35 protein-coding genes and 1 tRNA gene (1 of these 36 running past the window's edge) are annotated in these 57,671 nt (G+C 70.5%); 10 read left to right on the plus strand and 26 right to left on the minus strand.

Translation table 11 applies throughout. The annotated features are described in order from the left end of the window. Positions 1–10,758: Ig-like domain-containing protein (locus NYP07_RS08770; RefSeq protein WP_268149461.1), on the minus strand; the 10,758-nt coding region annotated here is incomplete at its 3' end. 345 nt (positions 10,759–11,103) lie between these two features. On the opposite strand from NYP07_RS08770, the gene NYP07_RS08775 reads away from it, so the two are divergent. Continuing rightward, complete coding sequence (locus tag NYP07_RS08775; protein WP_268149462.1) at positions 11,104–11,430, plus strand: hypothetical protein; 327 nt, start codon at positions 11,104–11,106, stop codon at positions 11,428–11,430. A 21-nt stretch (positions 11,431–11,451) separates the two neighbouring features. Here NYP07_RS08775 and NYP07_RS08780 read toward each other — a convergent pair whose 3' ends face one another. Further along, a complete protein-coding gene (locus NYP07_RS08780; RefSeq protein ID WP_268149464.1) occupies positions 11,452–14,730 on the minus strand; it encodes a DEAD/DEAH box helicase in 3,279 nt (1,092 codons plus the stop codon). A 106-nt stretch (positions 14,731–14,836) separates the two neighbouring features. Between NYP07_RS08780 and gmk the strand changes: the two genes are divergently transcribed. From gmk to NYP07_RS08795, 3 genes are all read left to right on the plus strand, one after another. Further along, on the plus strand, positions 14,837–15,457 hold the full coding sequence (gene gmk / locus NYP07_RS08785) for a guanylate kinase (RefSeq protein ID WP_268149466.1): 621 nt from the start codon (positions 14,837–14,839) through the stop codon (positions 15,455–15,457). 23 nt (positions 15,458–15,480) lie between these two features. Next, on the plus strand, positions 15,481–15,684 hold the full coding sequence (gene rpoZ / locus NYP07_RS08790; RefSeq protein ID WP_056264690.1) for a DNA-directed RNA polymerase subunit omega: 204 nt from the start codon (positions 15,481–15,483) through the stop codon (positions 15,682–15,684). Between the two features lie 74 nt (positions 15,685–15,758). Continuing rightward, a complete protein-coding gene (locus NYP07_RS08795; protein WP_268149474.1) occupies positions 15,759–18,026 on the plus strand; it encodes a RelA/SpoT family protein in 2,268 nt (755 codons plus the stop codon). Here the strand turns inward: NYP07_RS08795 and greB are convergent. After that, entirely contained in the window at positions 18,010–18,579 is a 570-nt protein-coding gene (gene greB, locus NYP07_RS08800) for a transcription elongation factor GreB (protein ID WP_268149476.1), read from the minus strand. The genes NYP07_RS08795 and greB overlap by 17 nt on opposite strands. Positions 18,580–18,593: 14 nt before the next feature. On the opposite strand from greB, the gene NYP07_RS08805 reads away from it, so the two are divergent. Continuing rightward, positions 18,594–19,634: a CaiB/BaiF CoA transferase family protein gene (locus tag NYP07_RS08805; protein WP_268149478.1), complete on the plus strand. Its 1,041-nt coding sequence runs from the start codon at positions 18,594–18,596 to the stop codon at positions 19,632–19,634. Between the two features lie 57 nt (positions 19,635–19,691). Here the strand turns inward: NYP07_RS08805 and NYP07_RS08810 are convergent, their stop codons facing one another. Next, positions 19,692–20,765 carry a DUF5666 domain-containing protein gene (locus NYP07_RS08810; protein WP_268149873.1) on the minus strand — a complete coding sequence of 358 codons (1,074 nt, stop codon included), beginning with the start codon at positions 20,763–20,765 and terminating at the stop codon, positions 19,692–19,694. A 374-nt stretch (positions 20,766–21,139) separates the two neighbouring features. Here NYP07_RS08810 and NYP07_RS08815 point away from each other — a divergent pair, with 374 nt between their 5' ends. Continuing rightward, positions 21,140–22,000, plus strand: a complete 861-nt coding sequence (locus NYP07_RS08815) for a DUF6502 family protein (RefSeq protein ID WP_268149480.1) — start codon at positions 21,140–21,142, stop codon at positions 21,998–22,000. Between the two features lie 139 nt (positions 22,001–22,139). Here the strand turns inward: NYP07_RS08815 and NYP07_RS08820 are convergent. The 9 genes from NYP07_RS08820 to NYP07_RS08860 all read right to left on the minus strand — a co-directional run bounded on the left by NYP07_RS08820 (position 22,140) and on the right by NYP07_RS08860 (position 33,552). Continuing rightward, a tRNA-Arg gene (locus tag NYP07_RS08820) sits at positions 22,140–22,216 on the minus strand. A 101-nt stretch (positions 22,217–22,317) separates the two neighbouring features. Continuing rightward, on the minus strand, positions 22,318–23,565 hold the full coding sequence (locus NYP07_RS08825) for a heme biosynthesis HemY N-terminal domain-containing protein (protein WP_268149482.1): 1,248 nt from the start codon (positions 23,563–23,565) through the stop codon (positions 22,318–22,320). 1 nt (position 23,566) lies between these two features. Continuing rightward, positions 23,567–24,709, minus strand: coding sequence for a uroporphyrinogen-III C-methyltransferase (locus NYP07_RS08830; RefSeq protein WP_268149484.1), 1,143 nt, complete (start codon positions 24,707–24,709; stop codon positions 23,567–23,569). Positions 24,710–24,725: 16 nt separating this feature from the next. Then, on the minus strand, positions 24,726–25,484 hold the full coding sequence (locus NYP07_RS08835) for a uroporphyrinogen-III synthase (RefSeq protein ID WP_268149486.1): 759 nt from the start codon (positions 25,482–25,484) through the stop codon (positions 24,726–24,728). Then, entirely contained in the window at positions 25,481–26,407 is a 927-nt protein-coding gene (gene hemC, locus NYP07_RS08840; RefSeq protein ID WP_268149488.1) for a hydroxymethylbilane synthase, read from the minus strand. Before hemC ends, NYP07_RS08835 begins: the two co-directional genes overlap by 4 nt. Before the next feature lie 35 nt (positions 26,408–26,442). Further along, positions 26,443–28,683: a DUF6445 family protein gene (locus NYP07_RS08845; RefSeq protein WP_268149490.1), complete on the minus strand. Its 2,241-nt coding sequence runs from the start codon at positions 28,681–28,683 to the stop codon at positions 26,443–26,445. 7 nt (positions 28,684–28,690) lie between these two features. Then, positions 28,691–29,689, minus strand: coding sequence for a cupin-like domain-containing protein (locus tag NYP07_RS08850; protein WP_268149492.1), 999 nt, complete (start codon positions 29,687–29,689; stop codon positions 28,691–28,693). A 4-nt stretch (positions 29,690–29,693) separates the two neighbouring features. Further along, positions 29,694–30,389: a SapC family protein gene (locus NYP07_RS08855; RefSeq protein ID WP_268149494.1), complete on the minus strand. Its 696-nt coding sequence runs from the start codon at positions 30,387–30,389 to the stop codon at positions 29,694–29,696. 118 nt (positions 30,390–30,507) lie between these two features. Beyond that, entirely contained in the window at positions 30,508–33,552 is a 3,045-nt protein-coding gene (locus tag NYP07_RS08860) for a TonB-dependent receptor (protein ID WP_268149496.1), read from the minus strand. A gap of 626 nt (positions 33,553–34,178) precedes the next feature. Between NYP07_RS08860 and ppc the strand changes: the two genes are divergently transcribed. Next, positions 34,179–36,965, plus strand: coding sequence for a phosphoenolpyruvate carboxylase (gene ppc, locus NYP07_RS08865; protein ID WP_268149498.1), 2,787 nt, complete (start codon positions 34,179–34,181; stop codon positions 36,963–36,965). Positions 36,966–36,978: 13 nt separating this feature from the next. On the opposite strand, the gene NYP07_RS08870 is transcribed toward ppc, so the two are convergent. The 3 genes from NYP07_RS08870 to NYP07_RS08880 all read right to left on the minus strand — a co-directional run bounded on the left by NYP07_RS08870 (position 36,979) and on the right by NYP07_RS08880 (position 40,325). Then, positions 36,979–38,217, minus strand: a complete 1,239-nt coding sequence (locus tag NYP07_RS08870; RefSeq protein ID WP_268149500.1) for a hypothetical protein — start codon at positions 38,215–38,217, stop codon at positions 36,979–36,981. Positions 38,218–38,227: 10 nt separating this feature from the next. Further along, positions 38,228–39,058, minus strand: coding sequence for a LytR/AlgR family response regulator transcription factor (locus NYP07_RS08875; RefSeq protein WP_268149502.1), 831 nt, complete (start codon positions 39,056–39,058; stop codon positions 38,228–38,230). A gap of 157 nt (positions 39,059–39,215) precedes the next feature. Continuing rightward, on the minus strand, positions 39,216–40,325 hold the full coding sequence (locus NYP07_RS08880; RefSeq protein ID WP_268149504.1) for a sensor histidine kinase: 1,110 nt from the start codon (positions 40,323–40,325) through the stop codon (positions 39,216–39,218). 72 nt (positions 40,326–40,397) lie between these two features. On the opposite strand from NYP07_RS08880, the gene argH reads away from it, so the two are divergent. After that, on the plus strand, positions 40,398–41,795 hold the full coding sequence (argH, locus tag NYP07_RS08885; protein ID WP_268149506.1) for an argininosuccinate lyase: 1,398 nt from the start codon (positions 40,398–40,400) through the stop codon (positions 41,793–41,795). 18 nt (positions 41,796–41,813) lie between these two features. Here argH and NYP07_RS08890 read toward each other — a convergent pair whose 3' ends face one another. Next, on the minus strand, positions 41,814–44,663 hold the full coding sequence (locus NYP07_RS08890) for a TonB-dependent receptor domain-containing protein (protein WP_276597138.1): 2,850 nt from the start codon (positions 44,661–44,663) through the stop codon (positions 41,814–41,816). A 283-nt stretch (positions 44,664–44,946) separates the two neighbouring features. Here NYP07_RS08890 and NYP07_RS08900 point away from each other — a divergent pair, with 283 nt between their 5' ends. Next, the gene (locus tag NYP07_RS08900; RefSeq protein WP_268149508.1) at positions 44,947–45,423 is read left to right on the plus strand and encodes a hemerythrin domain-containing protein; all 477 of its coding nucleotides are present in this window, start codon (positions 44,947–44,949) and stop codon (positions 45,421–45,423) included. A gap of 13 nt (positions 45,424–45,436) precedes the next feature. Here the strand turns inward: NYP07_RS08900 and NYP07_RS08905 are convergent, their stop codons facing one another. Beyond that, complete coding sequence (locus tag NYP07_RS08905) at positions 45,437–47,410, minus strand: M3 family metallopeptidase (RefSeq protein WP_268149509.1); 1,974 nt, start codon at positions 47,408–47,410, stop codon at positions 45,437–45,439. 65 nt (positions 47,411–47,475) lie between these two features. Next, positions 47,476–49,377, minus strand: coding sequence for a propionate--CoA ligase (locus NYP07_RS08910; protein WP_268149510.1), 1,902 nt, complete (start codon positions 49,375–49,377; stop codon positions 47,476–47,478). Between the two features lie 234 nt (positions 49,378–49,611). Between NYP07_RS08910 and NYP07_RS08915 the strand changes: the two genes are divergently transcribed. Further along, entirely contained in the window at positions 49,612–50,352 is a 741-nt protein-coding gene (locus NYP07_RS08915) for a C40 family peptidase (protein WP_338091308.1), read from the plus strand. 36 nt (positions 50,353–50,388) lie between these two features. On the opposite strand, the gene NYP07_RS08920 is transcribed toward NYP07_RS08915, so the two are convergent. The 7 genes from NYP07_RS08920 to paaC all read right to left on the minus strand — a co-directional run. Beyond that, a complete protein-coding gene (locus NYP07_RS08920; RefSeq protein WP_268149511.1) occupies positions 50,389–51,603 on the minus strand; it encodes a DUF4382 domain-containing protein in 1,215 nt (404 codons plus the stop codon). Between the two features lie 138 nt (positions 51,604–51,741). After that, a complete protein-coding gene (gene paaZ / locus NYP07_RS08925; protein ID WP_268149512.1) occupies positions 51,742–53,784 on the minus strand; it encodes a phenylacetic acid degradation bifunctional protein PaaZ in 2,043 nt (680 codons plus the stop codon). Beyond that, positions 53,781–54,926: an ABC transporter substrate-binding protein gene (locus NYP07_RS08930; RefSeq protein ID WP_268149514.1), complete on the minus strand. Its 1,146-nt coding sequence runs from the start codon at positions 54,924–54,926 to the stop codon at positions 53,781–53,783. The genes paaZ and NYP07_RS08930 overlap by 4 nt, the downstream gene beginning before the upstream one ends. A gap of 17 nt (positions 54,927–54,943) precedes the next feature. Continuing rightward, positions 54,944–55,561, minus strand: coding sequence for a TetR/AcrR family transcriptional regulator (locus NYP07_RS08935; RefSeq protein WP_268149516.1), 618 nt, complete (start codon positions 55,559–55,561; stop codon positions 54,944–54,946). 114 nt (positions 55,562–55,675) lie between these two features. Next, positions 55,676–56,737: a 1,2-phenylacetyl-CoA epoxidase subunit PaaE gene (gene paaE / locus NYP07_RS08940; RefSeq protein ID WP_268149518.1), complete on the minus strand. Its 1,062-nt coding sequence runs from the start codon at positions 56,735–56,737 to the stop codon at positions 55,676–55,678. Between the two features lie 5 nt (positions 56,738–56,742). Then, the gene (gene paaD, locus NYP07_RS08945) at positions 56,743–57,210 is read right to left on the minus strand and encodes a 1,2-phenylacetyl-CoA epoxidase subunit PaaD (protein ID WP_268149521.1); all 468 of its coding nucleotides are present in this window, start codon (positions 57,208–57,210) and stop codon (positions 56,743–56,745) included. Then, positions 57,210–57,671, minus strand: partial view of a 1,2-phenylacetyl-CoA epoxidase subunit PaaC gene (paaC, locus tag NYP07_RS08950; protein WP_268149523.1) — the 3' portion only. It continues 303 nt past the right edge of the window; 462 of the gene's 765 nt are visible here — the last part of the coding sequence; its start codon lies off the right edge, out of view — the gene reads right to left on this strand; it ends in the stop codon at positions 57,210–57,212. The genes paaD and paaC overlap by 1 nt, the downstream gene beginning before the upstream one ends.

Genomic DNA, 57,671 nt, shown 5'->3' on the forward strand with positions numbered 1-57,671 from the left:
CACGCTGGTCGTGCCCAGCCGGTACAGGCTGTTGTTGCCTTCCACGAACCCGCGCCCGTACAGCACCACCGTCGCGCTCGTCCCGTCCGACGACACCGACTGCACGCTCAGCCCCGTCACGATCGGAACAATCTGCAGCGGGAAGGTGCCATCGGCGAAATTGGTGATGGTCGAGCCGACCTGGCCATAGACGACGCAGTCGCCCGTGTAGGCGTTCAGCGGCACGTTGAAGTAGGCGATGCCGCGCGCAGCATCGAAACGGAAGACGCCGACGACGACGCTGCCGACGACGCCGTTGGCGTCGATGGTCTGGAAGTTGGCCTTCGCGGTGCTCGGGTCGAAGGGCACCGAGATGCCGATCTGCTGGCCCGGGTTGGCCGAGGGCGCGGTGGCCACGGCGGCGGCGCCGCTGGTCGCACGCACGTCGCTCGCCGGGCGGATCGTGAAGTGGCGGACGAGGTCGGTGCCGAGGATGTTGCCGGCCTTGTCGCTGATCGCAGAGCCCTTGACGGTGAGCTGGTAGTCCCCGGGCGGCAGATAGCCGCCGGGCAGGACCGAGAAGACCTGGCCCAGGGAGCGGAAGTTGAGCGAGACCGGCACGCTGACGTCGTCGGCCGTGCCGAAGACGCCGTCGGGGCCGGGGCGGACCAGGGAGATCGCCGCGGTCGTGAGCCGGCTCGTGTCGAGCGGCTCGTCGAAGGAGAAGTCCACCGACTTGACGAAGAAGCGCCGCGCGCCCTCGTCGACGCTCACGCTCTGCAGCACGGGCGGGAAGGTGTCCTTGACGACATCGAAGACGACCGGCGCGCTGAGCGTGCTGTTGCCGCCGGTGTCGGTGACGCGCACCTGCACGGACAGCTTGTTGCCGCCGGCCGCGATGGTCGGCGTCTGCGCGGTGAAGACGAAGGGGAACGCGGGGGCGTCGGCCACGACCACGCCGTCGACCAGCAGCTCGACATTGCGCACCTGGACGTCGTCGGCGACGGTCGGGCGCACGGTGAAGCTGCGGCCTTCCAGGACCTGCACGCCGGGCGTGCCGGGGTCGGCATCCTTGGCGTCGACCTGGAGCGACACCACCTGGGGCGGCACGCCCTTGGCATCGAAGGCGACGTAGTTGACGATCTGCAGGCCGCCAGTGCTGTCGGCGACGAAGGCCAGGCCGTTGGCGATGACGACATCGCGCGGCACGGCCGGCAGGTTGTAGCGCGTGACCAGGGTGCCGGTGTTCGTCGGGTCCGACACATTCATCAGGTCGAGCGCCTTGAAGCCGCCGAACACGAAGCTGCTGCTGCCCACGGCGACGGCAAGGCCGGAACCATTGGGCACGACCGACGTGCCGCCGATCGAATTGAGCTTGACGCCCGACAGCACCGTCATCGCCGCCGGGTTGGAGACGTCGGCGGTGGCGAAGCCGCCCGTGCCGCCATTGCTGGCGCCGATGTAGGCGACGCCGTTGCCGACGAACAGGCGGCCACCACCGGCCGGCAGCGCGAGCGAGCCGAGCACGGTGAGCTGGCTGCCGCTGATGGCGAAGCTGCGCAGCGTGTGCGAGGCGTCGACCGAGTACAGCGTGCTGCCGTCGATGCTCAGGCTGGTGACGGTGGAGCCGCCGAGCGTCGTCAGGTTGACGCTCTGCAGCAGGTCGCCGGTCAGCAGGTTGACCACGGCCAGGTCGTTGCCGGTGGCGACGAAGGCGATGCCATCGCGCACCTGCACGGCGTTCACGGGCACGCCGAAGGCCACCGTCTGCATCAACACCGGTGCGGCCGGCTTGCTGATGTCGACCAGGCTCAGGCCCGCGTCGCCACCCGCCACCGCCGCCACGCCGCGCACGCCATCGACGGCGATGTCGACGTTGTTGCCGGGCAGGCTGATTTCGGCCAGCACGGCGGGCTTGGTGAAGTTGGTCACGTCGACGACCGACAGGCCGCGGCTGCCGGTGGCGACATAGGCCGTGAGATGGCTCGGGTCGGCGACGGCGGCGGACACCGCCACCGCCTCGGCGCTGCCCGTCAGCGCGGCCGAAGACAGCACGCCGGTCGGCGCGCCCAGGCTGCCCAGCGGGTTGATGCCCAGGCGGATCGAGTCGAAGTCGCTGATGCCGTCGTGGTTCGTGTCCTGCGAGTTCGGGTTGGTGCCGATCGCGAACTTGATGTTGTCGGGCAGGCCGTTGCCATTGGTGTCCGGGGCCGTGCTGGCCCGGAAGTTGGCCTGCGTGAACATCGTCGTCTTGCCGCTCGGCGCCGTCGTGTCCCAGGCCTCGGCGACCAGGCCGCTGACCGGGTCGAAGATGGTGTAGTGGACCGGCGTGGACGGCGGCAGGAAGAAACTCCACTGGCCGTCCGGCCCGCTGACCATGCGCAGCGGCGGCAGGTTGGGCGAATTGGGCTGGTCCAGCTCGATGTAGTCGTTGCCGTAGTGCAGCGCGGTGCCCTGGGCCGCCAGGCCGGTGCCGACCAGCGCCTGCGTGAACGTGGCCTGGGTCGGGTCGTTGCTGCTGATCGTGATCGCGGCGCGGTCGAGGCTGATCTTGGCGGGCGTGAACGTGACGCCGAACTGCACGCTGGCCCCCGGGGCGAGTACCAGCGGCGTGGCCGCCGAGACGCCGGCGAGCGCCCCGGTGACCGCGAAATCGGGCGAATTCGACAGCGCCTGCGTGATGCTCAGCGGCTGCGTGCCGTCGTTGGTGAGGGTGCCGAAATTCGCCACCGCGCCGGTGCTGCCGACCTTGGTGCCGCCGACATTGTTGTTGGGCACGCTGACGGCCAGATGGCCATAGGGCGAGACCGCCTTGCCGGCGAGCGGGATGTCGGTGCTGGCCCCGCCGCTGCTGTTGCTGACGATGTGCAGCTTGGCGCTGGCGCTGCCCAGCGCGCTGGGGTCGAAGGTGACGGTGACCGCGAGGCGCGACGCCGCGGGGTTGTTGGGGTCGAAGGCGGCAAGATCCAGCGGCCCCGAGAAGCCGCTGACCGAGAAGCCGGCGTTGCCCTGGACATCGACCGAGCTCAGGTGCAGGGGGTGATTGCCGGTGTTGAACAGCCAGACCGTCTTCGAGGCCAGCGCGCCACCGGGGCCGTCGGCGTTCACGGTACCGAAGTCCAGGCTGCCCACGACATTGGGCGGCTGGCGGTTGTCGGCCGGCCCGTCGACGACGGCCAGATAGGCCGGCAGGTCGCCCTCGTCGATCAGGTGGCCCGGGCCGGGGACCGGGTTGCCGCCGTTGTTGAAGGCGTAGGCCTGCCCGGCGACCGTGTAGTCGTTATTCGCCTGCAGCTTGTAGTAGTTGTAGGCGGCCTGGAATTCGGCGACGGTGGACGGGATGCCCAGGCCGGCCTTGAAGACACCGATGAAGTCGGGGCCGATGGCCGGGATGGTCGTCAGCAGCGTGCCCAGGCCCATCAGGTAGTTGGACGAATAGGGGGCGGTGTTGGTGCGCTGGTGGATGGCGCCCAGCAGGTGGCCGAATTCGTGGCCGATGGTCGACGCGAACTGGTTCACCAGCGTCGAGCGGAAGGCCGCCGCGCCGGCACCCGCGGCGCCCGCGGCGCCGGCCACCATCTTGTCGACATTGACGATGAGGCCGCTGCCGCCCGGCACGAAGGCGCTGCCGGAGTTGTCGCTCACCGAGCGGTTGAACAGGCCGTCGAACAGATACTGGATCTGCGGCTTGGACATGTTCGCTTCGTTGGGAACGATGGAACTCAGGAAGTAGTCGATGCCGAAGTCGGCCCAGACCGCGGCGGCACTGCCCGTGTAGGGCGCCCCGCCGATCGCGACATTGCGCAGGTTGACCTTGTCGCCGGTGCCCGGCGTGCCGTTGACCAGCGTCAGCGTCGACAGCGATGCCGGGTCCACGCCGAGCATCGTCACGTAGAACTGGACGGTGATGTCGTTGAACAGCTGCGCCACCGTCGCGTCGAAGAAGGGCTTGTCGACGCCCGTCGTGCGGCTGCCGTCGCCGTCGGTATCGGGGAACATGTCGACCAGGCGCTGCGTGCCCGCCACCACCGGGCTGGCGTCGACGACGGCAGCGATGCGGGCGCTGAACTCGGACTGCGAGAAGAAGACGTTCTGCAGCGCCAGGCCCACGCCCGACAGGTTGATCTTGCCCACGTCCTTGGCGTCGGGCGCGGTGATCGTCAGCAGGTCGTTCAGCGTGCCGGTCGTGGTCGGCGTGAACTGGATCTGGTCGCCGGCCACCGAGAAATTGGTGCCGGTGCCCACGGCGATGTTCTGCGGCTTGGCGGCCGGGTCGCCGTAATAGGTCAGGCCGTCCTTCTGCGTGAAGCCGACGCCCGCGGCGATGCGCGGGAAGTCAATCTTGCCGTCTTCATGCCGGTTGTCGGCAATGTCCAGGAAGCGGTAGGCATAGATGTCGGTCGCCGGCATCTGGCCGTCGAGGTTGTGGTCGACGCCGTTCTTGTCGACCCAATGCGTGTGCATGTGGATCTTCAGCCCGTAGAGCCGGTCGGCCGAGTAGGTGCTGATCTGGCCCAGCAGCGCATGCACGGTGCCGTTGATGTTGCCGACCTGCTGCGGTTCGAGCGAGAAGGTCTGCTGGTGCACGCCGTCCAGGAACTGGCCCGCCGACGCGTCGTCCAGCGTGACTTCGACCAGCAAGGGGGTGGCGTGGACATTGGTCGTGCTGCAGGCGTCGCTGTTGGGGTCGAGCTTGGCGGCGTTGTTGGCGAACGAGAGATTCATCGTCCCCGAGTCCTTGGGGAAGAAGTAATCCTGGATGCCCGAGGTCTGCAGCACCGGCGTGACGTCGATGTCGTGCGTGGCCGGCGGGCACGGCGGGTCGCTGGGCGCGCCCGGAGGCGTGAGGCCGTGCCAGCCCGGGGCGACGATGCCCGAGCCGGGGTCGGACACGACGGTCTTGCCGTCCGCCGACACGGTGGCGGTGCCATTGATGACGAGCCGGCCGGTCGTGTGGTCGAAGCTCAGCACGTCGAGCTGCGTGCCGGGCGCGGCGTTGAAGACGTTCGGGAAGGTGATCTGGACCGGCTTCGTGAACACGGCCACGCCGGGCGCCTGGATCGTGATGTCGAAGCTGTGCTCGGCCACGCCGGCCGGCAGCATGTCCTTGACCAGTTCGGGCGGCACCGTGGCCATGCCGATCTGGACATTGCCCAGCGGCTGGCCGTCGTTGCCCACGGCCGAGCCGGGCTGCACCGTCAGCGTGAGCGAATTGCGCTGTTCGTCCGTCAGCTTGGGCGCCGCGACCTGCGGCGTCGTGATGACGGTGGGCACGTCGGCGGCCACCGTCTGCAGCGTGCTCACGGGCACGCGCGGCAGGTAGACCGCCATGTCCCAGGAATTGGCCTGCTGCACGGCCAGGCTGCCCATGCTGCCCATGGCCGTGTTGGTGATGCCCGCACGCAACGTGAGGTCCATCACCATCTCGGGCCAGAACACGCCGGTGGGCGGGTTGGTCGCGGTGCGGCCGTCGACCGCCAGCTTCACGTCGCCGGTGGGCGCGTTGTCGAACTCGAAGTAGCCGGTCGCGTCGGTGTAGACGACCTGGCCGGTGCCCAGGATCGTGACCTTGGCGTTCGCGATCGGGTTCAGGTAGACGTCGTCGGCGGTGTGCAGGATGCCGTCGGGGCCGCGGCGCACATCGTCGAAGGTGCCGGGCACCAGGTCGGGGCCGGGGTCGACGACGCGGCCGACCAGCTTGGTGCCGAGCACCGACGCCAGGCTGACGGTCGTGAAGCTGGTCGTCAGGCTGCTGCCCGCCAGGCCGCTGCCGGCGGCGTCGAGGAAGCTGCCGTCGCTGGCGCCGCGGATCGACGCGCCCACGACATGGATGGTGATGCGCGCACCGCCGGGCAGCGGCGCGGTGAAGAACAGCCAGGCGTAGCTGCCGTCAGCGGCGGGCACGATGCTGGCAGCGATCTTGCTGCCGTCCGGTCCGGTGGCATAGAAGCTGTCGCTCGTCAGCGTGGCGGTATTGACCGCGCGGCTGAAGACGAGCTTGGGCCGGTAGGTGGAGCCGACGTCGGTGCTGCCGTCGGTCGGGCTCAGGCTGGCGACGGTCAGCAGCGGCAGCGAGTTGACCTTCACCTGGCGCGTCAGCGTGGCGCTGTTGCCGGCGGCGTCGCTGGCGGAGAGGGTCAGCGTGTGGTTGCCGACGCCGAGGTTGGCCAGGTTCAGCGCCTGGTCGAAGGCCCCGGTGCCGGGCGTGAACGCAATCGCGGTGCTGCTGCCGCCGTCGATGCTGTAGTTCAGCAGCGTCAGGCTGCTGCCGGTGCCGTCGGCGCTGCCGCTCAGGCGGCTGCCGGCGACCAGGCTGGCGCCGTCGGCGATGCTGGACAGCACCAGGGCCGGCGCCTTGGTGTCGAGGGTCAGGCTGATGGTGGTGGGCGCGCTGACGTTGCCGGCCTTGTCCGTCGCGACGATGGCCAGCGTGTGGCCACCGTCGGCGCTGCCGTCCAGCGCGAAGCCGGGGCTGAAGCTGAAGCTGCCGTTGGCATCCAGCGTCAGGCTCTGCGGCGCACCGCCGTCCACGCTGATCTGGGCGCCGGCGACGCCCGACAGATTGTCGATCACCTGGCCGCTGATCACCGGGTTTGTATGCGTCGCCGCCGGCGTCGCGCCGAGCAGGATCTTGGGCGGCTGCTTGTCCTGGGTCAGCGCGAACCTGGCCAGCACGGCCTGTGCCACCTCGGCGCCGATGAGCTTGCCGGCGTTGTTGTCCAGGCTGGTGTGGATGCCGCCGTAGATGCGGCTCATGCCGGCCTCGTCGGCGGCCTGGCTGAAGCTGGCGAAGCTGCGCGTCACGCCGGGCAGCGTGGGCGAGGTGGTGCTGAAGGCGGTGTTGTCGCCGAAGGTGGCGGCCAGGATGCCGGCCGCGGCGGCGCTGAAGGTGCTGTGGCCCGAGACATAGCTCGGGTGCGGCGGCGTGATGAGGAAGGAGGTCCAGTTCGGGTCGACCGTGGTCGCCGCGTTGTTGTCCAGGTCGGCGTTCTGGATGGCGGTGACCGGGCGCCAGAAGTCGTAGGTGTACTTGGTGTCCCAGGCGGCGATCGCGGCATCGGCCAGCGCGACGTTGAGCTGGGCCATCAGCCGCGCATTGGCGGACAGCGAATTGCCCTTGGCCGCCGCGATCTGGGTGGCGATGGCGTCCCAGTGGCCCGGCGGCGTGTAGCTGCCGCCGCCGTCAGCCCAGAACAGCGCCTGCTGGGTCTGGTCGGCGGTGCGCGTACTGTTGGTGGCGCGCCCCAGGCTCTGCACCTGGTTGATTGCCGCGGCGTACTCCGGCGAAGTCAGCGCCGGCGGCGCCGGCGCGCGGAACTCGCTGCCGGAGGTCAGCGCGAACGGCGTCACCGCACCCCATTGGGGATCCTGGGCCACGGCGAAGCCCGGCCCCGTCGGGCGCCAGGCACCGAGGGCACTGCTGCCGTCGATGTTGACCAGCGTCAGGTAGCCGTCGTTCGCGCGCAGCGCGATCACGGCCCTTGCAATGCCGTCGCCCAGCGCGATGCCGGCCGTCTTGGCGGCGCCATCGGTGATCTTGGCCAGGTCGGCGGCGAGGCCTGCATCCAGGCCGGCGCGCTGCGCCGGGTAGAGCTGGTAGAGCACGCGGTAGGCGGCCTGCTCGACCGCCGCATAGGCGTCCACATTGCCGCTGACGCTGCGCTGGACCAGGAAGGCCGGCGTGCCCTGGATCGCGGCCAGGGTGTCGTAGACCGAGATGCTCTGCAGCGCCAGCACCCGTGTCGCGACGGGCGGGTCGGTGGCGTCGGACTGGATCGCCTTCAGCGCGATGTTGGTCCATTCCAGGACCGGGTCGGTCTGCGTCGTGGCCACCCGCGTGAGCGTGCGCGCCACGGTCTGGGCATTGCCAGCCGCGTCGGCCACGCTCAGCGTGATGCTGTTGTCGCCCAGCGCGAGCGCCACGCCCGGGAGCTGGAACCTGCCGCTGGCGTCGGCCGTGCTGCTGAGCCCCTGGGCGGCCAGCGTGATGGTGGCGCCGGCCTCGGCCAGGCCCTGCAGCGTGACGATGGCCGAGCCTGTCTGGGCGTCGTTGCCGGCCAGCGCGTCGATGACGCCGATGCCGAAGCTGGCGCCGGTCGGCGCCTGGGTGTCCAGCTTGAAGGCGACGTCCACCGGCGTGCTGGCGTTGCCGGCGGCATCCTTGGCCACCACGCGCACGACGTGGGCGCCGTCGGCCAGCTTGCCGCCGGCGAGCGTGTCCAGCACCGCGCGGCTGAGCGTGAACGAGCCGTTGGCCTGCAACAGTCCGACGAGGTCCGTGAAGCTGGGCGTGGCGCCCGGGTCGAGGGCGACCAGCAGATGCGTCACGCCGACATCGTCGTGCGCGTCGCCGGCGATGGTCGGGTCGGACGTGATGCCGTCGGTCGCCGAGATGCCGGTGTCGTGGGCCAGCGCCGCGCTCAGCGTCGGCGGCAGGGTGTCGGCCGCCGTGGAGGGGTCGCGCGTGAGGGTCAGGCTGCTGGTCGACGTGTTGCCGGCCGCGTCCGCGAGCGTCAGCACGAAGGCGTTGGCGCCCAGGCTGAGCGAGATGCCGCTGAAGTGGAAGCTGCCGTCGGCGGCGGCCACCGCCGTGCCCAGCACCGTGCTGCTGCCCGACAGGCGCAGGGTCAGCGCGGCGCCGGCTTCCGTCATGCCGACCAGGTTGACCGGGTTGATCGTCGTGTGCCCGTCGCCCACCGGCGGGCTGTCGCTGGCCGGGTCGAGGCCGAAGCTGGCGACGACCGGCGCCTGGGTGTCGAGGCGGAAAGCAATGTCTACAGGCGTGCTGGCGTTGCCGGCCGCGTCCTTGGCCACCACGCGCACGACATGGGCGCCGTCGGCCAGCTTGCCGCCGGCGAGCGTATCCAGCGCCGCGCGGCTGAGCGTGAAGCTGCCGTTGGCCTGCAGCAGGCCGATGAGGTCCGTGAAGCTGGGCGTGGCGCCTGGATCGAGGGCAACCAGCAGATGCGTCACGCCGACATCGTCATGCGCGTTGCCGGAAATGGTCGGGTCGGACGTGATGCCGTCGGACGCCGAGGCGCCGGTGTCGTTGGCCAGCGCCGCGCTCAGCGTCGGCGGCGTGGTGTCGGGAATGGCGTCCCGCGTGACGGTCAGGTTGCCGGTCGACGTGTTGCCGGCGGCATCGGCGAGCGTCAGCACGAAGGCGTTGGCGCCCAGGTCGAGCGCGATGCCGCTGAAGCGGAAGCTGCCGTCGGCGGCGGCCACCGCCGTGCCCAGCACCGTGCTGCTGCCCGCGCGGCGCAGGGTCAGCGCGGCGCCCGCTTCCGTCATGCCGATCAGGTCGACCGGGTTGATCGTCGTGTGGCCGTCGCCCACCGGCGCGCTGTCGCTGGCCGGGTCGAGGCCGAAGCTGGTCAGCACCGGCGGGATGCGGTCGGGCGGCAGGTTGCCGAGCTGCGGCAGCGTGGCCGGATTCACGCTCAGGCCACCGATGCTCACCGTCGTCGGGAACATCGGCGCCACCACCGCGGTGCTGCCGAGCAGCTTGCCGTTGACGGTGAGCTCCTGGAGACGCTGCACCGCGGTGCCGAGCTGGCGGTCGTTGCCGTCGAAGAACACGCCGTTGACCGGATCGACGCTGACGATCAGATAGGTGTCGACCATGTCGCCGCCGACCCGCACCCGCGCGAGCGTGCCGGCCTGGAAGCTGTCGGCATTGGCGCCCGTGCCGCCCAGCGCCGCGTCGTCGCCCAGGTTGGCGCCGACCAGCAGATGCAGGCCGCGCGTCGAGCCCGTGACCTGCAGCAGCTGCAGGCTGGCCAGCGCGAGGTCACCCGAGGCGTCGCCCTTGACCAGCAACTGCACCAGCGGCCCGCTGATGTTCATGCGCCAGGCCGCGGCGGTGCTGCCCGCCGTGATCGAGCTGCCGCGCCCGTGCACGCTCCAGAGGCCGCCGCTGATCGCGCCGCCCACCTGCACCGTGGTGAGCGCATAGCCGGTGACGCCGACCCCCGACACGAAGACGTCGGCGGCCATGTCGCCGGTGGTCGTCAGGCTCTTGATGGCCGCGGCCTCGACGCGGCTGGCGCCGGCGGCGCTGGCGCTCCAGGAGGCGACGTTCAGCGCCACGGTGGCGCTGCGCGCCAGCAGCACGCTGTCGCTGACCTGCCCGGCATTGAGGGTGAACGCCGCCCCGCCGGCGACGCTGATGTTGGCGTGGCTGACCTGTCCCAGCGTCAGCGTGCCGACGCTGCCGGCAAAGCTCGCGTTGCCGCTGAGGTCGGCGTTGGCGAGCGACAGCGTCCCCACGGCGCTGTCGGCGCTGATGCCGGTCAGCGCGACCTGGGCACCGCTGACCAGGCTCACGCTGCTGAGCGAGGTCGTGCCGGTGAGCTGCAGCAGATAGCCGCCGCCCTGCGCGACGACGCTGCCGCTGCCCGGCCCGGTGACGACCACCAGGGGCGCCGAGCTCGGCGCCTGCACGCCCAGCGCGTGGGCCATGCCGACGGGCGAGATCGTGCCGTGCACCACCGGCGTGTCCACCTGGCGTTCGAGCACGCCCGCCAACGACGACTGGAGCGGCATCAGGTCGCCGGACAGCAGCAGCTTGGGTTCGAGCGTCTCGAAGCGCGAGCCCTGGGGGCGCTGCTGGCGTGCCCGCCGCGCGCGCAGCAGGCCGCGCAAGGCGTTCCAGCGCGCCTCGAGCCAGCCGAGCCACAGCCAGCGGGCCCGCCGCACCAGCGCCAGCAACAGCTCGCTGGGACGTGCCTCGAAGCCGCGCCCACGCCGCCCCAGGGAAGAGAGATCACGAGTGTTCATAAAGCCCCCCGAACACGCGCCTGATGCCCCGAGGGCATGCCGTCGACACGGCTGCGCAGCAACAAGAGTCCGCCGGATATCGCCGTCTGCCGCTCCGGAGTGCGTCACGGCCCGGCTCTCGCAGGCCCACGGCCAGCGACTGAAGTCGGCAGATGTTGCTCGCCCGCCAAGAGCAACACAATGTTCAAAGCTAGGGGTCACACCCCCCGCGAATGAATGGGGTTTCCGGGCCTTGGCCTTGCTTCTACGCTGCGAGGGCCGAACCACCCGCCCCAGCGATCGGCGACTTGATCGGCCCGCCGCTCAGCGACTAGGCTTGCAGGGCCTTTGTGGCGCAGGAGATGTATGACGACAACCCGTTCGATCGCGACGCTGGCCCTGGCGGCAGGTGCGGCATTGGCCATTGCGCCGCTGCCCGCCGACGAAGAGTTGCCGGCTTTCAGGCGCGCCCTGCCGGCGCACTATTTCGGCTGCCACGCCGACAGCGAGTGCGTGATGGTCCAGGGCTGGTGCGCCACGTTCGCGATCAACAAGGCCTACCGCGAGGCCTACGACAAGATCCCGGCCGACCCCAACGGCAAGGGCGCCGGCCGCTGCCCGCCCGGCTGGCTGCCCCCGAAGCCGCGGCCCGCCTGCGTCCAGAACCAGTGCAGCATCGAGCGCGGCCAGTAGCGCGCGCCGGCCGGCGTTCGGTCACAAAGCCCCCAGCGGCCGCAGCAGCTCGGTCAGGTCGTCCTCGGTGAACAGCGGCTGCTCGCGCGCGGCGGCGCCCTCCAGCAGACCCTGGGCCAGCGCCGCCTTGCGGGCCTGCAGCGCCAGCATGCGCTCCTCGATGGTGCCCTCGGCCACGAGCCGGTAGACCAGCACCTGGCGCGTCTGGCCGATGCGGTGGGCGCGCGCGGTGGCCTGCGCCTCCACGGCCGGGTTCCACCAGGGGTCGTAATGGATGACGACGTCGGCCTGCGGCAGGTTCAGCCCGGTGCCGCCGGCCTTCAGGCTGATCAGGAAGAGCGGCACGGCGCCGCTCGTGAAGCGTTCGATGGCGGCGTCGCGCTTCTGCGTCTGCCCGGTCAGCTTGGCCCAGCTCAGGCCGGCCGCCGCCAGCTCCGCCTCGATCAGCGCCAGCATGCTGGTGAACTGCGAGAACAGCAGCACGCGCCGCCCCTCGGCGAGCAGTTCGGACAGCAGCTCCATCAGCAGCGCCAGCTTGGCCGACGCCCGGGCCTTGGCGGCGGCCGGCACGCCCTTCACGAGCCGCGGGTCGCAGCAGGCCTGGCGCAGCTTCAGCAGCGCGTCCAGCACCTGGATCTGCGAGCGCGCCAGGCCCTGCGCGGCCAGCGCCTCGCGCACCGTCCTCTCGGTGGCCAGGCGGATGGTTTCGTAGAGGTCGGCCTGCCCGCCCTCCAGCGTGACCGGCAGCGTGCTTTCGATGCGCGGCGGCAGCTCGGCGGCCACGGCCTCGCGGGTGCGGCGCAGCATGAAGGGCGTCACGCGGCGGCGCAGCCGCTGCAGCGGCTCGGCCAGGCCCTGCTTCTCGATGGGCGTGCGGAACAGCGTCTTGAAGCGCGCCTGGCTGCCGAGGAAGCCGGGCATCAGGAAATGGAACAGGCTCCACAGCTCGCCGAGGTGGTTCTCCAGCGGCGTGCCGGACAGCGCGATGCGCTGGCGGGCGTCCAGCGCCGACACGACCTGGGCCGCCTGCGTGCTGGCGTTCTTGATGTGCTGGGCCTCGTCCAGCACGACCACGTGCCAGCGCTGCGCCAGCCAGCGCTCGCGGTCGCGCTGCAGCAGCGAATAGGGGGCGATGAGCAGGTCGCAGTCCTGCGCGAAATCGCCGTCATGGCGGCTGCTGCCATGCCAGACGCGGGTGCGCAGCGCCGGCGCGAAGCGCGCGGCCTCGCGGCGCCAGTTGCCCAGCAGGCTGACCGGCGCGACGACCAGGCAGGGCGCGTCCAGCCGCCCGGCCTGCTGCTCGCACAGCAGATGGGCCAGGGTCTGCAGCGTCTTGCCCAGGCCCATGTCGTCGGCCAGCACGCCGCCCAGCCCCTGGGCGCGCAGGAACTGCAGCCAGTCCAGCCCGCGGCGCTGGTAGGGGCGCAGCTCGGCGGCCAGGCCCGCGGGCGGCGCGGTGTCGGGCAGCATGCCGCCGGCCAGCTGGCCCAGCAACGCCTGCAGCCGGTCGGCGCCGTCCCAGCGCGCGCCTTCCCCCAGCGAGGCGCCCAGCCGCAGCGCCTCGACATGCGACAGGCGCAGCGCGTCGACCGCCAGCCCGCGCTCGCCGACCAGTTCCAGCAGCGCGGCCAGCCAGGGCCGCAGCGGCGCGGCGGGCAGGCGCAGCCAGCGGCCGTCGGGCAGTTCACGCCACAGCCACTCGGGCAGCTCCGGCCCGTCGGCGCCGGGCCTGAGCTGGGCGAGCAGCGCCGGCAGCCAGGGCAGCACGTTGTGGCGCACGCCGTCGATCTCCAGCCCCAGCGACAGGTCGAACCACGAGGCGCCCGGCGCCGCGTCGCCGGCGCCCTGCTCGTCGAGGCGGATGTCGACCTGCTCCGCCGTGTGGACGAGCTCGTCCAGCGCGGGCGCGGCATCGATCTCGAAGCCGGCCTCGCGGAACGCGCGCCAGCCCTCTGCGGCCCAGGCCAGCCACTGCGGCGTGTCTGCGCCATGGGCGGGCGCCGGCTCGGGGCTCAGGCCCAGCGCGGCCAGGCTGGCCTGCGCGGCGGCCTCGGCGGGCAGGTCGCGGGTCAGCAGCACGCGTCGGCCCTCGTGCTCGGCCAGCTTGACGGCCTCGCCGTCCGGCCAGTGGCCGCGCAGGCCGCCGTAGTCGAAGGCCAGTTGCGCCACCAGCAGCCCGCGCGCGTCGCGCTCGGGCCGGGGCCGCAGCGCCAGCCGCAGCCGGGCCACCGGCAGCACCCGCGGCCAGGCCGAAGGCGCCTCGACGGTCGGCGGCAGCGGCAGCCCCGCCAGGCGTTCCAGCAGGCGCGGCTGGGCGGCCGCGAAGGCCGCGGCCGGCACCGGCGGCGCCTCGAACAGCAGCGCCAGGCGCTGCGGCGCGATGCCCGGCGCCAGCAGCGGGCCGCACTCGCCGGCCTGCGGGTCAACGTAGAGGGCCGGTGGCCCGGCATAGGCCCGCGCCGCGGCGTCGGGCAGCGTCGGCTGCAAGGCCCAGCCGCCCTCGCCCGCCGGCTGCCATTGCCAGCCCAGCGTGCGGGCGGCGCCCCAGCGCAGCGCGCCGCCGGCGATCCCGCCGCGCTGGTCGGCCGGGAAGAGCCGCCCGGTGCCGGCGCACAGCTGCAGGGCCAGCAGGCCGGCCTGGCCGGCCAGCGCGCCGCCTGCCGCCGACACGTAGCCATAGTGGCCCTGGCCGAGCGCCCGGATCAGGCGCACGCACTCGGCATCGTCGCCCGCCGCGCCGGCCTGCAGCGCCCGCAGCCGGTATTCGGCGTCGTAGCCCGGCGCCCTGGGCCTGGCCCAGCCGCCGCGCTTCAGCGGGTGCGACACCGCCCAGCCCAGTTGCAGCCGGGCGGCCTCGCCCGCCCGGCGCGGCATCTCGCTCAGCAGGTACACAGGCACATCGCCCGATGCGGGCGCAGCGGCGGCTTCGGCATCGAAACGGTCCAGCCAGCGGGCTAGCCGGGCCGCCGCGAGCGACGACGGCGATTGGCCCTCGCCCTGCCACTGGGCCGCCAGCCGCAGCGCCAACGCGACCGCATGCTTGCAGTCCAAGCCCACCGGACAGCTGCAGTCGCCCTCGAAGCGCAGCACGGCCCCATCGGCCGCCGCCTCGACCAGCGCGCTGGTCTCATAGGGCTGGGGCATGCTGCCCTGCACCTCGCCGTGCAGATGCCAGCGCTGCTCGCCCAGCGGCTCGATGCCGGGATTCAGCACGCAGCCCGCCCGGCACAGCGCCTGGCCGCGCTGGAAGGTGGTGGCCGGGACATGGCGGCGCAGGCTGTCGGCGATCGAGGGCGGCATCGGCGGCGGGATGGGGATGGGGTCGGCATTGTCGGGTGGGCGCGCCGAGGCCCGCTGCTAGACTTCGGCCCCCCTCGCCGCAGCCTTGGGGCAACCCAGAACCCGCATGGAATACCCCGGCAATCTCTTCGTCGTCGCGGCGCCCAGTGGCGCCGGCAAGTCCAGCCTCGTCAAGGCCCTGCTGGAGCTCGACGCCCGCCTCGCCGTCTCCGTCTCCCACACCTCGCGCGCACCGCGCGGCCAGGAGCAGCACGGCCGCGAATACTGGTTCGTCTCGCCGGACGAATTCCGCGCGATGGCCGCGCGCGGCGACTTCTTCGAATGGGCCGAGGTGCACGGCAACCTCTACGGCACCTCGCGCGCCGGCATCGAGGACAGGCTGCAGCACGGCGAGGACGTGGTGCTGGAGATCGACTACCAGGGCGCGCTGCAGATCAAGCAGCTCTTCCCCTATGCGGTGCTGATCTTCATCCTGCCGCCGAGCTGGGACGAGCTGCGCCTGCGCCTGAACCGCCGCGGCGACACCGAGCCCGAGGTCATCGCCATGCGCATGAACAACGCGCGCATCGAGGTGGCCCAGGCCCAGCACTTCGATTTCGTCGTCGTGAACGCGGTGTTCGACACGGCCGTCTTCGACCTGAAGACCATCGTGCACGCGCAGCGGCTAAAATACGCGGCTCAACGCCGAAACCGCTCGGCCGTCTTTCAGGCGCTCGATCTGCCCTGATCACGCAATACACCAGGAACACCATGGCCCGCATCACCGTCGAAGACTGCCTGACCAAGATCCCCAACCGCTTCCAGCTCGTGCTGGCCGCCACCTACCGCGCCCGCATGCTGAGCCAGGGTCACAGCGCCCGCATCGAGAGCAAGAACAAGCCCGGCGTGACCGCGCTGCGCGAGATCGCCGCCGGCGAAGTCGGCATCGAGATGCTGCGCAAGGTGCCGGTCTAAGACCTCGCCCCTGCTTGCCAAACGGGCGCCCTCGGGCGCCCGTCGTCTTTCCGGCATCGGATAAATTCGGGCGCATGGCCCAACGCTCCCTCACTGCCTGGTTCACGCTGCCTGGCCTGCGCCAGCCGGCGCCACCCACGCCGGCCGAGGCGGCCTCCTTCGACGCCCTCCTCCCCAAGCTCGGCTACCTCAGCAAGGCCGAGGTCAAGCGCGTGCGCGAGGCCTACAAGTTTGCCGACGAGGCCCACCTGGGCCAGAAGCGCGCCACCGGCGAACCCTACATCACCCACCCGATCGCCGTCGCCGGCATCTGCGCCGAATGGCGGCTGGACGCGCAGGCGCTGATGGCCGCGCTGATGCACGACGTCGTCGAGGACTGCGGCGTCGCCAAGACCGAGCTGATCGAGAAGTTCGACGCGACGACGGCCGACCTCGTCGACGGCCTGACCAAGCTGGACAAGCTGCAGTTCTCGACCAAGGAGGAGTCGCAGGCCGAGTCCTTCCGCAAGATGCTGCTGGCGATGGCGCGCGACCTGCGCGTCATCCTCGTCAAGCTGGCCGACCGCCTGCACAACATGCGCACCATGGGCGCGATGGCGCCGCACAAGGCGCGCCGCATCGCGCGCGAGACCTTCGACATCTACGCGCCCATCGCCCATCGCCTGGGCCTGAACCAGACCTTCCGCGAGCTGCAGGACCTGTCCTTCCAGTATTTCCACCCCTGGCGCTACGCGGCGCTGTCCAAGGCCGTGGGCAAGGCGCGTGGCAACCGGCGCGACCTGGTCTCGCGCATCGAGGGCGAGATCCGCGCCGCCTTCGCCAAGGCCAGCCTGCGCGTCGAGGTGCAGGGGCGCGAGAAGACCGTCTACTCCATCTACAAGAAGATGCGCGAGAAGGGGCTGCTGAGCTTTGCCCAGGTCAGCGACATCTTCGGCTTCCGCATCCTGACCGAGGAGCCGCTGCAGTGCTACACCGCCTTGGGCGTGCTGCACCAGCTCTACAAGCCGCAGGCCGGACGCTTCAAGGACTACATCGCCAACCCCAAGGACAACGGCTACCAGTCCCTGCACACGACGCTGATGGGGCCGCTGGGCACGCCGCTGGAGTTCCAGCTGCGCACCGAGGGCATGCACCAGATCGCCGAGCAGGGCGTGGCCGCGCACTGGATCTACAAGAGCCGCGGCAAGCAGGCCTCGGCGCTGGTCGCCCAGCAGGCCAATGCGCGCTGGCTGCAGAGCCTGATCGACATCCAGGACGAGACGCGTGACGCCAACGAGTTCCTGGAGCACGTCAAGATCGACCTCTTCCCCGACTCGATCTACGTCTTCACGCCCAAGTCCAAGATCATGGCCCTGCCCAAGGGCGCGACGCCGGTGGACTTCGCCTACGCCATCCACTCCGACGTCGGCGACCACTGCGTCGCGGCCCAGGTCAACGGCGAGGCCGTGCCGCTGCGCGCCGAGCTCAAGAGCGGCGACATCGTCGAGATCATCACCGCGCCCGGCGCCAGCCCCAACCCGGCCTGGCTGAGCTTCGTGCGCACCGGGCGCGCGCGCTCCAAGATCCGCCACTACCTGAAGGACCTGGAGCAGGAGGAGTCGCGCGAGCTGGGCGAGAAGATGCTGGCCCAGGCCATGCGCGGCGAGGGCCTGGGCCTGCCCAACCTGGAGCTGGACGACCCGGCCGCGCCGCTGTGGCGGGACCTGGCCGCCTGGGCCGGCAGCTCGGGCACCGAGCAGTTGCTGATCGACATCGGCGCCGGCCGCAAGATCGCCGCCATCATCGCGAAGAAGCTCGCCCGGCTGATGGCCGAGCAGGGCCAGAAACCCGATGCGCTGGCGCTGACGCTGGGCCGCTTCAGCGCCAACCTGGCCGGCGGCCGGGGCAGTGTGATGATCGACGGCAGCGAGGGCGCCTCGGTGCAGCTGGCGAGCTGCTGCCGCCCCATCCCGGGCGACGAGGTGCGCGGCTATATGGGCCGCGGCGAAGGGCTGATCGTGCACACCTGCGAATGCGCCGTGGGGCGGCGCCTGTTCCAGCGCGACAGCGAGCACTGGATCCAGGTCGAATGGGCCGAGGAACTGACGCGCAGCTTCGAGGCCGGCATCGCGCTGCTGCTGAACAACGGCAAGGGCGTGCTGGCCCAGGTGGCCCAGGCCGTCGCCCAGGCCGAGGCCGACATCACCCACATCTCGATGAGCGACGACGCGCCGACGCGCGAAACGGCCGAGATGACGCTGCTGATCGCCGTGCGCGACCGCCTGCACCTGGCCGACGTGCTGCGCGTGCTGCGGCGCACGGCACCCGTGCGGCGCGTCTGGCGGGTCAAGCCGGTGAACTAGGCTCGGGGTAGCTGACCTCGACGACCTCGATGCGCTCGACGCCCACCGGCGTCACCAGCTGCAGCTCGTCACCCACGCGCGCCTTCAGCAGCGTGCGCGCCACCGGCGCGATCCAGCTGACCTCGCCGGCCAGGCTGTCGGACTCGTCGATGCCCTTGATCGTCACGGTGCGCTCCTCGCCCCTGACGTTGGCATAGGTCACCGTCGCACCGAAGAAGATCTGCTCGGAGCCGAAATGGGCGCTCGGGTCGACGACCTCGGCGATGTCCAGCCGCTTGGTCAGGAAGCGCAGCCGCCGGTCGATCTCGCGCAGCCGCTTCTTGCCGTAGAGGTAGTCGCCGTTCTCCGAGCGGTCGCCGTTCTTGGCGGCCCAGGACACGGTCTCGACCATCCTGGGCCGTTCCACATCGATGAGCTGCATGAACTCGGCCCGCAGCCGCGCATAGCCGGCCGGCGTCATGTAGTTGCGCGTGCCGGCCGGCAGCGCGGGCAGCGACGGGCCGTCGTCGTCATCGTCGGCCGCGTCGGATTCCTTGGTGAAGGCCTTGTTCATGCGAGCATTGTCCGATGCAAGCCCCTGCCTCCACCGGCCCGCTGGCCGGTCTCCACGTCGTCGAAATGGCCGGCATCGGCCCCTGCCCGCTCGCCGGCATGCTGCTGGCCGACCACGGCGCCGAGGTCGTCGTCATCGAGCGCCCTGGCGGCCAGGTGCTGGACACCGGCACCGCGCTGGACCGCGGCAAGCGGCGCGTCTGCCTGGACCTGAAGACGCCCGAGGGCCTGGGCCAGGCGCGCGCGCTGATCGACGGCGCGGACGCGCTGATCGAGGGCTTTCGCCCCGGCGTCATGGAGAGGCTGGGCCTCGGGCCGGAGGCCTTCGCGGCCGGCCACCCGCGCCTCGTCTACGGTCGCGTGACGGGCTGGGGCCAGACCGGGCCGCTGGCCCAGGCCGCCGGCCACGACATCAACTACGTCGCGCTGACCGGCGTGCTGTCGGTCGCCAGCCGCGCGGGCGTCGCGCCCAGCATCCCGGCCACGCTGATCGGCGACATGGGCGGCGGCGCGATGCTGCTCGCCTTCGGCCTGATGGCCGCGCTGTGGGAGGCCCGGCGCAGCGGCCGCGGCCAGGTCATCGACGCGGCGATGGTGGACGGCGTCGGGCTGCTGTCCGGTCTGCTGCATTCGCTGCGCGCCGCCGGCCGCTGGAACGACGCGCCCGAGCGCAACTTCTTCCTGCACAGCGCGCCCTTCTACGACTGCTTCGAATGCGCCGACGGCCGCCACGTGTCCATCGGCGCACTCGAGCCGGCCTTCTATGCCGAGCTGCTGCAGCGCCTGGGCCTGGCGGACGTCGACCCCGCGGCCCAGCACGACTATCGAGCCTGGCCGGCGCTGCGCGAGCGCATCGCCGCGCGTATCCGCGAGAAGACCCGCGACGAATGGTGCGCGCTGCTGGAGGGCACGAATGCCTGCTTCGCGCCGGTGCTGACGCTCGCCGAGGCGCCACGGCATCCGCATGCGCAGGCGCGCGGCGGCTTCCTGCAGACCGAGGACGGCCACTGGCAGCCCGCGCCGGCGCCGCGCTTCTCGCGCAGCGGCCCGGGCTGAGCGGCGCCAATGAAAACGGCCCGCCGCAGGACGGGCCGACTTGACCGGGCCGGTCGATCAGTGCTTGAACTCGATCCTGGTGGCGGTCAGCACGGTGTGGTCGGCCGACAGCGTGCCGTGCACCTCGACCTTGACATCCTTCTTCAGATCGGCCGCGGCGCCGCCGACGAAGTTCACGTTGCCCGCATAGCTCACGGTGACGCCGCGGACCACGAAGGTGGACTTGGCCGCGTCGACGGCGCTGATGACGCCTTCGACGTCGAAGCCGTTGTGCTCGTCCTGGTCGTCGGTCTCGATCTTCACCTTCGTCGCCACCAGCGTGCCGTTGACGATGGCACCCTCGACTTCGACGCGCGCACCCTTGACGATGGCTGCCGTGCCGTCGGGGAAGGCGGCCTTGCTGGCATCGACGGGCAGGCCGTTGACGCTGAAGACCGAGGAGGAGGTGAAGTCGGTGATGACGCCTTCCACTTCGGTGTGGTCATTGTTCTGCGGCTCGAACAGGCCGAGCTTCAGGCCGACCGCCACCCAGGCCCCCTTCACCTGGGTCGTCTGCAGCTTCACACGCACGAGGCTGCCGACCTTCAGGCCGTCGGGCACGGTCACGCCCGACACGTCGATGGTCGCGTTGCCGACGCGCAGGGTCTTGGCCGTCGCGTCGTAGGCGGCCACGGCCCCGCGCAGCCGGTAGAACTGGGGGTTGTCCTGCAGGTCGATGCGCGAGGCCGTGTAGATGCCCGTTGACGCCTCGAAGGTGCCGTATACCCGCACCACATTGCCGGCCTTGATCGCCGCCAGACCGCCGGTCAACTGCTCGTCGAAGACCGTGGTGTTCGTCACCTTGACCGTCTGGCCCAGCACCACGAGGCCGTCAGTGCCGACGCTCTCGACCGGGCCGCGGATCAGGCTCGCGAGCATGATGTTCTGGGCCGTCGCGCTCTTCACGCTGTTGGTCTCGCCGATCTCGTCGGCCTTGACCTCGACGACCATGCCGAGCTTCAGGTCCGCGGCGCTGCGCGCCTCGCCATCCTCGTCCACGACGGACGCCTTGCCCTCCTGGTAGTGCACGCCGTTGATGACGATCGAGCCGAAGCCCGAGATGCGGCCCACGGCATAGCTGCTCTTGGCCATCGGCACGGCCGCATCGCCGCCACCGCCTCCGCCGCCGCAGGCGGTCAGAGACAGTGCGCCGACAACGGCGACAAATCCGAGGCCGCACAGCGACCGGTGAATCCTTTTTACAGCAATCATGATGGCTCCTTGGGGCGGACCGGATGCGTCCGCCGCACACATGGGCGAAGCGAGGCCGGGGCTGCCGCGGCCGTCGCCGGCGAATAGATAACAAATGTGCATCGCGCACATTTATGCAGTTACACTCTAGCAGCTGGGCCCATGTCTGGGCCGCCTGCTTTGTGTGCAGTTGTCGCGGCGCCCGGGCCACCCATACATTGCGTTGCCTTTTTTCGGCTGGACACCCACGGTCGGCCGGCGCACGGTTCAAGGTGATGCCTCCCATTCGACCCATCGACGACGGCGATGCCGCCACTCCGGCGTTCATCCAGGCCCTGGCGCGGCTCATGGCCCCGATCGCACGCCTGTGCCTGGACCGGGGCCTGGACTTCGGCACCGCGCAGGAGGTGCTCAAGCGCGCCTATGTGGACGCCGCGCGCGCGGCCCACGACGGTCGGCATGGCGTGCGCGACATCAGCCGCGTGAGTGCCGCCACCGGCCTCACGCGGCGCGAGGTCACGCGCCTCAGCGAGCGCGATGCGCCGTCGCCGGTGATGCGGGGCTCGCCGGCGCTGCAGGTTTTCGCGCAATGGATGGCCAGCCGCAGGCTCCGCGACAGGCAGGGCAACCCGCGGCCGCTGAAGCGCAGCGGCCCGTCTCCGAGCTTCGAGGCGCTCGCGCAGTCGGTCACGCGCGATGTCCACCCGCGCAGCCTGCTCGACGAGCTGCGCCGCCTGGGCCTGGCCCATCACGACGAGGCCAGCCGCACGGTCGTTCCGCGGCCCGATGCCTCCGCATGGCAGGAAGGCCAGGCGCGCGCGCTGGAATCGCTGGGCCTCAATGTCGGCGACCACCTGGCCGCCGCGCTGGCCAATCTGGGCGCCGGGGAGCCTGCGCATCTCGAACAGGCCGTCGACGCCGAGGCGCTGTCGTCCGAGTCATTGGGCGAGCTGCAGGACCTCGTCGGCAGGCGCTGGCAGGCCCTCGCGGACGAACTGGCGGCCCGGCTCGAGGCGCTGGCCCTGGCCGATCACCGTGCCGGGCGCGAGGCGCACCACCGCGTGCGCATCGGCATGTACAGCTACAACGCGGATCAGGCCTTGCCGGCCGAGGGCGCGCCCGATGCCGAGCGATAGCGCGTTCGGCCGACCGGGGCTCGCTACACGGCGTCCTTGCGGAGCCGGGGCTGCGGCGAGTCCCTTCAGAATCCCTTCAGCAAGAAAAAACGGGCTAGCTGCTTTCGCGGCTAACCCGTTGATTCATTTCTTGTTTTTCTGGTGCGGCTGGCAGGATTCGAACCCACGACCCCTTGGTTCGTAGCCAAGTACTCTATCCAACTGAGCTACAGCCGCTGAAGCCTCACAGTATAGCCAGGTTTTTGAGCCCTCGGCAAGAGTTTGGCGATTTTTTCAAAAAAGTTCGACCCATGCCCGAATGCGCCCGGCTGCCCGCGTCAGGGCAGGCGCGCCGCCGCCTCGAAGCAGCGCGCGCGGCGGGCCTCGTCGCCCTCCTGCTCGGCCAGGGCCGCGAGCGCCAGCCAGCTGCGGCGGCGCGCCGGGCTGGGCATGGCGGTGTCCTCGGCCACGGCTTCGAGCATCAGCCGGGCCTTGCCCCACAGCTGGCGCTCCGCCAGCGCATGCCCCAGCGCATAGGCCAGCGCGCGCTCGCGCGCGAAGCGGGCCTGGGCCGACTCCAGGCGCTGCAGCCAGTCCGGCCCGCAGCCGGCCAGCACCGGCACCAGCGCGTTGGCGATGGCGGAACGCTCGTCGGACTGCAGCTCGGCGAGGTCGTCGAAGAAGGGGCGCAGCCAGCCGCGGCCGTCGTCCGGCGCGCCGAGCTGGCCGGCACACTGCGCGGCCCGCGCGGCGACGAGCGGGTCGCGGCGGTCCGCCGGGTCGAGCTGCTGCCAGACCGAGCGCAGTTGGTCGACGTCGCGGGCGCCATCCAGGGCCTCGAAGGCCAGCGAGCGCAACAGCCCCTGGGCCGCAACCTTGGAGAAGGCCTGGTGCTTGGCCAGCAGCCGGGCGGTGCGCAGCGCGTCCAGCGGCTGCCGGGCCAGGCGCGAGGCCTGCAGGCGCAGCCGCAGCGCCTGGGTGCGGCGCGCGACGCCCGGGGCCAGTTCGCCCAGCAGGCCGAGGGCGCGCGCGGCGTCGCGGTCGTCCAGCGCCCATTCGGCGGCCAGCAGGCGCGCGCCGTCTTCCTGCGCGCGGGCACCGCCGGCGCGGCGGGCCAGCTCGAGGGCGCGGTTGAGCTGCTCGTCGCGGTGGCGGCGGTCCTGCAGGCGGTGGGCGCTGGCAGCCGTCAGCAGATGGGCCAGGGCCATGAAGGACTGGTCCGCCGCCAGCTCGGGCGTGGCGGACTGGATGTTCAGCGCCTTCTGCGCCGCCTTTTGCGCGCGGCTGAAGCGGGCGCCGAAGAGCTCGACCAGGGCCTCGCGCAGCGCGAGCTGGGCGCTGCGCTCGCGCTGGGCCAGGCGCCATTCGCGGGCGCGCTTGGGCAGCGTCGTCAGCGACTCGACGGCCTGGATGGCGGTGACGAGGGCGAAGCAGCTCGCGACGAGCAGCAGCAGGAAGAGATTGAGCGAGATGTCGAGCCGCCAGCCGCCCCAGTAGAAGCTGGCGAGGCCGTCGTTGGAACCCAGCGTCAGCGCCGCGACGACCGCGACCGCGAACAGCAGCACGAGCCAGATGACCAGCCGCATGTCAGCGCCCCGCCGCGGCGGCGGTCAATGCGGCCAGCGTGTCGTCCGGCCGCGGCACGCTGACCTGGCGGGCCTGGCCGGCCACCTGGCGCAGCAGCTCGGCCACGCTGCTCACCTTGCGCGAGCGGGTATCGAAGTAGCGGTTCAGCATCTCCTGGCTGTCGCGCAGGTCGGACTGGGCCGTGTCGAACTGGCGGCTGAGCAGGGCCAGGCGGGCGTTCAGCAGGCGCAGCTTCAGGTTCTCGCGCAGGAAGAAGCTCTGGTCGGGCGAGATCAGCGCGGCCTCGGGATGCTCGATGCGGGTCACGCGCAGCAGCGTGCGCGCCTCGCCCCAGACGATGCCGGTCCAGCTCGACAGCTGCTGCGTGGCCTGCCACCACCACAGCGCCAGCTTGCCGTCGGCCGCGGCGGCGGCCTGCTCGCGCTGCAGCTTCAGCGCACGCTCGCGCTCCCTGGCGGCCGCATCGCTGCCGCGCTCCTCGCCACGCGGGCGCTGCGCGGCCTCGCTGCCGGAAACGAGGGGCAGCTCGTCGGCCATGCGCACGACCTCGTCGAGCTTGATGGTCAGCGTGGACACGTCGACCACGGCGACGGCCTTGACGCGGTCCAGATCGCGCGCGACGGCGCGGCGCACGCCCTCCATGCGCGGCTGCTTGTAGCGCAGCAGGCGCTCGTCGGCCTGCTTCAGCGTGGCGACCAGCGGTTCGGCGCTGCCGGTGATCTGGGTCTGCTGCAGGGCCACGCGGATGGCGGCCTCGATGTCGCCGACGACGTTCTCGTCCCGCGAGCGCGACATGGACTGCATCAGCTCCTCGAGCTGGCTGCGCTGCAGCGCCACCTCGGCCAGGCGGGCGTCCAGCAGCGAGACCTTGGCGGCGGTATCGCGCACCAGCTCGGCCGACTGCCTGGCGGCCAGCTGGGCCTCGGTGGCCTGGACCTGGCTGGCCTCCTGGCGACGCACCAGCTCCTGCTCCAGCGACTGCTGGCGCGACAGGCTCTGCCAGGACAGCAGCACGCACAGCAGCACGGCGGCGCCCATCAGGGCCAGCAGCCAGGGCAGCCAGGCCGGCAGCGTCGGGCGGGAAGGGGGCGGCGGGGCCGCGGGCTCGGCCGCGGGGGCGACAGCGGAAATCGACTCACTCACAGTGCGCCGGATTCTGTCAGAGGCCCTTCAGAGCCTGAGTTACCGCTTCGGGGTCCGGTCGCGCCAAAACCACAGGCGCGAACCCGGCGGCCCGCGCGGCCTCGGCGATGCGGGGGTGGGTGGCGATGGCACGCTGGCCTGCCAGTGCCGCGCCGCACAGGCCCCGCAGATGGCCGATGGCCTCCGCGCTGCTGAACAGCCAGGCAAAGCGCGCCGGGTCGGCCAGCGCCGTGTCCAGCAGGGCCTGCTCGGCGGCGTCCAGGCGCGGGCCGCTGCGGTGATAGACGGTCACGGCCTCGACCCGGGCGCCGGCCTCGGCCAGCCGCTCGGCCAGCCATTCGCGCCCGCCGTCGCCGCGCAGCAGCAGCACGCGGGCGCCGGCCCAGTCGCGCCGCGGCGCCAGTTGCGCCCACAGATGCTCGGAGTCCAGGCTGGCCGCGTCGGCCGCGGGCTGCACGATGCAGGCGGCCGGCACGCTCCGGGCCGCCAGGGCCTGCGCACTGCCGGGGCCGACGCAGGCGGCCAGCGTCTGCACGGGCCAGGCAGCGCCGCCGGCAGACGCGAAGAAATGCTCGACCGCGTTGGGGCTGACGAAGACGGCCAGGTCCGCGGCCGGCAGGGCCGCCCAGGCCGCGCCCACCCGCGTCGGGTCGCGCGCCGGCAGGATCTCGATGAGGGGCAGCATGGCGGCATGCACGCCCAGCGCGGCCAGGCGCGCCAGCCAGGCCGCGCACTGCGGCCGCGGGCGCGTGATCAGCAGCGTCGGCGCCGTCATCCCGGCAGGTAGGAGCCGGCGCCGAGGTCGCGCAGCCGCGTGGCGGCCTGCTGGCCCAACGACCGAGCGGCATCGACATCGGCCACGGCGGCCGCGACGCTGGAGCGCAGCAGCGGCGCCGCGTGGGCCTCGGCGTGGCCCAGGGCGGCATCCAGGCAGAGCGTGGCGCCCTGCCAGCGGGCGTGGGCCGCCAGCGGCAGGCTGCAGCTGCCGCCCAGCGCACGCGACACGGCGCGCTCGGCCTCGCAGGCCAGCAGCGTCGGCATGTGGCTCAGCTGCGCGAGCGCCGCGGCCAGCTCAGCGTCGTCGGCGCGGATCTCCAGCCCCAGCGCGCCCTGCCCTGCGCAAGGCAGCATCTGGCCGACCTCGAACAGGCTGCGCACGCGGCCGGCCAGGCCCAGCCGCTTGAGGCCGGCCGCGGCCAGCACGATGGCCTGGTAGCCGCCTTCGTCGAGCTTGCGCAGCCGCGTGTCGAGGTTGCCGCGCAGCGGCTCGACGCGCAGGTCGGGCCGCAGCTGCAGCAGCTGCGTCACGCGGCGCAGGCTGGAGCTGCCGACAACGGCGCCCTCGGGCAGCTCGGCCAGCGAGGCATAGCCGTTGGCGACGAAGGCGTCGCGCGGGTCCTCGCGCTCCAGCACGGCGGCGAGCGCGAAGCCCTCGGGCAGCTCCATCGGCACGTCCTTCAGCGAATGTACGGCGAGGCGGGCGCGGCCCTCGGCCAGCGCGGCCTCCAGCTCCTTCACGAACAGGCCCTTGCCGCCGACCTTGGACAGCGCACGGTCGAGGATCTGGTCGCCGCGCGTCGTCATGCCGAGCAGCGTGGCCTTCAGGCCCAGTTCGTTGGCGAGGCGGGCCTGCACATGCTCGGCCTGCCACAGCGCCAGCCGGCTCTCGCGGGTGGCGATGGTGATGGGAGTGGTCATCGCTGGATTATCGAGGGCCACCGCAACCCGGGTTCTCAGGGCCGGCGGCTCTTGAAGAAGGCGTTGATGGTCAGTCGGCCCAGGCCGGCAAGATAAGCCGCCCGATGGGCCGCCCAGCGGATGTCGCCGGAATGGAAGATGCCGCCGTCGTAGAACACGGCACGGTTCCAGCGGGCCGGCAGGCGGCCGATGACCTCGAAGTAGCGGTTGCTCTCGGTCATATAGCCGGGCGCGATTTCGTACTTTTCGCCGAAGGCGCTTGCATCCAGCGTGCCAGCATCGCGCAGGAACTGCTGCGTGTCGGCATCGGACATACGCGAGCGGAATAACACGGTGCCGCCCAACTGTTCGTCCTGGAACAGGTAGTGCACGCACGCGGCGATCATCTCGCCCGGCCCGACGGCAGAGTCGTCGCGGTGGCAGACGCGCTGCAGCGGGTTCAGCGTGGCAGCCTCCTGCGTGACACGCGAGAAGCGGCCGGACAACCCCTGCGTCTGCCCCGCCCCTAGGCGAGCGCGCAAGTGCTGGTCAAAGTAGCCGCCCAGCACGCCGACAATGCCGTGAGGCAGCGCCAGCTGCGGCCCCGGGTAGGGATGTCCGGCCGGCTGCTGGAACTGGGCAGCCCGAGCGTCGGCCAGCGCCACCAGGGCCTCCGGCTCCAGCGCAAAATCGTCGACGACATGGACCGATGACCCGTCAGCCAGCTGCACGGTGCTGATCGTGGCCGCCGGGTTGATGCGCAGCGCGGGCGGGGTTGCTGGCCTGGCGCTTGGGTCGATGCAGGGCGCAGGGCAGAACTGCTGGATGAACTGCTGGTGCCTGGGCAGTTTCATCAGCGTGCGCGCCACGTCCTTGCGGATGCCGCCGAGAAAGTCGGCCAACGTGCGGTCGTCCATGTTGCGCGTGATCGGGTGATGGCTGGCGGGCGGGATGCCCTGCCCCATCATGACCTGCACCCAGGAGTTCTCGGCGAAAAGTTCGCCCTGCCGCAGCGCAATGCGCGCCGTGTCGCGGAAATGCTGGATGCGGTGCCTGAGCAGCGGCGGCACGTCCATGTCGCGGCAGCCGCGCCAGAACGGCGAATCGCTGCGGTGGGTGACGTGGTAGTGCAGGATGATGAAGTCGCGGATGACCTCGATCTGCTCGCGGGCCTGGGCGTTGTATTCGTCGACGTCGCTCTGGCGGATGCCGTCCGACGGGAAGAGCTCGATGAGGCGCGTGAGGCCGCGCTGGATCAGGTGGATGCTGGTGGACTCCAGCGGCTCCAGGAAGCCGCTGGACAGGCCGATGGCGACGACGTTCTTCTTCCAGACGACCTCGCGCTGGCCCGGCTTGAACTTGATGACGCGCGGCTGGCGCAGCACCTCGCCCTGCACATTGGCCAGCAGCGCGGCCCTGGCCTCGTCGTCGCCGATGTGGCTGCTGCTGTAGACGAGGCCGTTGCCGACGCGGTGCTGCAGCGGGATGCGCCACTGCCAGCCCCAGGGGTGGGCGATGGAGCGGGTGTAGGGTACGGGCTCGCCGACGGACTCGGTCTGCACGGCCAGCGCGCTGTCGCAGGGCAGCCAGTGCGACCAGCTCTCATAGGGCACACCCAGGGTCTCGCCCAGCAGCAGCGAGCGCATGCCGGTGCAGTCGATGAACAGCTCGCCCTCGACCAGCGCGCCGTTGTCCAGCGCGATGGCGACGATGTCGCCGCTGCCCTCGGCCGTGTGGACCTTGACGATCCTGCCCTCCAGGCGCTGCACGCCCAGGGCCTCGGAGAAGCGGCGCAGGTACTGGCCGTAGAGCGTCGCGTCGAAGTGGTAGGCGTAGTTGATGCCGTTGTCGGGCAGCAGCGCGAAGCGGTTGTCGAGGCCGGCGCGCAGCTCCAGGCAGTAGTCGCCGTAGTCGCTGGCCAGGCCGCGCCTGCGCCCCTCCAGCCAGAAGTGCTGGAAGCCGGCCGTCCAGTGGCCCTTGCCGGTCTTGCCGAAGGAATGGAAGTAGTTCTCGCCGACGTCGCGCCAGTTCTCGAAATTGATGCCGAGCTTGAAGGTGGCCTGCGTGGCCTGGATGAATTCCTTCTCGTCCAGGTCGAGGATCTCGTGCATGAAGTGCAGCGTCGGGATGGTGGCCTCGCCGACGCCGACGGTGCCGATCTCCTCGGATTCGACCAGCCGGATGTCGAGCTGCCGGCCCAGGCATTTGGCAAGGCCGGCGGCCACCATCCAGCCGGCGGTGCCGCCGCCGGCGATGACGACGCGTCGAAGGGGCTGGGGGGCGGAGGTCGTGGTCATGGACGGGCTATCGGTTGAGTCGGTTGCGCAGCGCCGCGCGCAGCTGGCGGGCACTGTCGTCGTTCAGCGGCGCGAGCACGCCGCGTGCCGCGGGCGGGATGTGGGCCGCGGTCCGGTCGTCGGCGTCGAAGACGTAGTGGTCGAACAGCGCACGCCAGGCCTCGCGCTGGGCCGGCGGCAGGTCGCGCAGCGACAGCAGGGCCATCATCAGCGTGTTGAGCGGCGTGTCCATGAAGGCGGGCGACTGCCGCCACCAGAAGTTGACCAGCGCGCTGATCGGCTCCAGCGCCTCCACGCCGTGCCACCACTGGCTGGGGATGAAGAGGGCGTCGCCAGGCAGCAGCTCGAAGGTCTGCGCGTGCCGGAGCGCTTCGGCATAGCGCGGGAAGCGTTCGAGGTCCGGCCGCGCCGCGTCGACGAGGCTGACGGGCTGGCCGGCGGGCGTCAGGTCCAGTGGGCCGACGTAGAGGTTGGCGACCTGCTCGGGCGGGAACAGCGTGAAGCGGCGCCGGCCGGCGACGACGCAGGCGATGTTGTCCGGCAGGTCGAAATGCGCCGGCACGCGGATGCGGTTGCCCAGCCACAGGCTGACCAGCGGGTCGCGCACGCCGAGGTCGAGGGGGTTGTGCTGGCGCAGGCCGGGGAAGGAGCCGTCGAGCTCGGTGGAGCCGAGGTAGAGGGCGTCGGGCGAGCCCGCCAGCAGCTCGTCCAGCAGCCCGCCGAAGGGGCCGATCTCGCGCTGGAAGTTGAAGCCGTCGAAGGCCTCGTTGTAGAAGAAACGCCCGCCGATCCCGGGCGCGCCGCGCCACAGGCCGACGCGGGTCTGGGCGCCGAAGCCGCGCAGGTAGTCGCAGAAGGCCGCGTCCGAGCGCCGTGCGGCCTGCACCAGCGGCCAGTGGCCGACCAGGCCGCGCAGCAGCATGGGCTGGCCGGACTGCCGCACCTCGGCCGGCACGGCCTTGGCGCTGATGTCGCTGATGTCGCTGATGTCGCTGCGCTCGATCATGGCGTCAGGCGGCGCGGGCGAGATGGCGGCGGATCAGCTTCGCCAGATTGGACAGCGACGCGATCGCCATGTAGATGGGCTGCAGATAGTCGGCCTGGTGCAGCAGGCCGATGGTGTCGGCGCTCAGCGCGGCCAGGCGCTCCTCGTTGATCATGTAGAAGCCCAGCAGCTGGCCGCGCGAGCCGTCCGGACGCTCCACGTCGAGCACGAAGGATTCGAGCAGCTCGTGCGCGGTCAGCGCCTGCACGAACTCGGGCATGGCCTGCAGGCCCTCGTGCAGGGTGCGCAACACGGAGTTCGTCCGCTCGAGGTGATCGCTCATGCCGCCGTGCGGCAGGAACAGGGCCTCACCCTGCGCGCCCTGGCCGATGCGCGGGCTGGCCATGTCGACCATCATGCGCAACTCGTCGCCGGCGATGCCGATGGAGAAGGGCATGCGCTGCATGGACAGCGGCAGGTAGTCGGCATCCCAGCCGGCCTCGGTCAGGAAGAGGTTCTCGCCCTGCTCCAGGCCGAACAGCGCCACCGGCAGGAAGCTGCCGCTGCCGTCGGGCTGGAAGACGATGGGGTAGTCGGCCTGCAGGCTGCGGAATTCATCCGGCGTCACGGGCGCCGACATCACGTCGTCGCCCCAGGCTGCGCCGCGCTCGGTGATGACGCGCAGATCCTTGTGGGTGATGTTGTTGAGCAGTTGCAGCATGGAATTCGGGCGTGAAGAGGGCGTCGGCCGATTCTGACCGCGCCCCTCGTGCAGGACGGCAAAAGCGCCCGGCACCCTGCCCCGGGGGGCATGGGCGCCGGGCGACCCGCGGCTTCGCTCAGAAGCGGTAGCGGGCGCCGATCAGGTAGCGGCGGCCGGTCTGGATGGCCGAGATCAGCTGCTCCTTGGCACGGCCGTGCTGGCGGATGTAGCCGTCGTTCAGGTTCAGCAGGTCGGCCTGGATGGTCAGGCTCTTGCCGAGCTTGTAGCCGATGGACATGTCCATCTGGCCATAGGCCTCGGTATAGACCGGGTTGTTGCCGGCGCCGTCGAACTTCTGCGCCAGGAACTCGCCGCGCCAGTTGTAGGCGCCGCGCACCGACCAGGTGTTGTCTTCATAGAAACCCACCAGGTTGGCCGAGTTGCTGACGCCCGGCAGGGCCGACTGCACGTCCAGGCTGGTGTTGTCGTACTTCAGGCCGGTCTTCACCCAGGTGTAGTTGCCCGAGATGCCGAAGCCGCTGTTGCCGAACATGTGCTGGAAGTTCAGCTCCAGGCCCTTGATGTTGTCGCCGGCTTCGTTGGACGGCTTGGTGACCGTGAAGTTCAGCAGCGGGTCGGTGGGCTGACCGGTGATGGTGCCGAGCACCTCGGCGTCCGTCAGCGCGCTGGTGGCCGTCACGCCGGGCTGGCCGCTGTAGTTCCTGAAGATGTAGTTGCGGATGCACAGCGGCTGCGGGTTGGCGCCGCAGGCGGCCGCACCGGCCTTCCAGTAGGCGCCGCCGATCGGCGTCGTCAGCCCGGGCACCGTCATCGTCGTCGTGGACGTGCCGATGAAGTTGCTGACCTTCTTGTAGAACGCGCCGATCGCCGCATAGCTGGACTTGGCGTAGTACCACTCGGCCGACAGGTCCAGGTTCTTGGACTGCAGCGGCTTGAGCGCCGGGTCGCCCGTCGAGCCGGTGCCGCCGCCGGCGTTGGCCACGGAGTTGAAGTTCACGCCGCCCTGCAGCTGGTCCCAGCCCGGCCGGCCGATGTTCTCGCCATAGCTGGCGCGCAGCTTGACGTTGTCCGCCACGTCGGCATCCCAGTCGATGCTGGGCAGCCAGTAGGAATACTTGCCGGACTTGCTGCCGAAGGTCGTGCCCGCATTGCCGAGGTTGACTTCGTTCTGCGTGCCCCAGCTGCTGCCCGAGCGCGCCACCACCTGCGAGGATGAGTCGACCTTGGTGCTCTCGTAGCGCAGGCCGACCGACACGTTCATCGGGATGGCGGTGTCGAAGGCATGGTCCCACTGGCCGAAGAAGCTGGAGGACTTTTCCGTCGTGCGCCAGTCGTTGCCGCTGGTGTAGTCGGGCGACGCCGAGAAGTAGGCCTGGGCCTGGGCCTGGGTCAGGCCGCGCGAGGCCATGATGGACTGGATGGCCGCCGCATGCAGGCTGTTGAAGTCGGCCAGGTAGAAGTTCTGGAACAGGCGCGGGTCGTTGTGGCCCGGGATCTGGCTGAAGAAGCCGCCGAGGTTCTCGGTATAGAGCTTGACGTTGGCGTAGTCCTTCTTGACGCCGACTCCGCCCCAGTCGTTGTTCTGGTTGTTGTAGCCCGCGGCGCGGTTCTTCACCTTCGTGAAGCCCAGGCCGGCCAGCAGCTTGTTGTCGGCGTCCAGCCGGTAGGTGCCGCGCGTCTGGAACTGGTCGACCGTCTGCTCGGCCATGTTGTTGACGAACTGCGACCCCGTCAGCTGCAGCTTGCTGGCGTCCATCGTCGTCGTCGGCAGGCTCAGGATGGGCAGCTTCTGGTCGTAGTAGGCGATGGCATTGCCCTGGTTGAACAGGCCCAGGTCCATCGTCGAGTAGGTGCCGTAGGGGCTGTTGGGCTTGGTGCTGGACGTGGAGTGGTGGGCGTCCAGGTCGATGGACAGCGCATTGCTGACCTTCCAAGCCGTGTTGAAGCCGGTGGAGCCGAGCTTGGACTTCTCGCCATAGGCTCCGGAGTTGATGGCCAGGTCGTGGTCGCCGTTGGGCCACAGCGCGGTCTGGACCAGCGGCGAGGCGACCGGGCCGCTGGTGAAGGTGGTCGGGCCGAACGAGAAGTTGAACCAGCTGGACAGCTCGGCGTTCTTCTTGCTCAGCGTGTTCGTCGCCATCGTGTAGTCGAGCGTGAAGCGCAGGTCCTTGCTCGGCGCGAACTGCAGCGTCATCTGGCCGTTGAAGCGTTCGCGCTCGATGGCCGTCAGCGAGTAGCGCATGTCGACCGAAGTCGAGTACAGGCCGGTCGGTCGGTTGGTGATCGGATCGGTGCCGGTGGCGGGCTTGGCCGGGATCGTGCCCCAGTCGGTCTGCGACGGGTTGAAGGTGCGCCAGCCGCCCTGCGTGTAGGCCATGTTGGAGCCCGAGTCGCGCTTGGAATAGCTGCCGCTGATCGCGATGCCGATGGTGCGGTCGGCGAAGGTGTCGCTGTAGATGCCGGAAACCTCGGGCGTCACGCTGCTGCCCTTGAAGGACTCGGGCAGGCGGCTGTTGGAGCCGTCGAAGTTGGCCTTGACGCCGATGCTGGCCACGCGCTCGCGCAGGTCCAGCGGGCGGGCCGTCTTCACGTTGATGGTCGCGCCGATGCCGCCCGTGGGCGATTCGGCGCGGCCGGTCTTGTAGACCTCCAGCGCCGAGATCGAGTCGGACGACAGGTTGGAGAAGTCGAAGGCGCGCGAGCCGCTGGCGCCCGCGTTGAGCTGGTTGATGGTCGAGGTCGGCATCTGCCGGCCGTTCAGCAGCACCATGTTGAAGTCGGGGCCGACACCGCGCACCGTGACCTTGGAGCCCTCGCCGCTGGCGGCGCGGTCGATGGACACGCCGGCGATGCGCTGCATCGACTCGGCGAGGTTGGTGTCGGGGAACTTGCCGATGTCCTCGGCCACGATGCCATCCACCAGGCCACGCGACTCGCGCTTCAGGTTGACAGCGCTGTCAAGCGACTTGCGAATGCCCGTGACGACGACGGTCTCCAACGATTGAGGGGCGGGGGCTGCGGCTGGGCCGGCCTGCTGGGCCTGGGCATGCACGGCCGCCGCGCCGGTCAGCAGCGCGAGCGAGGACGCCCATGCGACGGGCTTGAGTTGCCGGGCCTGCCAGGACACGCGCCGCGCCTTGGAAGTCTGAGGGTGTTTCATTTGTCTCCTTGATTGCTTTGGCGGCCCAGCGGCTGAGCCGGTTGAGGACAGCTGGATGGCTTGCGGATGAACTGGTTGGTAGCGTTAACAACGCGCTCCAAAAAAAGAGGTGCCACCTCAAGCGCCGGGTCGTACTTTAATTTTTTTTCCCCGCCGCCCACTGTTGGGGTTTACGCGGGTTGATGATGGCGGATTTGCGCTTTGCGCCACAGTGTTCCGCTGCGCACTCGCAAAAAATGACAGCGCTGCCATTTTGATGGCATACTGAATTTCTTGCACGAGATGGTAGCGATCTCATGTCTGCTCCTGCGCGCACCGCTCCAAGCCTGCCGCGAGGTGGCCCGCGGCCATCGGCCGGCCATTCGCTACGGCAACCCATCCGCCTGCAGGCAATCCCTCCCCGCGGCACGCCGCCGGCCGCGCCGTAGTTTCGCAATGCGGGCTTCGCCATGCTCGAAGCCGCTGCCGCACCCCCGGTCCCACGGGGTGCCGCGCCCCTGCGCCCTCGCGATGCCTGCCTCGAACCCGGGGATTGGAGGGGCCGCCCGGACAAGGAAACTGCTAGAGTCATATTTCGGTAACTCAGTTACCTGCTCTGCAGCAATTTCCTTCCCGGACGCTCCGCCATGCCTCCTCGCGCCGCTCCCGCCCGCTCCGAAGTCGACAAGAACGAACCCCTGGTGGCCGACATCCGGCTGCTCGGCCGCATCCTCGGCGACGTGATTCGCGAGCAGGAAGGCCGCGAGGCCTACGAGCTGGTCGAGCGCATCCGCCAGCTGTCGGTGGCCTACCGCCACAAGCACGACAAGGAGGCCGGCAAGCGCTTCGACAAGCTGCTCAAGAGCCTGTCAGGCGAGCAGGCCGTCAGCGTCATCCGCGCCTTCAGCTATTTCTCGCACCTGGCCAACATCGCCGAGGACCGCCACCACATCCGCCGCCGCGACGTGCACGAGCGCGCCGGCAGCGTGCAGCCCGGCTCGCTGGCCTATTGCCTGGAGCATCTGCACGAGGCCGGCATCCGCCCCACCGAGATTGCTGAGGTGCTCAAGCGCGGCTTCATCTCGCCGGTGCTGACGGCCCATCCCACCGAAGTGCAGCGCAAGAGCATCCTGGACGCCGAGCGCGCAGTCGCCGCGTTGCTCGAAGCGCGCGACCGCGCGGGCACCGAGCGCGAGCTGCGCGAGGCCGAGGCCCTGCTGCGCGCCCGCATCACCCAGCTCTGGCAGACGCGCATGCTGCGCTACTCCAAGCTGACCGTGGCCGACGAGATCGAGAACGCGCTGTCCTACTACAACGCGACCTTCCTGCGCCAGATCCCCAAGCTCTACGCCGAGCTGGAAGAGCACCTGCCGGGCGAGCACCTGCCCAGCTTCCTGCGCATGGGCCACTGGATCGGCGGCGACCGCGACGGCAACCCCAACGTCGGCGCCGCGACGCTGTGCCAGGCCATGAAGCGCCAGGCCGAGGTCGCGCTGCGCCACTACCTGACCGAGCTGCACGAGCTGGGCGCCGAGCTGTCCATCTCGCTGCGCCTGTCCGGCGTGTCGCCCGAGATGCAGCTGCTCGCCGAGCGCAGCCCCGACCAGAACGCCCACCGCCTGGATGAGCCCTACCGCCGCGCGCTGACCGGCATGTATGCCCGCCTGGCCGCCACGCTGCATGCGCTGACCGGCACCGAGGCCCTGCGCCACGCCGTCGCGCCGCAGGACCCCTACGTCAGCCCCGAGGAACTGCTGGCCGACCTGCGCACCATCGAGGCCTCGCTGAAGGCCAACCACGCCGAGGCGCTGATCGCGCCGCGCCTGGCGCCGCTGATGCGCGCCGTGCAGGTCTTCGGCTTCCACCTCGCGACGCTGGACCTGCGCCAGAGCAGCGACCAGCACGAGCTGGTGCTGGCCGAACTGCTGGCCGCCGCCCGCATCGAGGAAGACTACGCGGCGCTGGACGAAGCGGCCAAGCGCGCGCTGCTGCTGCGCCTGCTGAACGACGCCCGCCCGCTGCGCGTCATCGGCGCGAGCTACACCGACAAGACGCAGTTCGAGCTCGCCACCTTCGAGGCCGCCCGCGAGGCCCTGGCCCGCTTCGGCCGCGAGGCGCTGCGCCACTACATCATTTCGCACACCGAGTCGGTCAGCGACCTGCTCGAAGTGGCCCTGCTGCTGAAAGAAACCGGCCTGCTGCGCGGCACGCTGGACGGCTACGCGGCCAGCGACCTCATCATCGTGCCGCTGTTCGAGACCATCGGCGATCTGCGCATCGCGCCGACCATCATGCGGGAGTTCTACGCGCTGCCCGGCGTGCGCGGCCTCGTCGACCGCAGCGGCGGCGAGCAGGACATCATGCTGGGCTACTCCGACAGCAACAAGGACGGCGGCATGTTCACGTCGTCCTGGGAGCTCTACCGCGCCGAGATCGCCCTCGTCGAGCTGTTCGACGAACTCAAGCGCGCGGCCCCCATCACGCTGCGCCTCTTCCACGGCCGCGGCGGCACCGTCGGGCGCGGCGGCGGCCCGAGCTACCAGGCCATCCTGGCCCAGCCCCCGGGCACCGTGAACGGCCAGATCCGCCTGACCGAGCAGGGCGAGGTCATCGCCTCCAAATACGCCCACCCCGAGATCGGCCGGCGCAACCTCGAGACGCTGGTCGCCGCCACGCTGGAGGCCACGCTGCTGCACCCGACGCAGAGCGCGCCCAAGGGCTATCTGCAGGCCGCACAGGCGCTGTCGGACGCCAGCTTCGCCGCCTACCGCGGCCTGGTCTACGACACGCCGGGCTTCGCCGACTACTTCTTCGCGAGCACGCCCATCCGCGAGATCGCCGAGCTCAACATCGGCTCGCGCCCGGCCTCGCGCAAGGCCACGCGCGCCATCGAGGACCTGCGCGCCATCCCCTGGGGCTTCTCCTGGGGCCAGGCCCGCGTCGCGCTGCCGGGCTGGTGCGGCTTCGGCTCCGGCGTCGAGACCTTCCTCGGCGAGGAGCCGGCGCAGCGCGCCAGGAACCTGGCCCTGCTCAAGCGCATGCTCAAGGGCTGGCCCTTCTTCCGCGCGCTGCTGTCCAACCTCGACATGGTGCTGGCCAAGACCGACCTGGCCCTGGCCGAGCGCTACGTCGAGCTGGTCGAGGACAAGAAGCTCGGCAAGCGCATCTTCGCGGCCATCCGCGAGGAGTTCGAGCGCACCCAGGCCGCGCTCAACCTCATCACCGGCGACGCCAGGCGCCTGGCCGCCAACCCCTCGCTGGCGCGCTCCATCGAGCACCGCTTCCCCTACATCGACCCGCTCAACCACCTGCAGGTCGAGCTGATGCGCCGCTACCGCCGCACGCTGGCGGACGACCCAGCCATGGAGCGCGTGCAGCGCGGCATCCACCTGTCCATCAACGGCATCGCGGCGGGGTTGCGGAACACGGGCTGACCATCGGCCGGAGTCAATGCGGCGCCGACGCCGCGCCCGCCATCAGGAGGGCTCTCGCGAAGCGAAGCTCTCCCACCCGTTTCATGTTCACGGCCTGCCGCCCGATGGCCTTCATGCCGGAACAGCTCAGGCTTTCCACGGCACCCAGGCTGCCGCCGGCGAACGCCTGCAGCACACGCTGCCTGTCCTCGGGCGACAGGCCCCGGCCGCCGTGGGCCAGGCCAAGCCGCTCCTCCAGCGAATAAAGCGCGCCCGCCTCGTTCACGTCCCGAGCGAGGTCCGGCATGCGCTGCACGACCCGCCCGCACAACTGACGCAGGTTGGCGTCGCGCAACGCATTGGCGCGACAGGATCGGCCGACCAGCAGCAATGAATCGTCCAGCGTCGACGCCGCATCGATGCCGACGGCCGCCACGAGGGCGCTGACCTCGGCCAGCGTCGGTTCGTCGCCGACGACCTCCAGCACAGCTTCGCCGAGCGGTCGGGTGCTGCCCGACAGCCGGGAGCGTTGTGCGATCTGGAACAGCGCCTCGGAAACGCCCACCGCATCTGCCCGGTCCTGGCTGTCGGACAGGCGCAGCAGCCAGGGCGAGGCATCACCCGGATCCATCGCCTCCAACCGTTCCAGGCTCAGGGCCGCGCAGGCCGCGGGCTCGGGACCGGGCGCGGCCAGTTCCGGCGTGGCGATGCCGCTCGCCGCCAGGGCCGGCCGCAGGCCGTTGTGCCGCATGACGGCGGAACGGTAGTCACGGTCCTTGCGGCAGGCCCGGAGCGCCAGGCGATAGGCTTTCCAGTCACCGCTGGCATGCGCCAACCGGGCCGCGCCTTCCAGATCGCCACGCATGACGGCCGCCGCGACGCGCTGGCTTGTCGTTCCGGCGCTCAGCCGCCCGAGCACCTCGCCCAGCGCGTTTTCATACTGCTGGTCCATGGCCTGCGCCCAGGCCGGCCTGGGCTCGCCGCTGCCGCGCTCCCGCTCGAACTCGCTGCGCTTCACCGACCCGACGCCGCAGATCTCGACGAAGTCGCCGTCCGGGCCGGGCGCCGACGACGCATCCATCGCGGGCCCGGCCGCGCTAGCCGCCCGGGCCGGACTGGCGCTGGAGGCAGGCGCCGCCTCCTGAGGCAGCTGTGCGGCGACAGGCACCGACGGCGGGACCGCCGCCAGGGGCCGCGGCGCCGGCCGCAGCAGCAGCACGCACACCACCGCCAGCAGCAGACCCGGGCCGAAGACGAGCCAGCGACGCTTCAAGCAGGCATCCTCAGCCCTTCAACCCCGCCAGCGCCTCCCGCACCGCCGCCACCTGGCGCCGGGACACGGCCAGCCATTCGTCGACATGGACGATGCGCACGGCCCAGCTGTCGGCGGCCTCGGCGCCATCGCCGCCGTCGAGTTCGCCGAAGCCGGTCGGCGCATGGCGCTCCAGATCGCGCACGGCCCAGCGGGCCACGAGGGCGTTGCGGTGCACGCGCAGGAAGCGCTCGCCCCAGCGCTGCTCCAGGTCCGACAGCGCGCCGTCGAGCACATGGCTCTCGCTGGCGGTGCGCAGCGTCACGTATTTGAGCTCGGCCTTGAAGTACAGCACCTCGCTCACCGGCACGCGCTTGAGCCGGCCCCGGTCGGCGATGGTGATGAAGTCGGTCTCGGGCGCGGCCGCCGCATCGCCGGCCTGGGCCGGCTGCCGGGCCTGCACGGCGCTGCGCTCGGCCAGGCGCTGGGCGGCACGGGCCAGCGCGGCCTGCAGGCGCTCGCGGCGCACGGGCTTGGTCAGGTAGTCGATGGCGTCGAGCTCGAAGGCGCGCAGCGCATGCATCGCGTGCGCCGTCACGAAGACGATCATCGGCGCCGCCTGACCGGCGGCCATGCGCTGGGCCAGACTGTCGGCCAGCTGCAGGCCGTCGACCCCCGGCATCTGCACGTCCAGCAGCACGAGGTCGCAGCCATGCTCGCGCAGCCAGGTGGCGGCCTGGGAACCGGTGGCGGCCTCGGCGACGACCTCGCAGCGCGGTTCGGTGACGGCATCGACCAGGCCGCGCAGGCGCAAGCGTGCGAGCGGCTCGTCGTCGACGACGAGGATCTTCAACGGACTCAACGCATACCTCCGTGCTGCATGGTGATCGGGCGGGGTGCCGGGAATCCTATCGTCGGATTGACGCGCAGCGCCGCGCCGCGGCGGCGGCATCGCGAGCGGACATCGTCAACTCGCGGCTCGGCACGGTCCGCAAGGCCGGCTGGGGAACCGAGTCTGCTCAGACCGGCACGACGATGCGCACCGAGAAGCGCCCGTCGGCCGGCTCGATGTCGAAGCGCGCGGCCACGTCGTGCATCAGGCGCAGGCGCTGGCGCACATTGCGCAGCGCCAGGCCGTGGCCGGCCGTGCGGGCCGGCCCGCCGACCGTGTTGATGACGCCGATCACGACCTCGGTGCCGCGCCGGGCCGTCATGACCTCGATCTCGCCGCCCTCGTCGTTGGGCTCGACGCCGTGGCGCACGGCGTTCTCCACCAGCGGCTGCAGCAGCAGCGGCGGCACGCGTGCCGCGTCGGCCGCGGCGTCCAGGTGCCAGACGACGCGCAGCCGCCTGCCGAAGCGGATCTGCTCGATGGCCAGATAGCGCCTGGCCAGCTCCACCTCCTCGCCCAGCGTGACCGACGCGCTGGCGTCGGCCAGCGCCACGCGGAACAGTTCGGCCAGGTCCTCCAGCACGCCCTCGGCACGCGCCGGGTCGACCTGCACGAGGGCGATGGCGCTGTTCAGCGTGTTGAACAGGAAATGCGGCCGGATGCGCGACTGCAGCTCGACGAGCTGGGCCAGTGCATCGGCCGGGCGCTGGCTGTGCTCGCGCAGCTTGAGCCAGGCCAGCAGCATGGCCGCGCCGCTCGCGCCGGCCGCGGCCACGCTGCCCCAGCGCCAGGGCGACGCGGGCTCGTCGCCGGTCAGGTTCAGCAGCGCGAAACCCATCAGCGCACCCGCGGCGCCCAGCGCCATCAGCGCCGCCCATTGCGCCGGCTCGGGCAGGCGCGGCCACAGCCGCTTGGCGGCGCAGACCAGGATCAGCCAGGACAGCACCGCGAACATCGTGACGACGGTGCCGTTGGCCGTCAGCATCAGCCATTGCCAGCCGTCCCGCGCGACGATGGCGGCGCCCAGGGCCAGCAGCAGGTGCACGCCCAGCACGGCGCGCAGCACCAGGCCGACGTGGCAGACGTCGAAGGCGCGCGTCGGGTCCAGCAGCGGCGCCGAGCTCAGCTCCGGCAGCTCGGTGGGCGCAAACCCCAGCCACTGGCTGACCTGGAGGGAGTCGTGCCAGACGCTGTGCCCTGGCGCGGGCGGGCGACGCTTGAAGAAGGACGGCGGCATGGGCGAAAGGAGCGGCGTTCGATAATGCCGGGCTGCGCGCGATTGTGCGCGCCGAATTCCGACGCCCGCCCCATGTCTGACAACCAACTCGCCAACAAGTCCCAAGCCTGGTCCGCCCTGTTTTCCGAGCCGATGAGCGACCTGGTCAAGCGCTACACGGCCAGCGTCGGCTTCGACCAGCGCCTCTGGCGCGCCGACATCGCCGGCAGCCTGGCGCATGCGGAGATGCTGGCGGCCCAGGGCATCCTGAGCGCCGAGGACCACGCCACCATCCAGCGCGGCCTGGGCGAGATCGCCGCCGAGATCGAGGCCGGCCGGTTCGACTGGAAGCTCGACCTGGAGGACGTGCACCTCAACATCGAGGCGCGGCTGACCGAGCGCGTCGGCATCGCCGGCAAGCGCCTGCACACCGGCCGCAGCCGCAACGACCAGGTCGCCACCGACGTGCGGCTGTGGCTGCGCGGCGAGATCGACGAGATCTCCGGCCTGCTGGCCGCGCTGCAGCGCGTGCTGGTGGACAAGGCCGGCGAGCATGCCGGCGTCATCCTGCCCGGCTTCACCCATCTGCAGGTGGCCCAGCCGGTCAGCTTCGGCCACCACCTGCTGGCCTATGTGGAAATGTTCGCCAGGGATTCGGAGCGCCTCGCGGACGCGCGCAAGCGCGTGAACCGCCTGCCGCTGGGCGCCGCCGCGCTGGCCGGCACCAGCTACCCGCTGGACCGCGAGCGCGTGGCCCGCACGCTGGGCATGGAGGCCTGCAGCCAGAACAGCCTGGACGCCGTCAGCGACCGCGACTTCGCGATCGAGTTCAGCGCAGCCGCCACACTCGTCATGCTGCACATCTCGCGCCTGTCCGAGGAACTGATCCTGTGGATGAGCCAGAACTTCGGCTTCATCGCGCTGCCCGATGCCTTCTGCACCGGCTCGTCGATCATGCCGCAGAAGAAGAACCCCGACGTGCCCGAGCTGGCACGCGGCAAGACCGGCCGCGTCGTCGGCCACCTCGTCGGCCTGGTCACGCTGATGAAGGGCCAGCCCCTGGCCTACAACAAGGACAACCAGGAAGACAAGGAGCCGCTGTTCGACACGGTGGACACGCTGAAGGACACGCTGCGCATCTTTGCCGACATGCTGGCCGGCCTGAGCGTGAAGCCCGAGGCCATGCGCGCCGCGACGCTGAAGGGCCATGCGACGGCCACCGACCTGGCCGACTACCTCGTCAAGAAGGGCCTGCCCTTCCGCGACGCCCACGAGGTCGTCGCCCACGCGGTGAAGACCGCGACGCAGCAGGGCGTGGACCTGGCCGCGCTGACGCTGGACCAGCTGAAGACCTTCGACGCCCGCATCGAGGCCGACGTGTTCGATGTGCTGTCGCTGGAAGGCTCGCTGAACGCGCGCAACGTGCTGGGCGGCACGGCGCCGGCCCAGGTGCGCGCGCAGGTGGCGCGGCACCGGGCACGGCTGGGCTAAGGCCCAGCCCGGCGGGGTTTACAGGAACCTGTATTCCACCGCCAGCCGCAGCACGCGGCCCATGACGTCCTCACGGTTGTCCGGGATGATGCCGCCCTGACCGAAGCTGCGGTAGTTGATCGGCGGGCGACGACCCAGCACATTGCGCAGGTTCGCGCTCAGGGTCAGCGCCTTCGTCGGACGCCACGCCAGGTTGTAGTCCAACCGGTTGTAGCTGTGCACCTGGCACTGGTTGGCATCCAGCTTCTTTTTGTTCGCGCAGTCACCCACGCTCCAGTTGACCACGCCGTTGGTGGCGTCGAAGTAGTCGCCCGTCAACGTGGTGCTGCCCGTCCAGAAGTAGGTCAGCGTGTGCGTCCAGCTGCCCCACTCCTGGCTGGCTCGCAGCTTGAAGTTGAAGCGCGGGAAGCCCCAGCGGCCGGCGAGGTTGTCGCCGTAGCGGTTGTCGGACGTGCTGAACTGCTTGAACTCCAGCAGATAGGTGGAATCGAAGTTCACCGACACGTTGCCGAGCGGATCGCTGAACTGGCTGGTCATGGTCCAGTCCACACCGCTGGTCTTGGTCTTGCCCAGGTTCACGAACTGGCCGCTGACCAGGTTCAAACGCCCTGCGCCCGGCGCGTACTTGGCGACCTCGGCCGGCGTCTTGAACGTCGGGTCGTTGCTGAAGTCGGGCGCACGCACGATGGTTCCGGCAGGCTGCTGGCTCTCGGCGTTGAGCAAGTCCGACACGCTCTTGGTGCCGATCTCGTTGACGCGCTCGATGGCGTAGTAGTCCAGCGTCGTGCTGAACGACTTGACCGGCTGGAAGGCCAGGCCGAACGTCATGATGTGCGAGGTCTCGGGCTTCAGGCCCGGGTTGTTGCGCACCACATTGGCCACACCCATGCTGCAGTCGTCGATGGCGTCGGCGCGGGCCTGCAGCAGCGTCTTGTTGGGATCGCTGTCGGGCAGAGCCTTGGCCTGCGCAGTGAGGTCGCTGATCAGCGCGCTCGCGGCATCGCAGCGCTTGGGGTCGCTGACGCCGGGCTGGAAGGCCGACTTGCTGGATGCGGCGCTCTCGGTCAGATTGGGCGCACGGAAGCCCCCTTCGACCGAGCCGCGCAGCATCAGTTGCGGCATCAGTTGCGCGCGCACGGCCACCTTCGGGGAGAAGTGCGCGGCAAAGCCGGGGAACTTGTCCAGCCGGCCGGCCACCTGGGCGTCCAGGGCCTTGGTCACCGGCAGGTCGGCCTCGACGAACAGCGCGCCGAAGCTCCGGCCGGCGTCGGCACGCACGGTGCCCAGGCCCACGATGTCGCCCGACGCCGACAGTGCGTCGGGCGCGATCTTCATGGTCTCGTGGCGCAGCTCGAAACCCGTCGCGATATTGATCGGGCCGCCGGCGAGGCTGCCGAACTCGGTGGTGGCCTTGCCGTCCAGGAAGGTCTGGTTGATCTTGGCGTCGTAGCCGAAGGCCGGGAACAGCTTGTTCAACACGGCGTCGCTGTTGGTCTGGCCGATCTTGTAGCCATTGGGCTTGTTGAAGAAGTCGGCGTCCAGCGTGTCCTTGTTGTAGTCGCCGATGACCTCCTTGAAGCCGCTGTCGCTGAACTGGCCGCGCTGGCGTTGCGTGGTCGTTCCACCCATCATGCCCACGGCGGACTCCCAGTCCCAGCCCTGCCAGTCGCCCTTCAGGCCGGCGAGCACGCGGTACTGGTCGGTCGACACCTTGTTGGCCTGGTTGTCGTCCACGAAGCGATAGCGGAACTCGACCTCACCGCCGGTCTGGTTGAGGGGATGCTGGGCCGGAAGGCCGCGGTAGACGAAGGTGCGGGCGGCATTGGTGTTGGGGTCGCCCCAGACGACATTGGCGGCGGCGGCACCGTAGGTCTGGTGCGCGCTGTAGTAGGCATTCTTGGTGTTGGAGTACAGCGCTTCCGCAAAGCCCTGCATATGGTCGGAGACCTTGAACTTGGCCGAGACGATGCCGCTGAGCCGGTCCGCCGAGGGCTGCACCGAGAAGCGCTGGTAGCGGTCGTACATGCACAGCGTCTTCGACGCGTTGAACGTCGTGCAGCCGGCCACGGGCCCCTGGCCAATCACGTTGCCCGGGTAGCTATAGCTGGAGAACGAGCCGAAGCTGGACGAGAACGCCTTGTAGGCGGGGTTGCTGTACTGGAGCACATCACGCCAGAAGAAGTCGCCGCGGTGGTAGTAGTCGACATTGGCGAGGACGTTGAAGCCGTCGGTCGCCAGGTTGCCGACGCCGCCGGTGACCGCAAAGGACTGGTCCTTGAACTGCTTGGACTTCAACGACTCCTGGGCGTTGGCGCTGACCGTCAGCCCCTTGAAACTGCTGCGCGTGACGATGTTGATGACACCGGCCACGGCATCGGAACCGTACAGCGCCGAGCCGCCGCTCTTCAGCACCTCGATGCGCTCGATGGCGTCCACCGGCAGCGAGTCGAGGTTGGAGAACACCTCGTTGTAATCGGCCAGCGGGTAGGCCGCGATGCGGCGCGAGTTCAGCAGCACCAGCGTGGACTGCTTGCCCAGGTTGCGCAGGCTGGCACCGGTGCCGCCGTTGCCGAAGGAATTGCTCCCGTTGAGGTCCGACAGCGTGCCGCTGTTGAAGCCGGGCAGCATCTCCAGCAGGTCGCGCGTGGTCGCCACGCCGGAGCGCTGAATCTCCTCGCGGCTGATGAGGGTGATGGGGTTGGCCGTCTCGTCGGCGATGTTGATGCGCTTGATGCGGCTGCCGATGACCTCGACGCGTTCGAGCTCCTCGCGCGCGCCGGGCGCGGCGGCCTGGGCCTGGGCCGGCAGCTGAGCCACGCCCGCCAGCGCCAGGGCTGCGGCGAGTGGCTTCAATGCTATGTGCTTCATGATGAAGAAAGATCCTTGGTGAGGAAAAGGTGTCACACCGACAGATAGGCCAGCGGACGACGAGCCTTCCGAATGGGAAGAAGCGGCGCACTCTATGTAATGAGTTGTTCGCGCCCAGACGGGTTTTCCCAATACCGCAGCGCCCGCGCCACAGCAGGCATGACCAAACGCATATCGATATCCGCTCGCCTTGGTGGCACGACGGCGCAATCGCAAGGTCAGGGTCCATCCACCTTGCGATGGCTCAAACCGGTTGTACGAATGCACGCTTAGCATCTGGCCCATGAGCACCCTTGCCTGGACCGAATCCCTCGTCCTGAACAACCCCGAGCTGGACACCACCCACCAGGAGTTCGTCGAGCTGCTGAACGCCTTCGGCGCCGCACTGGACGGCGGCACCGACGCCCTGCCCGCCTACCACGCGCTGCTGGCCCACACCGAGGCCCATTTCGCGATGGAGGAGGACTGGATGGCGCGCTGCGGCTTCGAGGCGCAGAACTGCCATGCCGGCCAGCACGCGATGGTGCTGAACGTGATGCGCGAGGCGCTGCGCTATGCGAACGAGCTGAACGACCGCGAGCCGCTCGCCATCCTGCGCACGGAGCTGGCGGGCTGGTTCCCGCAGCACGCCGAGATGATGGACGCGGCTCTGGTGTTCACGATGGAGCAGGTCGGCTTCGACCCGGCGACGGGCGTATGCCGCCAGCCGATCACGGCAGCCGCGGCGCACGGCTGCGGCTCGGGCAGCTGCGGCGGCTGACGGCCTCGGCGACCTACTTCTTCAGGTCGTCGAAGAAGGCCTGCGAATTGCCGTCGCGGCCCAGGAAGTCCCTGACCAGCTCGGCCGCGGGCTTCTGCGCGCCCTGGCTCAGCACGCGCTCGCGGTAGCGCTGGCCGACCTCGGGCGAAAGCTTGTCCGCCGCGAACGCGGTGCGCAGGTCCATTGCGACGACCAGGCTCCACAGATAGCCGTAGTAGCCCGCGCCATAGCCGCCGGCGATGTGGGCAAAGCCGGCCGGGAACATCGTGCCGGGCACATAGCCCAGCGGCGTGGCGCCCTCCATGCGGGCCCACAGCGGCAGCGGCGCGGGCTTGGGGCTTTGGTGCAGGGCCAGGTCGTAGCTCGCATACAGGTGCTGGCGGCCGAACTGCATGCCCTTGCCATAGGCCTTGGCGGCCACGGCCTGGTCGACCATCGCGTCCGGCACCGGCTTGCAAGCGGCGCAGACCTCCTGCATCAGCTTGAGCACCTGCTTGTCGTAGACCCAGTCCTCCAGCATCTGCGACGGGGCCTCGACGAAATCGTGCACGACGGCCGTGCCGGCGAGGCTGGCGTAGCGGGTGCGGGACAGGTCGGCATGCACCGAGTGGCCGAGTTCGTGCAGCAGGGTCTCCACCTCGTCCAGCGTCAGGCCGTTGCGGTCGAAGTTGACGACCAGGGCCGCCGCGGGCGTGCGGGCGATGCGCGTGGCGCTGCCGCGCAGCGGCCAGACGGCGGCGTGGTTGTACTTGCCGTCGCGCGGGTAGAGGTCGACGTAGAGCTGGGCGATGGGCTTGCCGCTGGCCGCATCGCTGACGACATAGGTCTGGGCCTCGTCGTGCCAGAGCTTGTTGGCGATGCGCTCGTACTTGACGCCCATCGTCTTCTCGATGACGTGCAGCGCGAACTCCAGGCTCTGCTGCGGCGGGAAGTAGGGGCGGAAGGCGTTCTGGTCGACGCTGAACTTCTCGCGCTTCACGCGCTCGCCGTAGAAGGTCGCGTCCCAGCGCTCGATCCGGGTCTGCTCCAGCGCCTGGCCGAGGTGGGCGGCCTTGTCGGCGCGCAGCTCCTGCAGCTCGGCCTTCTCGCGCGCGTTGACGGCGCCGGCCACCGAGTCGAGGAAGCGCGTCGCCGTCGCGCCGTCCTTGGCCATGCGGCGGCGCAGGTTGAAGTCCACGTAGTTGTCGAAGCCGAACAACCTGGCGTACTCGCCGCGCAGCGTGGCGATCCGGGCCAGCAGGTCGAGGTTGGCCTGGCCGCCCTCGTCGGTCTTGGCCCGCCACATGCGCTCGCGCGCGACGCCGCTCTCGGCCAGGCGCATGACGGGCACATAGCTCGGATAGTCCACGCCGAGCAGGATGCGGCCCTGGTCGTCGCGCCTGGCCTTGTCCCACACGCTGGCGGGCACGCCCTTGAGCTCGGCCTCGGTGAAGGCCACGCGGGTGCCGGCGTCGCGGATGTTCTTGTTGAACTGCTGGTCCAGCTCGGTGAGCTTGTCCAGGATCTGCTTGGCACGCTGCCGCTTGGCCTTGGGCAGGGCCACGCCGCTGTCCTCGAACTGCCCCGAGGCCAGGCGCACGAACTCGGCGTCGATGCCGTCGGCCTGGGGGGCCTTCTGCAGCGCGCGGTAGATCTTCTCGTTCTGGCCCAGGCTGGAGCCGAAGTCGGCCCAGCGCAGCGAGCAGGCCTGGGCCGCGTCGCGCACCGCCTTGTCGGGGTGGACGTTGAGGACGAAATCGGTCGGGTTCTGGTGGTCCTCGAGATAGACCGCCAGGTCGTCGAAGGCGGCCAGCCAGCCGGCGTCGACCTTGCGCTGCTCCAGCGCCTGCACGCGCTTGCGGGCACCTGCGAGGCCGCCGTCGCAGGCCTGGTTCACGTCCGCGACGGAGCCGAACGCGGGGAAGTTGGAGGCCGGCAGCTGCGGGGCTGCCTGCGCGGCCACGGCGGCCAGCGCCAGCGCGGCCAGGGTGGTCAGGACGGGTTTCATCGCGTCTCCTTGTGGGAAGGCGCGATTCTGGCGGCCGGGCGGCGGCCCAGCCGTTCGGCATGCCCCTATTTGCGCAGCAGGGTTTGCACCTGGGTCAGCGCGCTCGGGTCGTCCAGCGTCGTCAGGTCGCCCGGGTCGCGGCCCTCGGCCACGGCCTGCAGCGCGCGGCGCAGCAGCTTGCCGGAGCGGGTCTTGGGCAGCAGGGTCACGAAATGCACGCGCGCCGGCCGCGCCACGGCGCCGAGCTGGGCGTCGACATGCTTCATGACCTCGCCCTCCAGCGCGAGCGAGGCCTGGCCCGGGTCGCGCAGCACCGCGAAGGCGATGGCGACCTGGCCCTTGAGCGCGTCCGCCACGCCGACGACGGCCACCTCGGCCACGGCGGCGTGGCCGGAGATGCATTCCTCGATCTCGCGCGTGCCCAGGCGGTGGCCGGCCACGTTGATGACGTCGTCCGTGCGGCCGAGGATGAAGGTGTAGCCGTCGGCGTCGCGCAGCCCCCAGTCGAAGGTCGAGTAGACCTGCCGGCCCCCTTCACGACCAGGAATGCTGCGCCAGTAGGTGTCGACGAAGCGCGCGTCGTCGCCCCAGACGGTCTGCAGGCAGCCCGGCGGCAGCGGGTGCTCGATGACGAGCACGCCCTTCTGGTCGGCCCCCAGCTCCGCGCCGCTGTTCTCGTCGAGCAGCTTCACGCCATAGCCGTACATCGGCACGCCGGGCGAGCCGAAGCGCGTCGGCACGGCCTCGACGCCGGGGATGTGGTGGGCCACCGTCAGCAGCGGCCAGCCGGTCTCGGTCTGCCAGTAGTTGTCGATGATGGGCACGCCCAGGCCCTCGGCGATCCAGCGCGCGGTCGGCTCGTCCAGCGGCTCGCCGGCCAGGAAGAGCGCGCGCAGCGACGACAGGTCGTGGCGCTTGAGCAGCGCCGCGTCGTGCTTCTTCAGCACCCGCACCGCGGTGGGTGCGCTGAACATCACCGTCACCCGGTATTGCTCCACCAGGCGCCACAGCACGGCGGCGTCAGGGTTGACGGGCGTGCCTTCGTACATCAGCGTGGCCATGCCGGCGATCAGCGGCCCGTAGACGATGTAGCTGTGGCCGACGACCCAGCCGATGTCGCTGCTGGAGAAATAGGTCTCGCCGGGCCGGCCGCCGAAGATGTAGTCCATGCTGGCGGCCAGCGCCACCGCATAGCCGCCCACGTCGCGCTGCACGCCCTTCGGCTTGCCGGTCGTGCCGCTGGTGTAGAGCGTGTAGCTCGTCGCGTTGGACTCCAGCCAGGCGCAGGCCACGCGCTCGCCCCAGTGGCGGCGGCGCAGCTCGGCATGGTCCAGGTCGCGCCCGGCCACGCGCGCAAACGGCGCGAGGCCGCGGTCCACCATCAGCACGCCGGCGGGCTTGTGGGCGGACAGCTCGATGGCCTCGTCCAGCAGCGGCTTGTAGGGCAGCACCTTGCCCGCGCGGCTGCCCGCGTCGGCGCTGACGACGAGCTTGGGCGCGGCGTCCTCGATGCGGCTGGCCAGGCTCACCGACGCGAAGCCGCCGAACACGACCGAGTGGATCGCGCCGATGCGCGCGCAGGCCAGCATCGCGAACGCGGCCTCGGGGATCATGGGCATGTAGATCAGCACGCGGTCGCCCTGCCCCACGCCCTGGCCCTGCAGGATGGCCGCCATGGCCTCGACCTCGGCCTGCAGCTGCGCAAAGCTGTAGACCACCTCCCGGCCCACCTCGGTCGACACCCAGATCAACGCGCGGTCGTCCGGCCGCAGCGCCGCGTGGCGGTCCACCGCGTTGTGGCAGAGGTTGGTCGTGCCGCCGACGAACCAGCGCGCAAACGGCGGGCGGCTGACGTCGCAGATCTGCTGCGGCGGCGTCTGCCAGTCGATGCGACGGGCCTGGCCGGCCCAGAAGGCGTCGCGCTCGGCCAGCGAGCGGGCATGGAATTCGGCGTAGGTCTGCGTCATGCCGAAAGTGTGGAGCGCAGGCACTGACAAAAGTCTGACCCGTGTGGCGTGACAGAATTCAGGGTTTCCACCGAGCCCATGCCGGACCAAGCCGGGGTTTGCCCTGAAAATTACAAGCTTTACGTCCGCTTGGGTTGACGCTGCCGGGGTCCCCTCCTACGCTGCGCGCCGCTGTCCCTTCTCCGCTATCGCGGCCGCTCGCGGCCCGCTTCTGGTTCCCGCCTCCGTTCCCGAATGTCCCTGGTTCTCTCCGCTGCCCTGCTGAATCGCATCGCTGCTGCCGGCCTGCTCGCCGCGGGCTGCGCCGTGGTGCAGGCGCAGGGCCTGGCCCAGGCCGCCACGGCGCCGCCGCCGGGCACGATGATGGGCGCCTACGGCCAGAGCCTGCAGCAACAGCAGCCAGCCACGGTGGACAAGGCCGCGCCGGCGGCCAAGCCGGCGCCGGCGGCCAATGGCAACGCGGGCGATGCGGTCAGCCGCTTCCTCAGCGAGCGTGGCCTGCTGAACGCCAGCGAGCCGAGCGCGCCGGCACGCCTGCTGAGCACGGTGCGCGACACCGCCTCCGACCTCGTGCTGTCGGCCATGAACTTCCTCGGCGTGCGCTACACGCGCGGCGGCAACTCGGTCGAGAACGGTTTCGACTGCAGCGGCTTCACGCGCCACATCTTCGAGATGAGCGTAGGCCTGGTGCTGCCGCGCCGTGCCGACGAGCAGGCCAAGGACAGCAGCCTCGCGGCCATCCGCCGCGACGAACTCAAGCCCGGCGACCTGGTGTTCTTCAACACCATGCGCGCCACCTTCAGCCACGTCGGCATCTACGTCGGCGAGGGCAAGTTCATCCACGCCCCGCGCACCGGCAGCGCCGTGCGCGTGGAGGACATGCGCGACGCCTACTGGGCCAAGCGCTTCACCGGCGCGCGCCGTGCCGACCTGAAGGCCGCGGCGTCCGGCGAAGGCGCGCCGCTGGCGCGCTGAAGACCGCGGGGCGCCGGCGGCGCCCCCTGCCCTGCGTCAGAAGCCGAAATTCAGCACCGCGTCGGTGCTGAGCGTCAGGCTCTGGGTCTTGGGCGTCGTCACGCCCGAGGCCAGCGCCTCGAAGCGGTACTTGGCTGCGTCGGCCGGAGTGCTCGTCCACGTGAAGCTGGTGGGCGAGGCCATATAGGGCGTCAGCACCGGCGCCGCGAGCGGCAGGCGCATCGAATAGGCGCCGCTGGCGGCGTCGGCGTTCGCGAAAGCCACTTCCACGCTCGGCCCACCCGTCAAGGCCTGCAGGGCGCGCACGCTGCCTTCGGTGTTGGCGGTCGAGCCGGCCAGCGTGACCGTGCCGCTGACCGTTGCCGATGCGGCCGAGGCCGGCGGCGTCAGGCGCACCGTGTCGCTGCCAACGTAGGTGTAGGCCGTCGTCGTGACGGGCACGCCGGTGACGACCGCGTTCGCGCGGCCATTGGCCGTGACGACGAGGTCATAGCTGCCGGCCGGCACCGGGTAGAGCACGAACTTGCCGGTCGCGTCGGTCGGCGTCGCGCGCACCGGCACGCCGGCCGACTGCACGCTCACCGTCGCGCCACCGTTGGCCAGGCCCGCGTCGACGAAGCCGACGATGCGCATGCCGGCGTCGCTGAGCATCGGGATCAGCGACAGCACCGGCTTCATGATGATCTTGCCGGAGTTGCCGGCGCGCACGAAGGACTTGCAGGCATCGAAGTCGATCGCGAAGTCGGCCACCTTGTCGGCCGCCACGGTCATGCCGGCATTGAGCTTGATGCCGCTCTGCGCCGCGCTCGGCGTGTCCACGGCCTGCTCCGCGCCGCCGGTGGGCACCACCGAGTTGGCCAGCGGGTTGGCCGGGGTGTTGGCCGACAGCACGAGGCGCAGTTGCTGGTAGCTGCCGGCCGGCAGCTGGGTCTGGCCGAGCGTCGTCAGCGCGCCGTTGGACAGCGCCAGCAGGTCGATGCGCTGCGGCGTGGCGAGGGTGATGTCCGTCCAGCCCGCATCCGTGGGCGCGGCCGATGCGCTGCCGTTCACGCGCACCTTCTCGACGGTCACGTAGACATGGTCGAAACCGCAGGCGGGCGCGTCGGTGATCGAGACGCGCAGCGTGCCGGTGGTGCTGGCCATGGGCTGGCCGGAGTAACCGCCGCCGCCACCGCAGGCGGCCAGCGCAGCCGCGGCAATGACGGGCAGGCCGAAGCGGGCCACGGATCGATGGATAGCTTGTTGTGACATGGAAGACTCCTCAACGACTCGGAAGTCGTCAGCGTAGGGTCGCCCGTGTCGGCGGGTTGTCGGTGGCTGCAGAGAAGCGCTGTCAGCGGCGTCCGACAGGCTTGCACGAGCCTGTCGGACAGCGGCCGAAGCGCCGGGTCAGCCGGCGCTGCGCTTGGCGACGAGGGTCAGGATCTCGTAGCTCGCGCAGAGCTCGCCGCGCTGGTTGGTGACGGCCACGTCCCAGCCGATGACGCCCTGGGCAGGCTGGTCATCGCGCGGCGGGCGGTCGATCTTGCGCTTTGCCGTGAGCCGCGCCTGGATGGTGTCGCCGATGGCCACCGGCGTGACGAAGCGCAGGTTCTCCAGGCCGTAGTTGGCCAGCACCGGGCCGGGCGCCGGGCTGACGAACAGGCCCGCCGCGGCCGACAGCACGAAGTAGCCGTGGGCGATGCGCCTGCCGAAGGGCGAGGCCTTGGCCGCGACATCGTCGAAGTGCATGTAGAAATAGTCGCCCGACAGGCCGCCGAAGGCGACGATGTCGGCCTCGCCGACGGTGCGGCGATGCGTCAGCAGGCTCATGCCGACCTCGACGTCCTCGAAGTGGCGGCGGAAGGGGTGGACCTCGCTCTCGGTCACGGCGCCGCCGCGCTGGTACTCGCCGGTGACGGCGCTCATCATCGTCGGCGAGCCCTGCACGGCGCAGCGCTGCAGATAGTGCTTGACCGCGCGCAGGCCGCCGAGCTCCTCGCCGCCGCCCGCGCGGCCGGGGCCGCCGTGTTTGAGCTTGGGCAGCGGCGAGCCGTGGCCGGTGTTCTCGAGCGCCGCCTCGCGGTCCAGCACCAGCATGCGGCCATGCCAGGCGGCGAAGGTCGGCACGGCCTGGGCGGCCAGGGCCGGTGTCTTCGTGCAGACGGTGCCGACGAGGCTGCCGCGGCCGAGCGTGGCCAGGTGCAGCGCCTCCTCGAAATCGCCATAGGGCAGCAGCGTCGTCACCGGGCCGAAGGCCTCGACATGGTGGGCGTCGCTGGCGGCCGGGTCGCGCGCCAGCAGCAGCGTCGGCGCGAAGAAGGCGCCGTCGCCGACACCCTCGCCCTTGGGCGCGAAGCCGTCTTTCGCGGACAGCAGCACCTCGCATTGCGCAGCCAGCTGAGCCACGCGCTCGGCAACGTCGGCCTGCTGGGCCTTGCTGGCGAGCGCGCCCATGCGCACGCCTTCGACGGCGGGGTCGCCCACCACCGTCTTGGACAGCCGTGCCTTCAGCGCCGTCGCGACCGCATCGGTCAGATGGCGGGGCACCAGCGTGCGGCGGATGGCCGTGCACTTCTGGCCGGCCTTGGCCGTCATCTCGCGGGCCACCTCCTTGATGAAGAGGTCGAACTCCGGGTCGCCGGGCGTCACGTCGGGCGCGAGGATGGCGCAGTTCAGGCTGTCGGCCTCGGCGTTGAAGGGGATGCTCTTCTTCAGCAGATTGGGGTGGGCCTTCAGCATCAGCGCGGTGTCGGCGCTGCCGGTGAAGGTGACCACGTCGGCCTCGTCCAGGCGCTCGAACAGGTCGCCCGTGCCGCCGATGATGAGCTGCAAGGCGCCGGCCGGCACCAGGCCCGAGTCGACGATGAGGCGCACGCAGGCCTCGGCGACATAACTCGTCGCCGTGGCGGGCTTGACCAGGCAGGGCATGCCCGCCAGGAAGCTGGGCGCAAACTTCTCCAGCATTCCCCACATCGGGAAGTTGAAGGCGTTGATGTGCAGGGCCGCGCCGCGCTTGGGCACCAGCACATGGCTGCCGATGAAGTGGTTGTTCGCGCCCAGGCGCATGGCCGGGCCTTCGTGCAGCACATTGCTGCTGGGCAGGTCCTTGCCGCCGATGGAGGCATACGCGAACAGCGTGCCGATGCCGCCCTCGATGTCGATCCACGAGTCGGCCCGCGTCGCGCCGGTGTGGGCGCTGATTGCGTAGAGCTGCTCCTTGCGCTCCAGCAGATGGGCCGCCAGCGCCTTCAGCACGCGGGCGCGGTCCTGGAAGTGGGTGCGCAGCAGGCCGGGCAAGGCCGTGCCGCGCGCGTAGGCCATGGCCTCGGCGAAATCGAGGCCTTCCTCGTGCGTGTGCGCGACGACGCGGCCGTTGATGGCGCTGGCCAGCGGCTTGGCCGCCTTGGCGCCGACCCAGCGGCCGGCGATATAGCTCTGCAGGGTGTTCACTTGATCAGCTTCCAGGTTCCGTTCTCGATCTTGACCATCACGCGGGCGCGCTGGTCCAGGCCCAGGTGGTCTTGCGCCGACATGTTGAACACGCCATGCGCGCCGGCCACGTTCTTCACGTTCTCCAGCGCGTCGCGCAGCGCGGCGCGGAAGGCCGGCGTGCCCGGCTGGGCCTTCTTCAGCGCCTCCGGTGCGGCGGCGGCCAGCAACTGGCCGGCGTCCCAGGCATGGCCGCCGAAGGTCGACACCGAGCCCTTGCCGTTGGCACCCTCGTATTTGGCGATGTAGTCCTGCGCGCTCTTCTTCACCGGGTGGTCAGCCGGCAGCTGGGCCGCGACCAGCACCGGGCCGGCCGGCAGCAGCGTGCCCTCGACGTCCTTGCCGCCCACGCGCAGGAAGTCGTTGTTGGCGACGCCGTGGGTCTGGTAGATCCTGCCGGCATAGCCGCGCTCCTTCAGCGCCTTCTGCGGCAGGGCCGCGGGCGTGCCCGAGCCGGCGATCAGGATGGCGTCGGGCCGGGCCGCGACGAGCTTGAGCACCTGGCCGGTGACGGAGGTGTCCGTGCGGTTGTAGCGCTCGCTGGCGACGATGTTGAGCTTCTTGGTCGCCGCGATCTTGTTGAACTCGCCCCACCAGCCCTCGCCGTAGGCGTCGGCGAAGCCGATGAAGGCGGCCGTCTTCACGCCGCTGTCCACCATATGGGTCACGATGGCCAGGGCCATCATGATGTCGTTCTGCGGCGTCTTGAAGACCCAGCGCTTCTTCGCGTCCATGGGCTCGACGATGCGGGCCGAGGCCGCCATCGAGATCATCGGCGTGCCAGCCTCGGCGACGGCATCGATCATCGCCAGCGAGTTGGGCGTGACGGTGGAGCCGATGACGATGTCGACCTTGCTGTCGGTGATGAGCTTGCGCGTGTTGGCGACGGCCGTGGTCGTGTCGGAGGCGTCGTCCAGCACGATGTAGTTGACCCTCTGGCCGGCGATGGTCGTGGGCATCAGCGCGACGGTGTTCTTCTCCGGGATGCCAAGCGAGGCGGCCGGGCCGGTGGCGGACAGCGTGACGCCGACGTTGATGTCGGCCTGCGCGGCCAGGCTCAGCGTGGCGGCCAGGGCCAGGGCGAGTTGCTTGAATGGCTTCATGGGTTCGTCTCCTCGGGTTATGGGATGAGGGCGGGCTGCGGCGCCTGGACCGCGCCGAGGCCGCCGAAGAACAGGTCGCTGACCAGCGCCGCGAGCGCCTCGTGCGACAGCTCGCCGTCGGGGCGTAGCCAGGTGAAGGTCCAGTTGATCATGCCAAAGAGCAGCATGGTCAGGGGCTTGTGCAGCCGGGCGCCGCGCAGCTCGGGCCGCACGAGGCACAGGGCCGCCGCGAACTCGTCGACGACGCGGCGCTCCACGTCCAGCAGCCGCTCGCGCTCGGCGTCGGCCAGGAACTTGATCTCGCTGGTCAGCACGCGGTGCTGGGCCTGGGCGTCGGCATAGGCGCGCGTGAAGCGCTCGATCAGCGCGCGCAGCTGCGCGTCGGGCGCGAGCTGCAGGGCCTTGATCTCCTCGACCAGGGCCAGCAGCGCATGCACATGGCTGTCGCAGATCTGCGCGAGCAGCTCCTGCTTATCCTGGAAGTAGTGGTAGAGCGTCGGCTTGGCCACGCCGCAGGCCTCGGCGACCTGGTTCATCGACGTGGCGCTGAAGCCTTGTTCGGCGAACAGGCGGGCGGCGGCGGCGAGGATGTCCTCGCGCTGGGCTTCGAATCCGGGGGCGCGTTTGCGGGCCATCTCAGCAGGTCCGGAACACAAAATTGCAACCACAGAAGCACTGAGGCACGGAGGAATTCAAAAACTCTTGCATTTGCCCAGTGTCTCAGCGCCGCGTAGTTGCACCGGGCGTCTTCAGCGTTCGTCGAAGGAAATGACGACGCGCTCGGTCAGCGGATGCGCCTGGCAACTCAGGATGAAGCCGGCGGCGACCTCGTCCTTGTCGAGGGCGAAGTTCTTGTCCATGCGCACCCGGCCCTCGACCAGCTTGCAGCGGCAGGTGGAGCAGACGCCGCTCTTGCAGGAGAAGGGCACGTCCATGCCTTCGCGCGCGGCGGCGTCGAGCAGGCTGGGGTCGCTGGTGTGGAACTCGATCTCGCGCGAGATGCCGTCGCGGATGACCGTCACGCGGGCCTCGGGTGCGTCGCCGGGCTTGACCTCGTGCGGCACGGGCTTGCCGGCCAGCGTCTCCGGCGTGCCGAAGCGCTCGATGTGGATACGCCCGGCCGGCACGCCTGCGCCCAGCAGCGCGGCCTCGGCCTGGTCGTTCATCTCGAAGGGGCCGCAGACGAAGGCTGCATCGATGCCGGCCGCCGGCACGGGGCCGGCCAGGAAGGCGCTGAGCTTGCCGGCGTCCAGGCGCCCGCCGTAAAGCGGCGCGTCGACGGCCTCGCGGCTGAAGATCATGTGCAGCGACAGCCGCGTCATGAAGCGGTTCTTCAGGTCTTCGAGTTCTTCCTTGAACATCGTCGACGCGGTGCGGCGGTTGGCGTAGATCAGCGTCGCGCGGGCCGCCGGCTCGCGCTCCAGCAGCGCGGTCAGCAGGCTGAGGATGGGCGTGATGCCCGAGCCGCCGGCGATGAATAGCACATGGCGTCCCTCGGCGCGGGCCGCCGGCATGACGAAGCGGCCCTGCGGCGGATAGGACTCGACGATGTCGCCGGCCTTCAGCTGCTCATGCACCCAGCCCGAGAAGGCGCCGCCGTCGACGCGGCGGATGCCGACCTTGAGCTGGCGGTCCGAGCAGATGGAGTAGCTGCGGCGCAGCTCCTGGCCGCCGACGCTGGCGCGCAGCGTCAGGTACTGGCCGGGCTCGAAGCCGAAGCCCTCCGCCGGGGCCTGGAAGCCGACGACCATCGCGTCGTCGGTGTCGCGCTCGACGGAGGTCACGCGCAGGGGGTGGAAGTGCAAGGCCATCGTGTTTAGATCGGCTTGAAGTATTCGAAGGGCTCGCCGCACTCGATGCAGCGCCACGTCGACTTGCACGCGGTGGAGCCGAAGCGGGAGAGTTGTTCCGTCCTGCCGCCGTCGCAGCGCGGGCAGCGCAGCTTGGGCACGACGCGGATGGCCTGCTCGGCGCTGCACTGCGGCGGCACGATGCCGTAGCGCTGCAGCTTCTCGCGGCCCTCGGGCGTGATCCAGTCGGTGCTCCAGGCCGGCGAACGCTGCATCGTGACGGTCACGCGGCCGAACTCGGCCAGCGCGGCGCGCACGTCGTCGGCGATCAGCTCGGTGGCCGGGCAGCCGCTGTAGGTCGGCGTCAGCACGACCTCCAGGCCCGCGCCGGTCTCGCGCAGTTCGCGCACGATGCCCAGCTCCACCAGGCTGATCGCCGGGATCTCGGGGTCGGGCACGGCGGCAAGCCGGGTGCGGGCTGCGGCGAGGTCCATTACCAGGCGCCCCCGGGATAGGCGCGCTGCAGGTATTGCATCGGCGCCAGCAGATGGCCCAGGTGCTCGCTGTGCACGCCGAGGTGGCCCTGGGGCTGCATCGCGCTGTCGCGCGGCAGGCTCAGGCCGGCCTCCTGCATCAGCGTGGCCCAGCGGGCACGCCAGTCCGCCTCCAGCTCGCGCCAGGCCGGGCCGGTGCCGTCGACGCCGGCGGCCGCGAACAGCTCGTTGAAGTAGGGCCACAACAGGGCCAGCGCGGCCTGCATGCGGGCCTTGGATTCGGCCGTGCCGTCGCCCAGGCGCACGGCCCAGTCGCTGCTGTGCTGGCGGTGGTAGCGCACTTCCTTCAGCGACTTGGCGGCGATGCCGGCCAACTCGGTGTCGGCACTGGCCTGCAGGCGCTCGTAGAGCAGCTCCAGCCAGAGGGACAGCGCCGCATTGCGCAGCGTGGTCAGCGCGAA

This window comes from Pelomonas aquatica, from assembly GCF_026712205.1.
GTDB lineage: Bacteria > Pseudomonadota > Gammaproteobacteria > Burkholderiales > Burkholderiaceae_C > Pelomonas > Pelomonas aquatica.

Coding starts and splice junctions, on each gene's coding strand:
- NYP07_RS08775 (WP_268149462.1), top strand. CDS start 11,104: ATGACGACAACCCGTTCGATCGCGACGCTGGCCCTGGCGGCAGGTGCG.
- NYP07_RS08780 (WP_268149464.1), bottom strand. CDS start 14,730: ATGCCGCCCTCGATCGCCGACAGCCTGCGCCGCCATGTCCCGGCCACC.
- gmk (WP_268149466.1), top strand. CDS start 14,837: ATGGAATACCCCGGCAATCTCTTCGTCGTCGCGGCGCCCAGTGGCGCC.
- rpoZ (WP_056264690.1), top strand. CDS start 15,481: ATGGCCCGCATCACCGTCGAAGACTGCCTGACCAAGATCCCCAACCGC.
- NYP07_RS08795 (WP_268149474.1), top strand. CDS start 15,759: ATGGCCCAACGCTCCCTCACTGCCTGGTTCACGCTGCCTGGCCTGCGC.
- greB (WP_268149476.1), bottom strand. CDS start 18,579: ATGAACAAGGCCTTCACCAAGGAATCCGACGCGGCCGACGATGACGAC.
- NYP07_RS08805 (WP_268149478.1), top strand. CDS start 18,594: ATGCAAGCCCCTGCCTCCACCGGCCCGCTGGCCGGTCTCCACGTCGTC.
- NYP07_RS08810 (WP_268149873.1), bottom strand. CDS start 20,765: ATGGCCAAGAGCAGCTATGCCGTGGGCCGCATCTCGGGCTTCGGCTCG.
- NYP07_RS08815 (WP_268149480.1), top strand. CDS start 21,140: ATGCCTCCCATTCGACCCATCGACGACGGCGATGCCGCCACTCCGGCG.
- NYP07_RS08825 (WP_268149482.1), bottom strand. CDS start 23,565: ATGCGGCTGGTCATCTGGCTCGTGCTGCTGTTCGCGGTCGCGGTCGTC.
- NYP07_RS08835 (WP_268149486.1), bottom strand. CDS start 25,484: ATGACGGCGCCGACGCTGCTGATCACGCGCCCGCGGCCGCAGTGCGCG.
- hemC (WP_268149488.1), bottom strand. CDS start 26,407: ATGACCACTCCCATCACCATCGCCACCCGCGAGAGCCGGCTGGCGCTG.
- NYP07_RS08845 (WP_268149490.1), bottom strand. CDS start 28,683: ATGACCACGACCTCCGCCCCCCAGCCCCTTCGACGCGTCGTCATCGCC.
- NYP07_RS08850 (WP_268149492.1), bottom strand. CDS start 29,689: ATGATCGAGCGCAGCGACATCAGCGACATCAGCGACATCAGCGCCAAG.
- NYP07_RS08855 (WP_268149494.1), bottom strand. CDS start 30,389: ATGCTGCAACTGCTCAACAACATCACCCACAAGGATCTGCGCGTCATC.
- NYP07_RS08860 (WP_268149496.1), bottom strand. CDS start 33,552: ATGAAACACCCTCAGACTTCCAAGGCGCGGCGCGTGTCCTGGCAGGCC.
- ppc (WP_268149498.1), top strand. CDS start 34,179: ATGCCTCCTCGCGCCGCTCCCGCCCGCTCCGAAGTCGACAAGAACGAA.
- NYP07_RS08880 (WP_268149504.1), bottom strand. CDS start 40,325: ATGCCGCCGTCCTTCTTCAAGCGTCGCCCGCCCGCGCCAGGGCACAGC.
- argH (WP_268149506.1), top strand. CDS start 40,398: ATGTCTGACAACCAACTCGCCAACAAGTCCCAAGCCTGGTCCGCCCTG.
- NYP07_RS08890 (WP_276597138.1), bottom strand. CDS start 44,663: ATGAAGCACATAGCATTGAAGCCACTCGCCGCAGCCCTGGCGCTGGCG.
- NYP07_RS08900 (WP_268149508.1), top strand. CDS start 44,947: ATGAGCACCCTTGCCTGGACCGAATCCCTCGTCCTGAACAACCCCGAG.
- NYP07_RS08905 (WP_268149509.1), bottom strand. CDS start 47,410: ATGAAACCCGTCCTGACCACCCTGGCCGCGCTGGCGCTGGCCGCCGTG.
- NYP07_RS08910 (WP_268149510.1), bottom strand. CDS start 49,377: ATGACGCAGACCTACGCCGAATTCCATGCCCGCTCGCTGGCCGAGCGC.
- NYP07_RS08915 (WP_338091308.1), top strand. CDS start 49,612: ATGTCCCTGGTTCTCTCCGCTGCCCTGCTGAATCGCATCGCTGCTGCC.
- NYP07_RS08920 (WP_268149511.1), bottom strand. CDS start 51,603: ATGTCACAACAAGCTATCCATCGATCCGTGGCCCGCTTCGGCCTGCCC.
- NYP07_RS08930 (WP_268149514.1), bottom strand. CDS start 54,926: ATGAAGCCATTCAAGCAACTCGCCCTGGCCCTGGCCGCCACGCTGAGC.
- NYP07_RS08935 (WP_268149516.1), bottom strand. CDS start 55,561: ATGGCCCGCAAACGCGCCCCCGGATTCGAAGCCCAGCGCGAGGACATC.
- paaE (WP_268149518.1), bottom strand. CDS start 56,737: ATGGCCTTGCACTTCCACCCCCTGCGCGTGACCTCCGTCGAGCGCGAC.
- paaD (WP_268149521.1), bottom strand. CDS start 57,210: ATGGACCTCGCCGCAGCCCGCACCCGGCTTGCCGCCGTGCCCGACCCC.